Raw genomic sequence first — 57671 nt, forward strand, 5'->3', positions numbered from 1 at the left:
TTATTAAAGAAAGTTTTTTTGTAGTTTTATCGAAAGGGAAGTATGGCGAAAAAAAACTAATAATTCAACCCCATTATGGTTTTTTTTATAACTTTTTTGTTCACATATTTGCACTGTTAATAAATTGTCTGGATCCTCTCCATCCGCTATTTTTTAGCCACACCTTTTTAAAAAAAAATATAATCAGGAATTTTAATTATGAGCAAAACTGCGGAAACGGTTTGGAACAATTGTATGACTTTTATCGAAGATAATATTACTTCGCAAGCATACAAAACATGGTTCGAGCCTATTAAGGCAGTAAAGTTAACCGATAATGCACTTAGCATTCAGGTTCCTAGCAAGTTTTTTTATGAATGGCTTGAAGAGCATTACGTTAAAATTTTGAAAGTTGCCCTAACCAAAGAGTTAGGAACTAGTGCCAAATTAGTTTACATCATTAAGATGGAAAACACCTACGGCAACAAGCAACCATTTACCGAAAAAATACCGAGTGCTAACCGAAGCAATCTTCGCTCTCAAGAAGTTGATGTGCCTTTGAAAAACAAAAGCCCAGAACTGAAAAATCCGTTTGTTATTCCTGGTATTCGCAATGTTAAAATTGAATCTCAGCTTAACCCAAATTATAATTTTGAAAGCTTCCTTGAAGGCGAATCAAACCGTTTGGCTCGTTCTGCTGGTTTAGCGGTGGCAAACAAGCCTGGAGGAACTTCTTTTAACCCTTTGCTAATCTTTGGTGGAGTTGGTTTAGGAAAGACGCATTTAGGCCACGCAATTGGTGTTGACATAAAAGATAAATATCCCGAAAAAACGGTTCTTTATATTTCTGCTGAAAAATTTACGCAACAATATATTGAATCTGTAAAAAAGAACAACCGAAACGACTTTATACATTTCTATCAAATTATAGATGTGTTGATTGTTGATGATATTCAATTGCTTTCAGGAAAAGCTGGAACACAGGATGTTTTCTTCCACATATTCAATCATTTACACCAAAACGGCAAGCAGGTAATCCTTACCAGTGATAAAGCTCCTGTTGATATGATTGATATTGAGCAACGTTTGCTATCCCGTTTTAAATGGGGACTTTCTGCGGAATTAAACCATCCAGATTACGACACTCGTGTTGCCATCATCAAAAACAAACTGTATCGTGATGGTGTAGAAATGCCAGATGATATTGTAGAATTTTTGGCGAATAACATTAAAACCAATATTCGCGAACTGGAAGGCGCCATTATTTCACTTATTGCGCATTCCTCTTTCAATAAAAAGGAAATTACAATAGAACTTGCCCGTAAAATTGTTGATAACTACGTGAAGCACACAAAACGCGAAGTTTCTATAGATTACATTCAAAAAGTGGTGAGTGATTATTTCCAAATGGATGTAGATACTTTACAGTCAAAAACACGTAAAAGACACATTGTTCAAGCGCGTCAATTGGCTATGTTTTTCGCGAAGAAATACACAAAAGCTTCACTTGCTTCCATTGGCTCACAAATTGGGCAGCGCGATCACGCAACCGTTTTGCACGCTTGTAAAACAGTTGATAATCTTTCTAGCACCGATAAGCAGTTCCGCAAATATGTGGAAGATCTTAGCAAAAAGTTGACCCTTTAATTTTCAATTCTTTTCGCATAAAAAAAACCTCTCGAAGGAGGCTTTCTAAACATAACTACAATTGAGGAATTTAGTCTTGCTTTACAAATTTTAGTGCTGCAGAATTCATACAATATCTTAAACCTGTTGGTTTCGGTCCGTCATTAAAAACGTGACCTAAATGCAATCCTGTTGCTTTTTCAACAATTTCATCCCTACTCATTCCCAGTGTATTATCTTTTACCCAAACCACGGCATCATCATTAATTGGCTTGGTGAATGAAGGCCAACCCGTTCCAGACTCAAACTTATCTTCACTACTAAACAACGGTTCGCCAGTTGCGGCGCTCACATAAATTCCTTTTTCGTGATTATCATTGTATTCATTATTAAAAGGTGTTTCGGTTCCTTTTTTTACCATAATTTGGTACTGTTCTGCAGTAAGTTCCTTTTTCCATTCCGCATCAGGTTTTGCTTTAGGAAATTGTTCATTCATCGCCATATCGCTTGAAGCATCCATAGTTTCCTCAGTAGTATTCATTGCATTATCAGTACTTTCCTTTTGATTATTCTGGCAAGAAACCTGAGAAAGACTAACCAACAATCCGAAAGAAAGCGTAATCGTTTTTAAAAAATAGATTTTCATAACTTTATTATTTTGCTTGATTTAAATTTGAAATATTCTGTTCTACTATAATATACGAAGCTTAAGTCGTGATGGTTTGTAAATGCTTTCTTAAAGGATTCATAAAATTATAAGAGTAAAAAACAATGATCTTTAGTAAAAATTCCTCTCTTTTAAGCTTTTCACAATACAAAAGATAATTTTTTAAATTTCCATTAAAATTTATAACTTCGGAAATCATAAAATCCAAATCCATGTTCAGAAAATTACTCTTCATATTTTGTATTATTTTAAGCTACTCGTCTCTCTTTTCACAAGAAAGACCTATTGAAATCGTTGAAGAAGCAAAGGCCAATCGTCTTTTTTTGTATGGGTTAAATAAAAATGAAAAAGATTTAGACGTTTCCATTACAGTTGAAGGAACTAATTTTCGTCAAAGCAAGAGTGTTCCTAGAGCGGTACTTATTCCAGCCGCATCTAAGGTTCGGCTCGCCAACTTGATTGTTGAAAGAGGAAAAAAAGCAAATTATACCTATGACCTTAAAGTAAGTGATAGCCTTTCCCGACGCGCTTTGCGAAGAGAATCCGAATCAATTAAAATTGAACCTCGAAAAAAGATAATAGTTTATATTCCAGAAAATTGTACAACTTGTGATAGTCTAGTTTCTAGTTTAGACAAAAGTTATTATTTATATACTTCCAATCGTTTTTCTGAAAAACCAGAATTAAAAGCACAATTGGCCCCTGCTTTTGCAAACTCAACGGTAGATATAAATACTGCTAATGTTCCTATTATAAGTTTGAATGGGGTGCTATTTGCAACAATTCAAGACTACGATCAATTGCTAGAAGAACTCAATAAATAGTCTGCCGTAAACCAAAGTTTAATGAGTAAAAGAAAAAGACTGAAAGTCTTTTAAATTAGTGAAATTGAAAAGAATATCTATTGCGCAACTTTTATATTAACCCAATTTATTCGTGAAGATTCGTGCAATTCGTGGTTAAAAATTTTTAAAAAGGATAACCAATACCAAAATTGAAAACAGTTTCTTTTACATTAAAGTCAAAACCGTTTTCTTTTGCTGGATCGTGGAAAGGTGCCGCAAAATCAAAACGAATCACAAAGCCCTGAACGTCTACACGAAGGCCTACTCCTGCTCCCATTCCCAATTCATTTATAAAGTTTGAAGTGAATTTGTCTTTCCCTTCATAGGTTGGATTTGCTTTTGAATTCCAAATATTTCCAGCATCAGCGAAAACGGCACCCTTAAAAAAAGAAAAAATCGGGAAACGATATTCAACATTTGCCTCCAGACGAATGTTTCCAGTTTGGTCAAAATAATTGTTATCGGGATTATTCTCATCATTATAAGTGCCAGGGCCCAAAGAACGAATCCGAAATGCCCGGACGCTATACGGCCCACCAGAATAATACTGTTTCACATAAGGCATAACTTCCGAATTACCATACGGAAGTCCATAACCACCAAAGAGCCTTGTAGCAATAACTTGTTCCTTTCCAAAGTTGAAGTGATATCGCAAATCCACATCCATTTTAGCGTATTGCGCATATTCCAATCCTAAAAATTCCTTTCGTCCAGTACCGTTATCTTTTCCGAAAAGACTAACACTATTACCAGCAACATCAACCGTTGAATTCACGAAAAATTGATGTTTTCTTGCAGCATCAACCATACCGTTATAGGTGAAAGAATAATTGAGTCCTGAAATAAATTGTTGCTCAAAACTTCGCTTTAAAAATGGATTGTTGTTCAAAATGGTATCAAACTCCGGAGTGGAGTTTGAAAGTTTGGTGTAATTTATAGAAATTGGGATAATTTCGTGCGTAACGTATCTATTCGCCTGCCAAATGTATCCAAATTGCGCAGAGCCAGAAAGTAGCGCATACAGCTTGGTACGGCTTAGATAATCAACGCTTAAACTGGTTTTGGTTTTAGGAATAGAGTACTTAAAAAAGTCCGTATTGATTTTTATAGGAAAAATTACTCGTGGAAAAATAAGTTCAGGTTTTAACCCCACCTCAATACTCGTCTTTCCACTATTTCCACCACCGCCTGCTTGTACTTCATAGCCCACATTTGCTGTTATATTGAGGGTTTCGCCACCTTTAAATAAATCGCGATTGCTATACGTTAAAGCCAACCCAGGTCCGGCAAAGTTGTTAGACTTCGAAACTGCCTGTAATTCTGCTCTTAGCGCTCGTTTGTTCAAGGGAGAAAGAAATATATTCGCTTCCAAAATCCCCAAACTGTCGGAAAGCAAGGAATCCATTTCTTTATATTGAATGTTTACGAACTTATAAGCACCAATTGTGGATAGGCGTCTGGCAGTATTTCTCGAATTTTCGGGGCTGTAAAACTGGCCTTCTTCCAAAGTAATAAAAGGATCCAAATATTTAGGTTTGAAGAAATCTTCACTATTTATAAAATTCTTTTCGTTGAAACGCGTCACATCATTTACAGTGGAATCCTGCACATCATAATTTGCATAGACGTTAATTTTTGAAATTTTATAAGGAACGAGCGACTTTTTCGGCACTTCGTTTTTTAGTCTTAGAAATAAATCGAAACGTTTTTTATCGTACTGATTCGTATCGGCTTCAAAAATTAAGAATCCCGAATTGAAGTTGTAATAACCATTTCTCTTTAAATCACCATCAATTCGTTCACGCTCCTGCTTCATATTAGAAAGATCAAAACGCATTCCTTTGGAAAGTTTTGTGTTCGCAACACTTTTCTGTATTTCAGAATATACAGGCTGTTGTAGACTATCCAATTGATAACTTGCAATGGTGTATGGAGATGGTGCGGTAATACTATAACTGGCCGAGGCTTCCTTTTCCTTTTCCTCAATTTTTGAAGTGGCTTCACTATAGAAAAAGCCTCTGTTTTCCATTCGGTTTATTAAAATATCTTCGACTTCATAAGGTTTTACATCACTTAGATAAACAGGATTTTCGCCTAACTTTTTGTAAAGAAACCTATTAATGAAACCTGGTTTTTCCTCCTGCATCTTATAGTAATAATGAAGTCCTGGCCGCAATCCTAAAAATTTCTTGTTGGGTTTTGGGAGTAATGCTTCTTCTAGAACTGCTTTTAACTGATCCTCATTCTTTATGACAGAATCAGATTTTATTTCAACCGTAGCGCCTGTATATAATTTTTTACCGTCGGGAATGTATTTATCTACCGCGCAGGACTGGAACAACATAATTGCTGCAGAAAAAAGTATCGCTATTTTATACATAAATCTCACTTCAGTCTTTTTTAGTTTCAACGGAATCTTTCTTTTTTACTTGCTGCATTTTTTCAGCATCTTCCTTCTGCCTTTCTTTTGCTTCTTTTTCCTTCAGCTTATTATCTGCTTCTTTTTTGGCTGCTTTTTCCTTTTCAGTTTCTCCGCGAAGGATTGCTTCCCAAAGCTCATCAAATTTGTTGAATTCCTGTGTAAAAATAAGTGCTATTCCACTAACGATTGTCTGTCCGTCTATTACGTTTTCAAACTCATTTCTTCTAAAACCTTTCAATCTATATCTACCGTTTTCAGTAAGTAAATACTCCAAACTCACATTACCAATTAGCGGTGCGGGCTCGTTTGTGGAACTGCTTCCTTGTAAATCCACTTCGCTACCAACGCGCACAATTAGCCTATCGTTAAACAATTTTTTCTGGGCGGCAATATCAAGCTGGGTGCGTTCTTGCGGAGAATCACCTTGGTAATCTGTATAGCTGTCCAAACCAAAATCCAGTTCCACGCCAGTTTTGCCTAAAAGTTTATCAGAAAATGTATTCAGTTGATCGGAAAGTGCGTCGTTCAGGTTGTCACGAGCTACTGTTGCAAAACCACCACCACTACCATCACTACCAGGTTCTGGATAAAAACGGCTCAATACCAAGAGTGAAAAAACTTGCCTGTTCAATTCGTCTTCTTGTTGGTTTACTTGTTGTAATCTGCCATAAACTTGTCCGCCAATAGCTCCTTGCTCATCTTTGGGCATATCAAGATCAAAAGAAATTACTGGTTTTGTAAGCTCACCATCAACGTTAAGATACACATAAAACGGTAATACTTGACGGTATTTATTTTTAACGGAAGGATCAGAACCAGAACTTATCGGTGCCATTAATGATGATGCGGAGGCTTCCAATTTATAAATCGCTTTCACATCTAGTTTAGCGTCAAAAGGATCCCCGGACCAACTAACTCGGCTGCCTTTGGCCAGCTCAAAACGTCTTTTCACTAGATTATAAAGGCTCATTTCGTAATGTCCACCTTCAATTTCATAAACGCCGCTCAAGGTCATTCTTCCATTCGGATTCATGGTAAAATCGAAATCACCATCGCCAAAAACTTCAAAATTATCACCGGTTTCCTGATCTATAATTAGTGTGATTTTTGCGCTTTTTCCTATTTTCAGAAGTGCGTTTACGTCAAGTCCACTAAACCGTGTTGATTCCTGCTTGGTTCTCGTTAAAATTGCATCTGGATTTTCTCTGTTCACAAAAATTACCACACCGCCCCGCTCTTCAATCGCTACTGCAGATGATGGTAAAATGTAAGTAACATCTGTGTTATCATTTACAGTAATCCTCGCATCTAGCTTTGGAATTTCTAAATCGCCAGTCAGTCTGGCATCCGCATCAAAAGACGCTTTTCCGTACAGAAAATCGTTGTCTTCTTTTGAAGCGTTCAGCACCTGGAAATTTTCGGCATTCAATTGCAAATCGAAGGTTGGATTTATAAAACTTTCAGTGCCCACTTTCCCTGTCATCACTAATTGGTTCTGGTTTTCATCACGAATTGTGAAACTATCCATTGAAAGACCGTTGTTGTCAATTTTTAAAATTTCGTTTGCCAATGTGAAAGGAGCATTCAATTTAGTAACCGTAAAATCAGCATCGCTAAACTTTAAACTTCCTTCATATTTTGGCTCTGTAGGACTTCCGGAAACATCAAACTTTCCTGAGAAACTTCCATCAGCATTTTTTATTTCGCCCAAAGAAAACCCTTCAAGCGCGGTCATTTTGAATTTATTTATATCTAAATCCAGATTGAGTTTTGCAGCATTTTCGGTCGCAATGTAATCACCAGTTAAATCTAAATCTACTTCGCCTTCCTTTAATGCTAAATTGAAATCATAATTGTTGCCTCCTTTGGACTTTGCATCGACCGTAAGTTTGCCCAAATCGGTATCCAGCAGGTTTAATTTTTCTACGGAAAGATCTGCCAAAAGCCCAGAATTTCCAAAGGGTTCAACAATTGTAAGGTTTCCGTTTAAATTGCCGTGGGCCAGTTCTTTTTCAGGATTTAAATAATTTAGAATTTCACTTAATTTGAAATTTTCAAATGTAATAGCCGCGTGGTTTTGCGAAACACCCTTGAGTTTATTGGTTAGTTCAACAACTTCATCATTTCTGGTGAAACGAAAATCATTGAATTCAATTGTATTTTTCTTTAAAAGCATTTCATTGCTCTGCGGCGTTTCCCACTGGTTTCTATCCAGAATTAAATCTTCCGGCAAAATGTGAAAACGAAGCGCATCCTCAGTACCAGTAATTTGTGATTGAATATTGATTAAGGTACTGTCTTTAAAAGTTGAATTGAAACTCAAACTTAGTTCGTTGTTTTGCTGATTCCCTGTGATTTTAGTCTTTGGTATATTTAAGGGACCTCCTTTAAGTTTGTTGAAACCTAAATCGAAAACGAATTTTTCTTTGTCCGTATCCATTGTGAAAGCCAAGCTATCCAACTCATTACCAGAATAAACAATTTGTGGCGCTCTGATGTCTGCCTTTAACTTTCGTGCGGCTTCATCAAAATCGACTGCAATTTTTACGGTGTCCAGCTTTTGAACATTTACTAAAAACACATCATTTAAAACTGGCGATTCTACGATTCTACCACGAATTTTAAGCTTTACCGGATGAGTTATACTATCTGGAAGTTTTATGTTTCTTGAAAAATAACTTGAAATATGGCGTTGCACCGCAGTACTAAACGTTGCTGGATCAGTATTGCTTTCCAGACTAAGTTGCACAATTTTATTATCGAGCCAAATAGATGTGGTGTCGCTCCGAACGTGAGCCGTTGCTAGCACATCGCCCAGCAAATAGGTTTTATCATCATAAACCACTACTCCATCGCCAATGGTTGAAATAACATTAAAACCATCTTTGTTTCCTTCAAAATCTGCATCTAATTTTAGAGCGGTTCGCACATCGCGACTCATCAAGCCGAGCGATTGCAGATTTGCACCAATTATATTTAGATGGGCGCTCGCTCGATGCGCAACGGAATCCAAAACGATATCAGCATTCAAATCTATGTTAAGATTTTCGTCTTTGTATTTTGAAACAACATTACCTTTGCCATCCTTTATTTTACCAGTTATTGCCAAATCTTTAATGGCATAATTATTAAATTGAAAACTTGAAATGTTTGCATCCAAAGTAGCATCCATCATATTAATATCGCTTCCAGAACCATTAGTTTTTATGGTTAAACTTAACGCTCCGAGTTGATCGTTTTGCAGCAATTCATTGAGGTTATAATCTTTTATTTCAATATCGGCATCAAACGCAATTTTTGAATCGTTTTTGAAGTGTCCATCAATGATTGCAATTCCTTGTGAGGTTGTGAGATTCGCTTTTGCATAAACGTCTTTTAAATCGCCTTTTGCACTTCCTTTAAGCGAAACATCCTGCGGCAAGCTAACTCCTAAATCCTTTTCACTGACGAATTGGATTAAATCGCTCTTTTTGGTTTGTGCGGAAAAACGGGGAATATTAAACTTTAAGTTGTCAGGATCTGTAGCGTTTTCGATAAGTCCATTCGCAGAAATACGAGTCGTGTTCCCCCAGCGGACATTCAAGTTTGGAATTTGTATTGCTGAAAGATAACCTGAAGCCTCTACGTTTCCTGAAACATACTTTTTGCTGAGCGTTCTTAAATATTCGTTCTTTTTAAGATCTGGTTGAAACTTGAAAACTTCTTTTAAATCAACTTGAAAGGAAGGAAAGTTCAGCGTAATTTTAGATTGGTCTGGCTTTTCAATTAAAGCTGCTAAACTTGGGAAATCCAACCGAAGTTTTCCGCTGAGATTGTTATTATTTAGCATCATTTTTAAATCGTTTACTTCCAGAAAATTATCTGTAGCATCAAGATTTAGCGCCATTTCTTTAAGGTTCAATCCAGAACCTTCTTCAAATGTTAGTGTTTCAAGCTGAAATCCAGCTTTTTTATCTTTTAAAAACACATCATTCGCTTTCAAATTAAAATTTTGAAGCGCGATTGCGTTTGGATTGAAAACATCCTTTTTCACTTCATTCCCTCCAACGAAATAACTGATATTATTTCCTTCCAAATCAATATCTGCAATGGCAATTTTGAAATTTGGCCATTCAAATTGTTGAATATCTTCCTTTATATTGTCTTTAACTTCTTCGGCTTTTTGAGTGATACCGTTGGTTTCGGTTTCAGTATTTATTTTGACGATGGAATTTTTCAAACGGAAATCGCCAATTTCAATGTCATTGTTCGTTAAATCTGCTTTAGGCAATTTAATATATAAATCTGAAACTTCAAGATTTGCAGCAATTCTATCTCCGTAAGATTGATAATCTACAAAAACATTTTTGAGCGTCAGTTCATCCAAAGCTAAGAAAGGCAATGGAGTGTCTTCCTTCGGCGTTGGCGGAACGGGAGATTGAATGTATTTGATTCGGGCATTGGTAATAGAAGCTTCGGAAGCACGAAAATCCATTTTCTCCAAATCGGTTGTCTTCATCTGAAGATTAAGTTTTCCAATTTGAAACTGACTGTCAATTCCCAAAACGGCATCATCAAAAACAATATTGAAATCCTTGAAATTAATCTCACCCAAAATAATTTTCATCGGTGCAGCAGTAGTATCTGTCGCAACTGTAGTTGTGTCTGGTGAAGCGAAAGCATCCACCAAAAACTGAAAATTGTAACCGTTCACAGAATCCTTTCGAATAATATTCGCGCGAAGGCCTTCCCAATCCAAATAATTCACGCCGACCCCGTTACCACGAATGATGGGAAGCAAAGGAACATCAGCTTCCAACGATTTTGAATAAACCAGAGTATCACCTTTTTTGTCTTCAAGATAAAGACCTTTCAGCATTATATTACCGTCAAAAGTGATGAAGAGTTTCTCTATTTCAACTTTGGTGTTGGTTTTATCAGTTACATATTTAACGGCGCGTTGCACGATAATATCCTGTCCCCAAGGGCTGCGAATGAAGAGCACAAGCAGAATGAACAGGATTATAAGAACCGCGAAAATTCTCGCAATGATTCTTAAAAACCTATACTTTCTGGGTTTTTTCTTTTCTTCTTTTTTCTTTTCCAAAGCAATTTTTGGTAGGCTTCAAAAATATGAAAAATCCACACTATAATTGTGACTTATCGCACTAACTATGTGCCATTTCGCATAAACTTGTGTTAAAAATGAATAAGGCAGAAATTGGTTTTACAATTTAATATTAGTCAATTAAATCATTTCTTATCATACATCAATGTGAGGATTTGTTAAGCGCCCTACTTTTGCCTTGTAAATAATTACAAACTAAAACTATAACTATGAGCAATACTTTGAACACAACTTGGAAAATTGATGATACACATTCAGAAATCAATTTCAAGGTGAAACATATGATGATTTCAACCGTAACGGGCAGTTTTAAAAAATTCGAAGGAAGAGTTGAAACTTCAAACGAAGATTTCAAAAATGCAAGTTTTTCTTTTTCCGCTGTAATTGATTCTGTAAATACGAACAACGGCGACAGAGACAAACATTTAAAATCTGACGACTTCTTCGGAGCTGAAAAATTTCCAAAACTTAGCTTCAAATCAAAATCATTTGATGGTGAAAAAATGGTTGGTGATTTAACCATAAAAGGAGTATCCAAAGAAGTAACTCTAGAAACAGAATATAACGGAACCGCCGTTGATCCTTACGGACAAACCAAAGCAGGTTTTGAATTTGAAGGACAAATAAGCCGTAAAGATTTTGGCCTTACTTGGAGCGCTGTAACCGAGGCAGGAAGTATTGTTGTGAGCGATAAGGTAAAATTGATTGCTTCACTACAATTTATAAAACAATAAATTTTAAAAATTTTACTGTTCCCCCTTTTTTGATAATCGGGAGCTTCGTTTATTATAAATGAAGTTCTCGATTTGAATTTTCACAAGTCTCTTTCCTCTTCGCTGATTCCAATATACAAAAAGCAGTTCTTAACATACATCAATGTAAAACAATCATTTAGAATGTATTTTTACACTAGAAATTAAAAACAATTTAAAATGAAAACACGACACATAGAACGCGTATTAACACCACCAAGACCACATATGGTTGGTGATGGCTTTAGAGTTCACCAATATATCCCTTCAGGAATACAGGAAGGTTTTGAACGGATGGATCCATTTATTATGATGGATTACAATAGCAAGTTTTACTTCCCTCCCACTGATCAACCTCGTGGTGTGGGCGTGCATCCGCATAGAGGTTTTGAAACTGTGACGATAGCTTATAAAGGAAGTGTTGCACACCACGATAGCAGCGGGAATAGCGGTGTTATTGCCGAAGGCGATGTGCAATGGATGACGGCTGCTTCTGGAATACTTCACAAGGAATATCACGAAGAAAACTTCAGTAAAGCTGGTGGCGATTTTCAAATGGTGCAATTATGGGTAAACCTGCCTGCAAAAGATAAAATGAGCGCACCAAAATATCAAGGCATCACAAATGCTGAAATTAAAAAGGTGGAATTGCCAGATAATGCAGGTATAGTTGAAGTAATTGCTGGAGAATTCAATGGCGAAAAAGGACCCGCTTTCACTTTTACACCCGTACACATGCTAAACGCTAAATTGAATAAAGGTGGAAAAGCAACTTTTAGTTTCCCAGAAAACTACAATACAGTAATTTTGGTTATTGAAGGAAATATAAAAGTGAATAATTCCGAAGAAATAAACACGGACGCACTTGGACTTTTTGCAAATGATGGTGAAGAATTCACGGTTGAAGCAAAAGATGATGCAATCGTTTTAGTATTGAGCGGCGAACCTATAAATGAACCGATTGCCGCGCAAGGCCCATTTGTAATGAATACTCGTGCGGAACTTGTTCGAGCAATGAGCGATTTCAATATGGGGAAATTCGGGTATTTAGAATAAACCATTTCATAATTTTAAACGAAGGACTAATTTTTTAATTAGTCCTTTTTTTTTGCTCAACTTGTTTTGAAATTTTTATGCGCCAATTCTTTTCGAACACGGCTCAAACTTTCGGGCGTAATTCCCAAATAGGAAGCAATCATCCATTGGGGAACGCGAAGCAATAAATCTGGGTACATTTCAATAAAATTTAGATAGCGTTTTTCCGCAGTAGCGCCCAATAATAAGTTGATCCGCTTTTGCATTTGGCGGATGTGGTTGTGTAGTAGTTTATCATTATAGCGGCCAAAAACAGCGCTCACTTCGGCTGCGTGGCACATAAAATCTTCGGCTATGAAAACAGTTTCCGTATCTTCAACAGCCTCAATATAACTTTCCGAAGGATCATTAAAATAAACGCTGCTTCTATCAACTATAAACCAATTTTCGGGTGCAAACTGAATTACGTGTTCCTTTCCACTTTCATCTAGCATATAAGAGCGCAACAAGCCTTTTTCTACAAAAAAAGAATGTTGACACACATCTCCTTTTTTTAAAAGAATGCTTCCTTTTTCATAGGTCTTTCGCTTAAGAGGAAAAGATAATTGTTCCGCTTCAGCTTCAGCCAGACCAACGGTTTTCATTAAATAGGAAGTGAAATCTTTTGGAATTATAAGGTTTTCGTTTTTAATCATTTTAGAGAATTGAAAATATGAATTACGTTTAAAATTAAACTATTCTTTTGAAACGTGTTTCCGAAGCTGAAAAAACTGTGGCACTTTTTTTGTTTTAAAAAATATTCAACTTAAAACCCTTTCAATTATGAGAAATTCCATGCCCTCCGTAAATGCCGGCAGTATGTCCGACATCGCTTTTTTACTTTTGATTTTCTTTTTAGTAACCTCGATGATTCCAAACGATAAAGGAATTGCGAGAGACCTTCCGCAAGCTTGTCCGCCTGGAGCAGACTGCAACATTCCTTTAAAAGAAAATAATATTTTCACCATTAATGTAAATGAAAAAGGTGAAACTATGGTTAATAAAACATTTACTAATATTGAAGATCTTAAAGATCAATTAAAAAATTTCATTGATAACAATGCAGACAAATCTTGCGCTTACTGCAAAGGCGAAGAACTTTTAGATGCGTCAGACAATCCAAAAAAAGCTTCTATTTCCTTGACAATTCATCGTGAAGCTCCTTACCAAAGTTTTATTACTATTCAAGATGAAATAGCAAAAGCATATTTTGAATTACGGGAAAATTATGTTTCCGAAGTTTTAAAAACCACTTCTAAAAATATTACCGACCAAGAACTTAAAAAGATGCAAGAAGCTTATCCTTTTAGGATCATTGAATCTACGTTATAATATTTTGCAACACCATTGCATAACATTTTCTCTATATTTGCTCAGTGAAAATTTTGGCAATCATATTATCTGTTTATTTCTTGGCACTCAATTTTGTGCCCTGTAACGATATTGAGCCTGCTTCAGGTGATTCTCAAATTGAAAAAATAGCAGATTACAATAACGATCATAATCACGAAACTGCTGATCTTTGTTCACCTTTCTGCCATTGCCAATGTTGCCAAGTACCCACTATTGATAATAATACAATTGTTTTTGAACCGTTGACTCAAACTGTTTCAAAAGAACCTTTCACACATTTCGAAAGCTTTTGGGAAGAAATCCCCAATGCCTTTACACAACCTCCTCGAGTTTAATTCAGTTTTTATAGGATAGCTATATCCTGTTGTGATCTATTTTCTTGATCACTTTAATTCGTGCATTGTTCCAAACATTCGCACTGAAATGTTCAACTGAATTAAACCTATATTCATGATTAATAAAATCATTGATTTTTCAATCAATAACAAATTTATTATTGGGCTTCTCACCCTTGCTTTAATTCTGGGAGGAATTTGGAGCATGATGCAAGTACCAATAGATGCGGTACCTGACATCACAAACAATCAGGTACAAGTAATCACCCAATCGCCAAATCTTGGTACTGAAGATATTGAGCAATTTGTAACCTATCCAATTGAAATCGCATTAAGTAACCTTCCGAATGTGAAGGAAATTCGCTCGGTTTCACGTTTTGGACTCTCTGTAGTTACTATTGTTTTTGATGACAAAATTGGAACCTATCTTCCGCGGCAATTGGTTTCAGAAAAACTTCCTGAAATCCGCTCTCAGATTCCTGATGGTTTTGGAGAACCTTCTATGGGTCCAATTTCTACTGGCTTAGGCGAGATTTACCAATATACTTTGGAAGTGAAAGAAGAGTTTAACGATAAATATTCGTTAACCGAACTACGAACTATTCAAGATTGGATTGTGCGCAGACAAATGGCGATGGTTCCTGGAGTTGTTGAAGTAAACGCTTTCGGTGGAAATAAAAAGCAATACGAAGTTACGGTAGATCCAAATGAACTTTTGGCTATTGGAACCACTATTTCAGAAGTTTACGAAGCACTCGAAAATAACAATCAAAATACAGGTGGTGCCTATATTGAAAAAAACCACCAAGCAAATTTTATTCGTGGTGAAGGTCTCGCAAGAACTGTTTCCGACATCGAAAATATTGTTGTTAAAAACAACAACGGTATTCCAATAAAAATAAAAGACATTGGTGAAGTTACCATCGGAAGTTCTGTTCGCTACGGAGCACTTACAAAAGACGGTAAAGGAGAAGCTGTCGGCGGAATGATTTTAATGCTGAAAGGCGCCAACTCCAACGAAGTAATTGAAAAAGTTCGGGAACGTATGGAGCAAATCCAAAAATCCCTACCTGAAGGAGTTTCAATTGAACCATTTATAGACAGAAGTGAACTCATTGCAGAAACCACTGGCACAGTGAAAAACAACCTCTTGGAAGGAGGTTTAATTGTAATTTTTGTTCTAGTGATTTTATTAGGAAATTGGCGCGGCGGATTGATAGTTGCTTCTACAATTCCGTTGTCATTATTGTTCGCCTTTATATTAATGAATGTTTTTGATGTCTGGGCAAACTTGATGAGCCTTGGCGCCATTGATTTCGGAATTATTGTGGACGGAGCGGTCATTATTGTTGAAGGAACCGTTTTTATGCTATACAGATATGTAGCAAAAAAGAAAACAGTTACTAAAGAAACAAACGACGAAATTGCAGCGAAAGCATCAAAAAAAATGATGAATACCGCTTTTTTTGGGCAGTTGATAATATTGATTGTTTTTCTTCCAATACTCGCTTTGGAAGGGGTTGAAGGAAAAATGTTTCAACCCATGGCGCTGACTTTTATTTTCGCAATGATTGGTGCAATGATCCTTTGCCTTACTTATGTTCCGATGGTTTCAGCACTTTTTCTTCGCGCTCCAAAAAATGAGGAGGATCAACATAAAGGATACGGAAATCGGTTTGTACGTTGGACGGAAAATAAGTATGAAAACTTATTGGTAAAATCGCTTAACAAAGGAAAAATTATAATCGGCTCCGCAGTCGTACTTTTTGCGCTAGCAGTAATCGTTTTTATGCGAATGGGTGGAGAATTCATCCCGCAATTGGATGAGGGCGATATAGCTTTTCACGCACTTTTGAAACCTGGAAGTTCCCTAACCGAAACCATTGAAACCACCACAAAAATTGAAGGAATTATAAAGGCGCAATTTCCTGAAGCCGAACATGTTATTAGTCGTATTGGCGTAGCAGATGTTCCCACAGACCCTATGCCTATGGACATTGCGGACGTTTTTGTAATTCTAAAGCCTACCGATGAATGGACTTCAGTAAATTCAAAAGAAGAACTTCTCAAAAAAATAAAAGAAGCGATTAGCATCCTTCCTGGGGTGAATTATGAATTTACTCAACCTATTGAAATGCGCTTTAACGAGCTGCTTACTGGCGTTCGTGAAGATGTTGCCATTAAACTTTTTGGAGAAGATTTGGACATTCTTGCCAGTAAAGCGGAAGAAATGGGGAGGCTAATTTCAACAATTCCAGGAGTAGGAGATATGAAAGTTGAGGCAACTGAAGGGCTGCCGCAGATAACCATTAACTACAATCGCAACAAATTGGCGCAATATGGTTTGGAAATAAATAATCTCAATAGCATCGTGCAAGCCGCTTTTGCTGGCGGCCAAGCAGGAGTGATTTTTGAAGGCGAAAAACGTTTCGATTTGGTTGTTCGTTTAAAAGCTGAAAACCGGGCAAGTATTGAAGACCTTCAAAATCTTTTTATAAACCTCCCCTCTAATGCACAGATTCCACTTCGGGAAATTGCGGAAGTTAGCTATGAACCAGGTCCAATGCAGATAAGCCGTGACAATACAAATAGACGGACTTATGTGGGAATCAACATTCGCGACCGTGATGTAAAGTCGGTTGTGGAAGACATCCAGAAAAAACTAGATGCCGAATTTAAATTGCCGCCTGGCTATTACATTCGCTACGGAGGTGCTTTCGAAAATTTGGAACGCGCCAGCGACCGATTGAAAACCGTTGTTCCCATTGCGTTAATACTAATTTTCGTACTTATCTATTTCGCGCTAAAATCTTTCCCGCAAACACTGATGATTTATTTAGCTATTCCAATGGCAACAATTGGCGGGGTTTTCGCGCTTTGGTTGCGCGATATGCCTTTTAGTATTTCTGCAGGAGTTGGTTTTATTGTGCTTTTTGGCGTTGCAGTTTTAAATGGATTGGTGATGATTAGTGGCTTAAACGAACTAAAAGATGAAGGTGTAACAAACTTAAAAGACCGAATAATTCAAGGTACTAAGAGAAGGATTCGCCCTATTATGCTTACTGCTTTTACAGATGTTTTGGGGTTCCTTCCAATGGCAATTTCAGCTTCGGCTGGAGCTGAAGTACAAAGACCGTTGGCCACCGTAGTTATTGGTGGTTTGCTCACTTCTACCCTACTCACGCTATTCATTTTACCTATATTTTATCAATGGGTTGAAAAGCGTTCCGAGAAACAGAAGATAAATAAAAAATGGATTCCTGCAACTGCTATTTTGGTATTGCTATTTTGTTTTCCGCAGAAAACTTTTTCACAACAAAAGCAGGATTCTATTCCAGTTATTTCTTTGGAAGAAGCTGTGAAAATTTCCAAGGAAAATTATCCGATGTTGAAAGCTTCACAATTGGAAATTCAGAAACAGCAAGCCTTGAAATCTTCCGCATATAATTTCGGAACCACTGATATTTTTACAGGAGGCGAAGAAATAAACGAAGAAAAAGGAATTTACACCACTATTGGGATTGGCCAATCCAACATAAATATTTTCGGGATTGGCGCTAAAAGGAATTTACAGGAAAAACGCATCGCACTTGCTGAAGCATCTTTTGGACTTTCTGAAATTCAAGTAGAAAAAGAAGTGAAAATGGCTTGGGCAGAAGCTTTTCAGAATAAAAAAAGACTTCAATTATATATTGAATTGGATTCTATTTATAATACTTTCAGTAAATCTGTGGAGCTCAATTTTGAAGTGGAAGCTATTTCAAAACTAGAATATTCGGCGGCGAAAAACCAAGCACTTCAAATAAAAAATAAAAAGCAACAAGCTTTCAGCGATTATAAAGTTTCCTTGCAACAATTGAATATTTGGTTGGTTGCTGAAATTTTTTATAGTGTTCCTGATGAAATGAATGAACAGAATCTTTCAATTTTAAACAATGATTTCGATTTAAAGAATCATCCTGAAAACCTTCTTTCACAACAACAAATTGTTGAAGCTGAAGCCGATTATAAAGTTGCAAAAGCCGATTTATTACCCAAAATAAATTTACAAGGAGGTTTGCAACAAGTGAATGGCCAAAGCGGTTTTTACAGTTATCAAGCTGGACTTTCGCTTCCTATTTTTGCAGGTACAGGCAGAAGTCGCGTAAAAGCTACAAAACTTGAATCTGAAATTGCCCAGACAAACGCTTCATTTAAAGAAAAACAGCTGGCTTCAGAATATAAACAAGCCTTTCAAAATTATCAGAAATGGCAACAATCTTGGAATTTTTATAAAACCGAAACATTACCATTGGCAAGCGAACAGCGCAAAGGCGCTTTGCTCGCATATAAAGAAGGTGCGCTGGATTACGCTGCTTTTACCCAACTAATTCGAGATGCCATACAAACCGAAATTGATGCGCTGGACTCTTTGGACAATTATCTTAACGCATTATTTGAACTTCAATATTTTAAAAATTAATTATTATGAAAATTTCAATTATATATAAATTAGCTGCCCTCTTTTTATTCTTCGGAATAATTTCTTGTGGTGAAAAAAAGCATACTGACGATCATTCTGAAGAAGCAATTGAAACAGAAGAACACGCAGAAAATGAAGTGATGCTTAGCGCACAGCAATTTGAAGCGCTTCAAATGAAAATAGACACGTTATCAAAAAGACCAATGAGCGGCTATGTTGAAGCAAACGGCGAATTGGAAGTGCCACCACAAAATGAAGCAATAATCACAGCGGTGGTGGGTGCAAATGTTACATCTATTAAGGTAATAGAAGGAGATAAAGTGAAAAAAGGGCAGATTGTAGCTTACTTATCACACCCTAATATTGTTGAAAAACAAACTCAATATATGAATGCTTATAGCAATACCGTATTTTTGAAAAAGGAATACGAGCGTCAACAAAAACTGTATGATGCTGGGGTTGGTTCAGGGATGAATTTTCAGAAAGCCGAAGCAGATTATCAAGCTTCAATAAGTATGGCAAAGGGTTTGGAAGCGCAGTTACAGCAATTAAATATTAGCACTTCGGGAGTTCGCAATGGAACAATCTACCAACAGGTTGGTGTGCGAAGCCCTATTGAAGGCTCGGTTCAATCGGTTTCTGTAAAAATTGGGCAGTTTGTGGAACCTCAAACCAATATGTTCGAAATTATTGATACTCACCACGTGCACGCAGATTTAATGGTTTTTGAAAAAGACGTGAATAGAATAAAAGAAGGTCAAACTGTGAATTTTACAGTTCAATCCCTTCCGGGGAAACAGCTTTCAGCGATCATTTATTCCATAAGCCAAACTTTTGAAAAGGACCCAAAAGCAGTACACGTTCACGCCGAAATTGAAAATAAAGAAGGCGATTTAATTCCCGGTATGTACATTCAAGGAAGAATTTCAGTTGAAAACACGGTTCCTTCGATTGCAATTCCAGAAGGTGCCATTGGAAAGGATGGTGATAAATTTTATGTGTTTACCGTTAAAAAAGAAGGCGATGCATGGAGTTTTGAACCCGTTGAAATATTTAAAACATCGCAAGATGGGGAATGGGTTGGAATCAATTTCCTAAATAGTATAGCTCCGAACACACAATTTGCATACAATAATGCATATTATTTACTTGCTGAAATGAAAAAAGGTTCAGCCGAACACAGTCACTAAAGTTATGAGCGAAATAGATAAATTATTGCAGAAAAACGACGTGAGGCCAACCGCGATGAGGGTTCTTGTTTTTAAATTTCTTTTAGAAAAAAGAGCTGCAGCTGCGTTGACGGATATTGAAAATCACTTTGATCAATCAGACAGAACCACACTTTATCGCACCATAAAAACTTTCGAGGAAAAAGGAATTGTCCATCAAATTGACGATGGTACTGGAATTGCAAAATATGCGCTCTGCGAAGAAGGTTGTAACTGCGAAATTGAAACTGATCTTCACCTTCATTTTCATTGCAATACATGTGATGAAACGATTTGCTTAACAGAACATAAAATACCTCAAATCAATCTACCTGAAGGGTTTATCGCAGAAAATGCAAATCTAGTAATTAAAGGGATATGCGATAAATGTTCTGCTTAATGCACTTCCATTGCATCGGCTAATTAAATAACTTGCATTAAATATTAAACTTATGACCTGGACCTTTGAAAATTTTAAAGCAGACCTCGACAACTTGACTCCACAGGTTCGCGAAAAAGCACTCGAAATTGCCCATCAATTAATGGAAAAAGGGGGTTTTTCTGAGGAGCAGGCTATCAAAAAAGCAATTGTAAAAGCAGAAGAATGGTTTCTGGATTCTGAAGGCTAATTAAAAAATTATAATGAAAAAAGAAAAAATTAAGCTAAGCGATTTAACCGCTGAGGAAGGCTGTTGCAGCCATGACCAAAATAAAAATACTGAAAATACAGCTTCAAAATTTAGAATATATCTTCCTGCAGTCATAAGTTTTGTAATGCTGATTCTGGGAATTGGCTTGGACTATTTTGAAGCATCTTTTTTTAAAGATTGGATTCGATTGATGTGGTTTGGTATAGCCTACATTCCCGTTGGTTTTCCCGTGATGAAAGAAGGTTGGGAAAGTATTTTAAAAGGCGATTTTTTCACGGAATTCTTTTTAATGACCATCGCTACAATCGGTGCTTTTGCAATTGGCCATTATGAAGAAGGTGTTGCTGTGATGCTATTTTACGCGGTTGGGGAATTATTTCAGAATTCAGCCGTGAAAAAAGCAAGAGGAAACATCAAAGCTTTATTAGATGTTCGGCCAAACGAAGCTTTAGTTTATAGAAATGAAAAATATGTTTCCGTAGCTCCAGAAAAAGTGCAGATTGGTGAGAAAATTCAAGTGCGTGCTGGCGAAAAAATTCCTTTGGACGGAAAGCTACTTTCTGAAAAAGCATCCTTAAACACAGCTGCATTAACTGGCGAAAGCAAACCCGATACAATTCAGAAAGGAAGCGACGTTTTTGCGGGAAGTATAAATCTTGAAAGTGTTATAGAAGTAGAAACCACAAAAGAATTTAATGACAGTTCCATAGCTAGGATTTTACATTTGGTTCAAAACGCCACAACGCGTAAATCCAAAACAGAACTTTTTATTCGAAAATTCGCTCGAATTTACACTCCAATCGTTGTGGTTTTAGCCATCGGGGTCACACTTCTACCCTACTTTTTTGTGGAGAATTATGTGTTTCAAGATTGGCTTTATAGAGCATTAATATTCTTAGTTATTTCCTGTCCCTGCGCTTTGGTAGTTTCTATTCCTTTGGGCTATTTTGGCGGACTTGGAGCTGCTTCAAGAAACGGAATTCTTTTTAAAGGCGCTTCCTTTCTCGATACCATTACACAAATAAATACGGTTGTAATGGATAAAACGGGAACAATAACCAAAGGAGTTTTCAAAATAAAAGAGATTAAGACTTATGATTCTTCGGAAACAGAAATGATGAATTCCCTTTTGGCAATGGAAGCACAATCCACACATCCCATTGCACGTGCCATTATGGAATATCAAGGAGCAGACAAAAGCATAAAAGCATCTGATGTCTCTGAAATTGCTGGAAAAGGTTTAAAAGGAATTGTAAACGGAAAAACAGTTTTGGTAGGTAACAAAGCGCTAATGATTTCCAACAATATTGAAGTTCCTTCAGAAACAGAAACAATTGTCGAATCTATTGTTATGATTGCAATTGACGGGAAATTTTCAGGTTATGTAACCATTGCAGACGAATTAAAAGACGACGCACATGAAGCTATAAAGCAAATTCGAGAATCAGGCATTTCAAACATAATAATGCTTTCTGGTGATAAAGCGTCAATCACGGAAAAGATAGGCGCCGAACTAGGGCTACAAAAGGCAATTGGTGGTCTTCTTCCAGAAGATAAATTGAAGGAAGTTGAAGCCTTAAAGAAAATCCCTGGAACCAAAGTGGCTTTCATTGGCGACGGTATAAACGACGCACCAGTTATAGCCGCGAGTGATGTGGGAATCGCAATGGGCGGGCTAGGAAGTGATGTTGCCATTGAAACGGCAGATGTAATTATACAAACCGACCATCCTTCAAAAATAGCAAGAGCAATAAAAATTGGCCGATCAACAAGAAGGATTGTTTGGCAAAATATCGCTTTGGCATTTGGGGTTAAACTGATAGTTTTAATATTAGGCGCTGGCGGCATAGCAACAATGTGGGAAGCTGTTTTTGCAGATGTTGGCGTTGCTTTTTTAGCAATTTTAAATGCTATTAGGCTTCAAAGAATGAAATGGTCTTAAAATTATTCTGAGGAATTTTAAAAAATACTTCTAAATTTATAGAGAATTGAAAACACCTGAAATTTATGTCTCTACAAATGCAAAGAAAATTATCAGCTGAAGAAAGTGAAAATCTTTTCAAAATATTAAAAACTCGTTTTGAAAAAAATAAGAATCGTCACGAAGGACTTGAATGGCCTAAAGTACAAGCAAAATTGGAAGCCAATCCCAAAAAGCTTTGGTCACTAGATATAATGGAAGAAACTGGCGGAGAACCAGATGTTGTTGGTTTTGATGAAAAAACGAAAGAATTTATATTCTACGATTGTTCCGCTGAAAGCCCGAAAGAACGCAGAAGTTTTTGTTATGACAACGAAGCGTTGGTAGCAAGAAAAAAATTCAAACCAGCGAATAGTGCAGTGGGTTTGGCTACCGAAATGGGCATCGAAATTTTAACTGAAGAAGAATATAGAAAGCTTCATACTCTAGGGAAATTCGACACAAAAACTTCCAGTTGGCTAAAAACTCCAGAAAATATTAGAAAACTTGGCGGCGCTATTTTTGGCGATTTTCGTTTTGATACAATTTTCATCTATCACAATGGCGCAGAATCTTATTACGGAGGAAGAGGTTTTCGAGGAGTATTAAAAGTATAATCGAATCACTCAGTCTAAAATTTACCAATCCCGAAGTAACGAATCACGAATTAGCGAATTCACCCTTTTTCATGTTCCTCCAAATCCTTTCGCAAATCCAGCTTTCGAAGTTTTGGGAAAAACGCTCCTGTTCCAAGAACGGTAAGAATAGTCATTCCACCTCCAAAAACCACGGCAGTTACTGTTCCCATTAATTTAGCAGTTAGTCCGCTTTCAAAAGCACCAAGCTCATTGGAAGAGCCAACAAACATAGAATTAACGGAAGCCACACGGCCACGCATTGCATCGGGAGTGCGTAATTGCAATATGGTTTGTCTAATAACCATTGAAATTCCATCAGTCACACCGCTTAAGAAAAGCGCAATTACAGAAACCCAAAACCACGTTGAAACTCCAAATATTATGATAGATATTCCAAAACCAAAGATGGCTGCAAGCAATTTATATCCAGCATTTTTATTTAGCGGAAAATGTGCTGAAGTAAACATAATTATTAATGCTCCAACAGCAGGGGCAGCACGTAGTATCCCAAACCCTTCCGGACCTACTTTAAGAATATCTTGTGCGTAAATAGGAAGCAGCGCTACCGCCCCACCAAAAAGAACAGCAAACATATCCAACGTTAGCGCACCCAAAATTACACGAGTGTTCATAACGAATTTTATTCCTTCTTTTAAACTTTTAACGATGGGTTCTCCAATGTTTGGGTTTAAAATAGGTTTCTTCGGAATTTGAAGCAACAGCAATAAAGCCATCAACGAAAAAGCAAAAACAAAACACATAGACCAGTGAACACCAATCCAATGAATGAAGAATCCTCCTGCGGCTGGTCCAACAACAGAGCCCATTTGCCAAACAGAGCTGCTCCATGTGGCGGCATTTGGATATATTTTTTTGGGAACTAATAATGAGAAAAGTGAAAATATAGTCGGTCCTAAAAATGCGCGAACAAGTCCACCTAGAAAAACCAGAAAATAAACTGAGTAAAGTACTGTATTAGTTGTGAGATCGCCGACAACTCTTGGCCATGTAAGCAGAAAAAGCCCGAGACTTACCACAGAGAAACCCAAAATACATTTAATTAAAAGTCCTCGTTTTTCAGATTGATCTACAATATGACCCGCAAAAAGCGCCATAGAAACTGCGGGAATAACTTCCATTAAACCAATGATTCCTAACGAAAGTGGATTTTTGGTAATGCTGTAAACTTCCCATTCTATTACAATAAACTGCATGCTCCACGCAAAAACCATCGCAAAACGAACAAAAAGAAATAGATTAAACTCCCGAAATCGTAATGCTGCGTAGGGATCGTTTTTCTTCATTTAAAAGAAATTGCTGTTTAAAGATGAAAAGTAGTTTCTTCCAAAGCAAAATGCTTCAGCATAACAAAAGTACTACAGCAAACTGAATATGGCAATGGCATAAAGATAAAACCTTACAAAACGAAGCAATCCAAAGAGTAGATAATTTCTGAATTTATAGTGAATCATACCAGCAGCCATACTTGTCATAGAATAAGGTATTGGCAACAAAGCACCAACAACAATCAAGAAACCACCCCATTTGCGAATTTGTTTAAGGTGTTTCTTCATTTTCCCTTCCATATAGTCATAAACTCGAGGAATGGTAAAAACCCATTTCCCGATGAAATAGGAAATAATACCTCCGATATAGGAAAGCGACGCCAAAATTGTTAAATACAAAATAGGCTCTGGCATTTTATCACTCCAAGCGATAAATATTTCCGGTGGAACCAACCCCAATAAAGACTCTGACGCTAAGAATACCAATAGAATATTTATTGGCGCGTATGTTTCTGTAATGTAGGTAAAAAGATTGCTGAAATCAATTACATAAAAATCCAATACAATTAAAGCAACAATTATCAGAACGATCGGAATGATTGCCTTTTTAATACTCTGGCCAACAAACGTGTAAAACCCAGTGTATTTATAATACAGGTGCGTACGCTTGAATTTGTTTGTTTCAGACTTTTTAATGGTATCCATTTTAATTAAGGGTGCAAAATATTTTAGAGCGCAAATATAAGACTAAAGCTGCTACACTACAATCTCATGGCAAAGCATTCACGGTTAATTGTTTGTTAAACACATTCAAACTAATTAAACAATAAGTAATCCAATATCTGTGCACCTATTCTCGATAGAGCTAGACAACGTGTTTATTAACCTTTTGTTAAATCATTACTTTGCATTACATAGTACTGTAACAAATCAAAAGCTATTGCGTCTTTTAAGTATAACCCAAAACAATAATTTATTATGAGAACATTAGACAGCAACTTATTAACCGAAAAAATGAAAACTTCAAAAGCTTATTCTTGGAATTTGAAAAGAAGATTTCGATAAAAATTAATTAATAATCATTAAAATATAAAAACCATGAGAACTTTAGACAGTAACCAACACACTCACAGACCCCAAAACTCCAAAGCATATAGCTGGAATATGAAAAGGCGCAACAAATAAGCACCTTAAGTTTAACCAAAAAACATATTAATTATGAATACCTTAAGAAACATTCAAAAACGCATTAAATGCGGCTCGCAAAAGCAACATACTTTAAATTATCTATTTGGAAACCAACATCTATTTGAAGATCCTACAATAAGAAAAACATGCAGATACACGTATTGAAACAAATAAAATCGATAAATAATTAGTGCTGGATTGAACAAATTTGATCCAGCTTTTTATTTCCGAGGATTTGGAATGTGTTTACGAACTGGCTTTGGATTGGATTCTAACTTTACTTTTGGTTCCTTTCTTTCTGGCATCGGTCCGCGTAGATGTATAACCAATCCATTTAAAAAATTACGAAGAAACTGATCGCCACACTCCATATATTTTTCGTGATTCTCGTTTCTAAAGATGGCTCCAAGCTCACTCTTTGTTACTGCAAAATCTACAAGTGAACAAATTTTCAAAATATCCTCATCGCGAAATTTGTGCGCCACACGCAATTTTTTCATTATATCGTTATTGGTAAGAGCCATAATTATTTTTTCAAGATGAAGTATTTCCTTGCGAAGGTACTATTTTATGAAGTAAACCATAAATGCTTGTTATATTTTATTTAATCTGTGTTAAATGAAGTGTCATATTTATCACTTTTAAATACCTTTAAAATAAAAATTATGAAAAATTCAGAAAAAGCTTCAGAAACAAAGACTACTTCAGATTCTAAAAAGACTAAAGACCAGAAACTTCCTTATAATCCTAATATCACCGAACACGATAAAGACATTCTTTCTCAAAAGAACATACACGGCGATGGTGGTGACGATCAACAACTTCGAAATCGTAAGAACAAAGTTGATTTTGCCGGAAAAGATTTAGATGTACCAGGACGAAATCAAGCTAAAAAGTCCAATACAGGTTTCCGCGATGAAGAAAACCAGCTTTTTAGCCAAGGTGGCGATGACAAGGACAACTTAGAAGAAGATAAACCAAGAATTTAATTCTCTCTCAGAATATTATTTATTTCCCCGTTGGCACCATGTAAACGGGGATTTTTGTTTGCTCCAAAATGCTGGACGCAACAGTTCCTAAAAATAGTTTTTCCAAAGCTCCGTGATGATGGGCTCCCATCACAATTAAATCTGCATTCCATTCCTCGGCGTAATCTAAAATCTTTTGTGCGGTATCACCTTCAGCTAAATGTGTTGAAATATTTTCACCTTTTAAATGTACTTTTGTTTTGTCAAGATAATCTTGCGCCACCTTCACAAATTCCTCCTGAATTTTAAAATCCACCGGAAATGCGTAGCCTTCATAACCCATAAAAGGTTCGTATTGCATTCCATAGTAACGTACTTCTGCAAGCACGTGAAACAGGCAAACCTCAGCGTTCATAAGTTTTGCGAGTTCATAACCCATATTCACAACTTTTTCAGAATTGGGATTATAATCTAAGGTAATTAGCACTTTTTTCATGATAATAATTGTTAACGGTTAGATTCACAAATTTGCATTTTCAAGAAATTGTCCTTCGGAAATTATCGGATAAATTTCATCATAACATTTAATGTCTGTCGCAATTTGCTTAAAGATATAACTTCTATTCAAATCTGAAAGGTTATTGCAACCCGCTGCTGCAAAAAGCTCTAAAAATTCTTTCACTGTTCTCGCGTGATAATTTCGAACGCGCTGCCATTTTTCTTCAACAACAAGCCCTCGCATTAATGTTGGATTATTTGTTGTAACTCCTGTAGGACATTTATTAGTATCGCACCTCAGCGCTTGTATGCAACCTAAAGCAATCATCATTCCTCTGGCAGAATTACAAACATCTGCACCGATGCTTAACGCTTTAAAAATATCGAAAGCTGTAAATATTTTGGTGGCTGTTACAATTTTTATATCTTTTTTCAGACCATAACCGTTTAAAGTATCAACAACAAAAACAAGGGCTTTTTCCCACGGCATTCCAACATAATTTGAAAAATCTATTGGTGCGGCACCAGTTCCACCTTCAGAACCATCAACGGTTATGAAGTCGGGTTTTATTCCAGTTTCAACCATTTTTTCGCAGATGTCTATAAACTCTTGTTTGCTTCCTATACATAATTTGAAACCTATAGGTTTTCCATTGCTCAGCTCACGCATCTGTTTTACAAAACGCAACAAACCTTCAGCATCACTGAACGCACTATGTCCAGGAGGTGAAATAACGTCCGTATGCGGTTTTATTCCTCTAATTTTTGCAATTTCCTCATCGTTCTTAACTGCTGGCAAAACGCCACCGTGACCAGGTTTTGCTCCTTGTGAAATTTTAATCTCAATCATTTTAACTGTAGGATAAGCAGCTTTTTCTTTAAATATTTCTGGGGAAAAGTGCCCGTCTTCATTTCTACAACCAAAATAACCTGTTCCTACTTCATATACCAAATCGCCTCCTTTTAAGTGATAATCTGAAATTCCACCTTCACCTGTATCATGGAAAAAATTACCTGCTTTTGCCCCTAAATTCAACGCCATTACAGCATTTTTGCTCAAAGCTCCAAAACTCATAGCCGAAATATTAAAAATACTAGCGCTATAAGGTTGTTTACAATCCGGGCCGCCAATAAGAACTCTTGGCGCTTCCTCCTTCAACGGTGAAGGATAAATACTGTGTTTCATCCATTTGGCATTTTCAGCTTCTACATTTAACTCGGTTCCAAAAGGATGGGTTTCCTTTTCAAGTTTGGCACGTTCATAAATGTAGGTTCTGTGGTTTCGGTCTATTGGTTTTCCATCGGTATCAGATTCCACAAAGTATTGGTGAAGTTCTGGTCCAATCATTTCTAGTAAAAAACGCATATGTCCCAAAACAGGGAAGTTTCTTAGAATGGCGTGTTTTTTCTGAAATAAATCATAAATACCAATCGCGAAAATTGTAATACCCAGAATTGAAAAACCATAAACTGGCCAAATTGCAGTGCAGGTTATGATTGCAATGATTCCTAAGGCGATAAACGTAAATTGTATTGCTTCTCTCATTTTGAAAAATTTATTAATATTATAATGTTTATCAATTTTGAAAATTGATTTAGGACAATAAGACTTAAGATATAGGACGAAATAGTGTCGAAATAACTTTTCTTATCATAAAACTGAAGTTGTCTTACGTCCTATGTCTTATCGTCCTATGTCCTGTTTGAATTATTTTGAATTGTGAAAAAATCCTTTTATCTCGTCCATCAAGTTATTTTTCTGGTTTTTATCACCTTGAACTGAGAGTAAAATTTCCTTCACTTTAGATTTTCCAAAGCCCCAGGCTTCTTCCAAAGTTATGTTCGGCGGCAATGAAAGTTCTCCTGGATTAGTTACGGCATCTATAATAAAAGGCTTGGGTGAAGCGATTGCCATTTCAATTGCTTTTTCAATATCTGCGGCGTGTTCCACTCGTATTCCGTTGCCGCCACACAGTTTGGCATATTCGGCAAAATTTGGGTTTTGCAGGCCGAGAGCTTCGTCTGCCATTGCATAACCAGCTTCCTCCATTTCAATTTTTACAAAACCGAGTTGGCTGTTGTTGTAAACTAAAATTTTCACGGGCCAATTGTAACGAACGGCTGTAATAAAATCATTCATACACATTCCAAAAGCGCCGTCCCCAACAATTGCCCAAACTTGTCTTCCTGGATTTACAGATTGAATTCCCATAGCTGCAGGAAAACCAACAGCCATAGAACCGTGATTAAATGAACCCAGCAAACGTCGTTTTCCGCGAAAAGATAAATGATGCGCCACCCAAATGGCACTTTCGCCAACGTCAACAGTAAAACAAGCATCGTCCGAAGCTTTTTTGTTTATAACATTCATAAAAAGTTGTGGATGTAAAGGCTCTTCATCCATCTTCAAACTACTGCTTTCCAATTTATGTTGTTTCCATTTTTTAAAGTTTTCAACCAGATTATCTAAAAATTCAGAATTTTTCTTCGGAAGAATCTTAGCTTCCAATTTTTCAAGTGTTGCCAAACAATCGCCTTGCACGCCAATATCCACCTTTACACGATTACCAATGTTTTCAATACGTTTGTCAACTTGAATGATTTTAACATCGTCTGGAAGAAAGTTGCTGTAAGGAAAATCAGTTCCCAACATCAACAACAAATCTGGTTTCATAACGGCGTGATATGCGGAAGGATTTCCTATTAATCCTGTGAGACCAACCACATTTTTGTCATCATTATGAATCACGTCCGAAGATCTAAACGTATGAACAATTGGCGCTTTCAATTTTTCGGAAAGAGCTAAAACCTCTTCCCTACTATTTCGGCAGCCTGCTCCTGCTAGAATTGTGATCTTTTCGGCTTCATTAATTGCGTTTGCTATTTTGTTGATGTCTTTTTCAGAAGGAACTAAAACCGCATTGCCACGAAAAACAGGATGCTCAAAGTGAGCACCTTTGGCTTCTTCAACCGCAATATCTACAGGAATTTCAACCCGAACTACAGCTCGTTGTTCCAAAGCGATTTGAATTGCTTTCAAAACCACTCGAGGCGCTTCTTCCGCAGATCGAATTATGGCTTGGTATGCGCAAACATCATCGAAAATTTTAGTAAGCCCAACTTCTTGAAAATAATTGGTTCCCATATTCACACGCGCCACTTGGCCGCTAATGGCAAGAACTGGAACGCGTTCTTTTTTTGCATTGTAGAGCCCATTAATAAGATGAAGTGTTCCTGGACCAACGGTTCCTGCGCAGACTGCTAGATTGTCCGTCATCTGTGCTTCAGCGCCAGCGGCGAAGGCACCATTTTCCTCGTGGCGCACGGCAATCCATTTCATATCATCATCATCGCGGAGGGCATCTGTGAAAGTGTTTAGGGCATCGCCAGTTACACCCCATATTTGGGTTACGCCGACATTTTTAAGAATTTGAAGAATTTGTTCAGATACATTCATACTTTAGTTTTAATGTAAAATTAAAGTACGACTTTAAGAATTCTCTATCTTTTAGATTCTATTTTTAGGAATTATGAAAATTTTAACGCCGCAAGACTATTCCAATTATGGAATATATAAAAAATGACTACGAATATGATAATGGATCAATCATTTTCTTCAAGTTTAAAAAAATTGTTTACAGGCTTGTCAAAAAGTTTTGATAGTTTTAGTGCCAAAAGCGTTGAAGGCACATACCGATTGGTCTCAATAGAATTAATGGTCTGTCGCGATACCCCAATTTTTTGCGCAAGTTCATCTTGCGTTAGGTTGAGAATGGCACGTTCAACTTTTAAAGTATTTTTCATGAATTCCTCTTTTTTAGAAACCAGAAAGTCATTAAATACACCACAAGTAAAAACCAGAGTATTTGAAAATCACCTAAATCTTCATAATTTGCATTTTGTGGTTTTACAATTACAAAAGCCAAGTAATTTATTAAAGGCTGCACCAAAACATAAACGACTCCTATTATAAAGGCGAATGAAAATGCCTTTGATCGAAGATTTTCTGCTAATTCATCCTCAATCTTTTCCTTTGAAATGGTTACAATTAGTAAACCCAATAACGCTGTCTTCTTGAAAATTGAACTAACCAGTGTATAATCTCCGTCTAAAAACTTACTAATTATTAGAAATCCAAAAGAGAGAAAGAGAATACCCCAACCTATTTTTTTCCACTGGTTTGGCAACTTAAAGTTTATTAACCAGTGCAATCTGTGCTCTTCAGCATCACAAAATTTTCGCTTGTTCATAATATAAATGTTTTATTAGTTAAAGTAAGTACGCTTAACAATAAGACAAATATACTATTTATTTTGTAAAACAAACTTTACATTATAAAATTTGTTTCTATCTAGGTTCTATTCAAATTTTAAAAAAAATTACTGTTTTACAACTATGGCAGTAGCCTTATTGCCCGTAAAAAGATTCCATTCATAGGAAGCGAGCAGATTGCCAATTTCGTCGTAGATATTTAGTTGGGCGGTATTTGGTCCAGAGGTCCCTTGATTTAATGCTTCAAAATCTATTTTGTTGAAACCTGATTGCAAGGGAAGGTTAAATCCTCTAAAACTGCCTTCCAGTCTTGCTTGCGGAATTAGAATATCGCCATTTACATATACACGAATCATATCGCCATCCACAAATTCATGGTCGCGATACATAAAGGTTGCTGTTTTTGCTGTTGTTTTAAAATCCCCTAGATATTGGTCTTTTCCGTATTCAGGTTTTGCTTCTTTATCTTCGCTGAAGTATTTTGGCCCTTTGTTATTCCCAGTATAGGTAAGCAAACCATCACCATTTTGCATATCTATCTGTTTTTCTTTTTCCTTACCTAAGTCGGAATTATTTGAAGTATTCGGATTCTTATTGTTGGAGAGTGTTGGCGATTTAATTGCTGGAATTTCAAAACCGGTAGAACTTTCCATATTGGATTGAGAAGATTCAAACCGAACGGAATTGTTCTGCAAATCAATTTGAGAAAACATTGTTCCCGAAAAAGCTAGTAAACCAATTAAGAAGAATTTCTTCAACATAACATAAAATTTTAAGCAACTACTACAAGAATTGCACCAAAAAATGAATTTTCAATTTCAGGAAAACCTTGAAATCTTCATTTATTGAAAACAGAAATTGCTGCTGCAAACTAATTCTTTTCAAAATTAATGTATAAACATTTAACTTTTCTTGTTCCGTTGCTTTTTATAGACGATAAAAAACAATACCGCACACAATGGCAGAACAATATAAATTATAATATCAGCAGGATTATTTAAATCGATAGGTTTATCACTTGGTTTTGGAACTTCTGTTGGTTTTTGAGCTAAAACACTTATAGAAACAAGCATTGCGATTACTGGAAAAGCTATATTTTGAATTTTCATTTTCTTTTTTTATCAAGGTAATCAAAAAAAAATAACACCATCAAATTTTAACAAGTTGTGTTAACTATTTGGAAAATCGCTAAAAATGTCATACTATGCCGTGTTATTATAAAAAACAGAGAGATATATGAGACAACTTAAAATCACGAAGCAGGTTACCAACAGAGAAACCAAATCTTTAAACAGTTATTTACAGGACGTTAGCAAGATAGACTTGATAACTGCTGAAGAAGAAGTAGAGTTGGCACAGCGTATTCGTGAAGGAGATCAAGCCGCACTGAATAAATTGAGCCGTGCAAATTTACGATTTGTAATATCGGTTGCAAAACAATACCAAAATCAAGGACTAAGTCTTCCAGATTTAATTAATGAAGGAAACGTTGGTTTGGTAAAAGCCGCTAAACGATTTGATGAAACTCGCGGTTTTAAATTTATTTCTTACGCAGTTTGGTGGATTCGTCAAGCAATTTTGCAGGCAATCGCTGAACAATCCCGTGTTGTTCGTTTGCCTTTGAACAAAATTGGCGACATCAATAAAATAAAGAAGGCTTCCATACATTTGGAACAAAAATTTCAGCGTATTCCTACAGCTTCCGAAATAGCTCAAGAGCTTGATTTCAGTGAGTCTAAGGTGAAAAGTTCGCTTAAAAATTCAACGCGAAGTCTTTCAATGGACGCTCCTTTTCAAGAAGGAGAGAACGATAATAATCTTTATGATGTTTTGAGTTCTGGTGAAAGCCCGAACCCAGATAAAAACTTAATGCACGAATCACTTCGTATCGAAATTAACCGTGCTTTAGACACTTTAGCACCTCGCGAAGCAGATGTTGTAAAATTAAATTTCGGACTTTGTGGGCAACCCCCAATGACGCTACAGGAAATTGGAGACACTTTTGATTTGAGCCGCGAACGCGTTCGTCAAATTCGTGAGAAAGCGATTAGAAGATTACGTCAAACTTCAAAAAGCCACATCTTGAAAAAGTATTTAGGCTAAACAAAATGTTAAAATATTGACAGTGTCAATATTTTATGAAATTCTTAGGAACGAGTTTTATTTCTGCGGTTATCTTTATAAGATCAACCATCAATACAAATGACCACAGAAATAATACTCGTTTTTTCTATTCTGTTCGTTACGATTATTCTTTTCGCTTTTGAAGTCTTTTCTGTAGATAAAATTGCAATGTTGCTCATAGCCACACTAGCCATTTCTGGACTGGTTGAGCCAGATGAAGCGATTTCAGGCTTCTCAAATTCCGCTACAATTACCGTACTTTCTTTAATGATTATTGCGCTTGCTTTGGAGGACAACGGTGTTATCGCTTCCTTGGCGCGCTTTCTTAAAAATCTTCATGTACTTCCACTTTTTCTTTTGCTTCCTATTTTCATGTTTATTACTGGAGGTATTTCAGCATTTATAAATACCACTGCCGTGGTTATTGTGTTTATAAAAATAATTGCAGAATTGGCTAAACGCTTCAATGTGTCTCAATCCAAACTGCTACTTCCTATTTCATTTGCAGGTATTTTAGGTGGAAGTTGTACATTAATGGGAACATCCACAAACCTGATTGTAAATTCCGTGGCGCGAGATCTTGGAGCAGAAAAATTCAGTTTCTTCGAATTTTCGTTTTTTGGACTCATCTTTATGATCGTGGGAATTATCGTGATAACCATTCTCTCTAGATGGCTTCCGAAGGATTCAAAAGAAAATTTACAAGAGGCTTATGATCTAGAAAATTATGTGACAACAGTTGTAATAAGCGAAGATTCAAATTTGATTGATAAAAACATTGAAGACACCTTTCTATATACTAATCCTGAAATTTCCATTTTAAAACTTACTCGTAAAAAGCAAATTACCAACGCTCCGGGTCGTTATATTACCTTAAAAGCAAACGATAGATTGGTTTTGATGTGCGACATTGAGAATCTAGCAAAACTTAATGATGCCGAAGGTTTAAGCGTTCATAAGAACAAAGAAAGCGACAAAAAGAAGTTGATTATAGAAAACGAAGAAGAAGCCGAAAACACAAAAAAACAAGACGATTTGGGCTTTGTGGAGCTCTTAATTTTACCCGGTTCAATCCTTATTGGAAAAACATTAAAACAACTTAGAAAACAAACCTTTCAAAGTGCACTGCCTATTGCCATAAAAAAAAGAAGAAATATTCGGAACACCAAAGAACGTTTGGTAAGAAAGAATATTGAACAAATTACGCTAAAACCAGGAGATAGGTTGTTGGTTGAAGTGCCTAAGAACGAAATTGGCCAGCTTTATGAAATGGAAAACGTGGCAATATTGATGGAACACAAAACCAAACCCGCCGTAAACATTAAAAAGCGAGCTATGTCTTTTGCTATTTTGTTAATCGTTGTAGGGTTGGCGGCCACCGGAATTCTTCCTATTTTAATAAGTGCTTTAACTGGAGTATGTCTTTTACTTCTTACGCGCTGTTTGGAATTGAATGATGTGTATCATCGCATAAACTGGCAGGTAATTTTTCTACTTGCAGGAATGATTCCGCTAGGTATTGCAATGAACAACACTGGCGCAGATAAATGGATTTCAGACCAGTTATTAAACATTTTGAGCGGTCAATCAAACCTAATCGTTATTGGGCTTATATTTTTGATAACCATGTTAATGAGTAGTGTGGTGAGCAACAACGCAACCGCAATAATAATGACACCTATTGCTATAGCTGTTGCCGTGGGCTTAGACCTTTCTATGAAACCATTTATACTTTCGGTTTTATTTGGGGCAAACTTTAGTTTTTTTACGCCAATGGGTTATCAAACAAATACATTAATTTACGGTATGGGCTTCTATAAGTTCAAACATTTTTTTATCATTGGGGGCATCCTTTCTATTATTCTATGGATATTAGGTACATTTTTGCTTTCATCACTCTTATAAACAAAACATATTATGACACAAGAAAAATTTTCAGTAGAATCCTCAATTACAAACTTATGGGACAAGCTTGATGGCTGGCTGGACACTATAATCCTGAAATTGCCAAATGTGGCGGTGGCTATACTCGTTCTGGTTGTCTTTTATTTCATTGCCAAAGGCCTGAAAAAACTTTCGCATAAAGTCCTATTTCGCAAAATGAGCGATGAGTCCATCAAACAGGTACTTTCCAAGTTAGTTTACGCCATTGTCCTGCTTATTGGCTTTTTTATCGCGTTGGGTGTTATGCAACTAGATAAAGTACTAACATCGGTTCTAGCTGGTGCTGGAGTTATGGGATTAGCCATTGGATTCGCGTTACAAGGAACCTTAAGCAATACCGTTTCGGGTTTTATGCTTTCTTTTCAACCAAAAGTGCGCATAGGAGATTTTATTGAAGCGCAAGGTAAGAAGGGTTATGTAGAAGAAATAGATCTTAGAACAGTAACAATCCGCCAACCAGATAATGATTATGTAATGATTCCGAATAAAATATTTGTTGAAAATCCGTTCACCAATTATTCTTGGACGGAGCGTTCAAGAGTATCCGTAAGCTGCGGCGTGGGTTATGAAGACGATTTGCAAAAAGTGGAAGATCTCGTGGTAAAGCTACTTTCAGAAAATTTTGAACAAGATGAAGGAGAAGGCGTAGAATTCTTTTATACTGAATTTGGCGATAGCTCCATCAACTTCATTACACGGTTTTGGATTCACAGCGAAAAGCCAAAACCTAAACTGGAGGCGCAGCACAAGGCCATAAAACTAATCCGCAAAGGATTTGATGAAGCTGGAGTTAATATTCCTTTCCCTATCCGCACTTTGGATTTTGGAAAGAATAAATTACGAATGGAACCACAGGATGAAGCTCCTAAAAAGAATGATTCCAAAACTAATAGAGAATAACTAGCAATTATTGCAATCACCTTAAAATTATACTCATGAAAAAATTACTTAGAATTTTATTAGCCGGCTGGGGTGCCAAGAAAATTGGTGGCGGAAAATGCGGCTGCATCGGTACCATTGTTGTCTTTATCATACTTTATGTTGTATTGGGATATGTGTTTGAGTGGTTCGGTTAAAATTCATTTAACAAAACAATAGCACTCATTAACTAATTTTTTGGAGAGACACGCTGTTATATTTGCGTAACAAACCCTTAAAAACTTAGTATTATGAAAAAAGCTATTGCACTAACCATGCTGGCGACAGCAATTTTTGCTACCTCATGTGTATCAAAAAAGAAGTATGTAGAATTGGAAAATCAATACAATGATACCCGTTCTACGCTTACAAAAACCCAGTTTGAAAAAGAAGAAATTGAAGCCAAGTACGCCAAAATTGAAGAGCGCGTTGCTAGCTACAATTCCAAAATCCAATCATTGACTGACAGTAACAACAGTCGCCTGCAAGAAATTGAAGGCGTTGTAATTTCAGAAAATGATAAGGAAAAAATGAGAAAAGCCCTTGCCAATGTAGATCCCCAAGAATTGGCACAGGCTAAAACGTTGAAAGATTCTATGAATCTAATCGTTTCTCACAATCTTAAAAAGAACCTAGACAGCAGTTTGGTTGGCGAAGGTGAAGAAGATGACATCAAGATTAACATTGATGAAACGGTGGTAATGATTACAATTTCAGATAAATTATTATTTAAGTCTGGTAGTGCAACCGTTAATTCTAAAGCCAATCCATTATTAGAGCGTCTTGCTAAAGTAATTAACAGCGAACCAGCCCTAGAGGTAATGGTTGAAGGTCATACAGACAGTCAAACCGTTAAGCCTGGTGCTTACATTAAAGACAACTGGGAGTTGAGTGTAGATCGTTCCACTGCCGTTATCCGCAAATTACAGGATGACTACGGTGTAGCTCCAGAAAAGCTAATTGCAGCTGGACGAAGCAGTTTTCACCCACTAACAGAAAATGAAACTAAGGATGGGCGCGCAACTAACAGAAGAACGCGTATTGTAATTTTGCCAAACCTTGACAAATTTTTGGCTTTGCTTTCTGCCAAATAAAAAAGAAGGTAAATAACTATGGTAACGGCGGTTCATCACAACGATGAACCGCCTTTTTTTTAACTACCGTCTACCAACTAAAGACTACCAACTAAGAAGGTGGCATTGATGGTCTAACTTCAATTTTACTTGGCAAAGTTCGCGGATTCATCTTCAATAAATCCACAACTAACTTTCCTATATCTTCTTTCTGGATTTTCCAAGCACCTTTTTCATCTGGTTCGTTATTATTAAAATGAGTTGAAACCGAACCTGGCATAATAGTACTCACCTTTACTCCAGCGTCGCGCAAATCTAGCATCGCAGCTTGTGTAAAACCTGTAAGACCAAATTTACTTGCGTTATAAGCACTTCCTCCTTTAAAGAAATTAGTTCCAGCCAAACTTGAAATACTTATAAAGTATCCTTTGTTTTTCTTTAATTGATCAACGCTCGCTTTCAAAGAATAGAACGGTCCCGAAAGGTTGGTGTCTATGGTTTCCTTCCATTCTTCAATTGTAATATCTTCAACAGAACCAAAATGGCCTAAACCAGCATTAGCAATAACAATATCCAAAGCACCAAATTTACTAACAGCTTCGTTAACTGCTTTTTCTTGACTTTCATAACTACGTACGTCTGCTTCTAAACCTATTGCCTGTGCCCTATCGTTTCCGTTAGCGTTTAATTGCTTGGCAGCTTCTTCGGCAGTTGTTTTTGTTCTTCCGGTTATGGCAACATTTATTCCCTCTTTCAGTAAAGCTTCAGCAATTCCGTAACCTATTCCTTTTGTACCGCCTGTAACAAGTGCGGATTTTTTTCCTAAATCATTCATAGTTTTTCGTTTTTCCCAAAGTTACAAATAGCGAAAGCGAATGTTATTAAATTCTGCTTAAATTTGAATAATGAAATTATTATTTTTTCTGTTTTTCGTATCTTCATTCTTTTGTCTTTCTTCCCAAGAAAAACCAAAGGAAACACTCGTAAATCTTAAAGACCTTTCAACGGAATTTAATTATGAAATCCGTTACGCTACACCAAACAACTTCATAGGCGAAACACTTTACGACTGCGCCGAATGTTTACTGCGTACCGAAGTAGCAGAAGCACTCCTAAAAGCCAATCAATACTTCTGCGAAAAAGGGTATCGCATAAAAATATACGACTGCTACAGACCGTTGGATGTTCAGAAAAAAATGTGGGCTAAAGTGCCGCGCGCAACGTATGTGGGCAATCCTTATGGAAACGGTTCCGTGCACAACAAAGGTGCTGCGGTAGATATTACTCTTGAAACTTTGGATGGTTGTTACGTTGAAATGGGCAGTGATTACGATTACTTCGGAAGAGAAGCGCATATTGACAACTATAATTTTTCAAAAGAAATACTAGCGCATAGAAAGTTGCTTTTTGAAGGAATGCGGAAAGTTGGTTTCAATACTATAAGGACAGAATGGTGGCATTTCAGCTTTAAGAAGAATTGGAGTTATAAAACATTGAATGTTCCATTGCCCTGTGAATAATATTTCTCCGTGTCCTCTGTGGTTAATTATTCAACACAGAGGCACAGAGGACACGGAATTTATTGCTTTTCTTTTTTCGGAAACTCTGGACTATTTCTAAATTTAATAGGAATAGCATCCTCAGTTCCATAAATTTTAAGTTCTTTAATATCCGCAGGAAGATTGAAGCCTTTTTTGAAGAGTTCTTCCTTCACTTCACGAATAATCAAACCGCGCAAAACTCTGGAAGACCTTCTATAATCAACAGTATCGACCCAAAAAAATACTTTTAAGTTTACGGTGCTTGCAGCCAGTTCATCTTCAATTACAAAATTTTCGTGTTCGGCGTCTCTCATAATTTCTTCGTTTGAATCCAAAATGCCTTGAATTGTTTTCTTAGCCGCCACTATATCGTCTTCGTAACCAATTCCAACTGTAAAATCTACTCTATAAAAACCATCTGCGGTATAGTTTTCAACTGGTTTTGTAAGCACATCGCTATTTGGTATGTAAATATCTCGCCCGTCAAAAGTTTTTATGTGCGAATATCTAAAGCTTAATGCCTTCACCCTTCCGAAGATATCGTCTACTTTTATCGTATCGTTAATATTAAAAGGTCTGTTGAAAGCAAGAATAATTCCAGCCAGAAAGTTCTTTCCTATATCTTGAAAAGCAAAACCCAAAATAATTGCGCCACCGCCAACGGCTGTTAAGAGCCCAGTTGCAATTCCATCCAAACCAGCAACACGCAAGGCAATCATTATGGCTATAATAATCAAAATTATTTTTACAGCTTGCGCCAAGAACTTTGACATTAACGGATCTTCAGACTTCTTTTGAAATCTTCGCTTATAAAAATTGGTAAGAACCTGCGCCAGTAAAACACCCAAAATTATAACCAAAATTGCCATAGCAATCCTTGGTAATACTTTTAGGAATTCGTGGTAATAGGTTTCTAATGAATTTTGAATTGTTTGTCCTGGGGATTGTAACAATGGAATCATATAATTTTTTCTTTTAAAGATATACATTTCTACAAAGTTATTTGTTCGATTAAAGTAATCTTAAAATTTAGCTGTGCGAGTTGCAACATGTATCTTTGCCGAAAATTAGACAATCTTGGAACTTTCAGTAAAAACATTTAGATTAATTAGCACTTTGGAAGCAATTTCATTTTTAGTGCTTTTAGGAATTGCAATGCCTTTAAAATACATTTGGGACATGCCAAGAATGGTGCAATTAGTGGGAATGGCACACGGTGTTTTGTTCGTTCTTTATGTTGGTGGCGCAATATACATGTTCAAAAAACTGAAATGGTCAATCAAAGATTTATTCATTGTGGTTATGTGTTCCGTGCTGCCTTTCGGTCCCTTTTATGTAGAACGTAAATACCTATAATGAATACAGATACGCTTCAAAAATACAGTTGTTTACTGCAAGAATACCTCAATGGCGAAGGGATGGCACTGGAATGGGCCATTTTTCTCAATGTGGTTTTAAACTGTATTGTTGTTTTTATTGGCGTTTATATCCTTGACGTTATTTTTAGAAAATTTATTGTTGAAGCCTTCAAAGCATTCAGCGACAAGACAAAAAATACCTTTGATGATTATCTTGTGAAAAGTAATTTTCCAAGATTTTTTGCCCACATTTTGCCTTTGTTCATTATGTGGAAGTTGATTCCAATAATTTTTATTGAATCAGCTTTTATGACCGATCTTTTGCTGATAGTTGTGCAAGTTCTGTCGGTTATACTTTCTATCTATATTTTCCGAAGTATTCTGCGGAGCACACGTAATTATCTTGAAGAAAGCGAAAGGTTTAAGGACAAGCCGATGGAAAGCTACGTGCAGGTAATGATGATTTTTGCTTGGGGAATCGGAATTTTTTGGATTATTCAGCTTCTTACGGGCTTTTCAATTGTTAGCCTTACTACTTTGGGAGCGGCTTCTGCCGTGATTCTTCTAATTTTTAAAGATACCATTCTTGGTTTTGTTGCGAGCATTCAGGTTTCTGTGAATGATATTGTTCGCATTGGCGACTGGATTACTTTCAGCAAATTTGGCGCTGATGGACACGTTACCGAAATAAACCTCGCGACTGTTCGCGTACAGAACTGGGATAATACCTTCACCACAATTCCCACCTATAGCTTGATTGCAGATTCGTTTCAAAACTGGCGTGGAATGCAGGAAAGCGATGGGCGAAGAATAAAACGTTCCATTTTTATAAAGCAATCTTCCATAAAATTTCTTTCTTCGGAAGACATTGTGAAGCTGAAAAAAATTGAACTGATAAAACCGTATTTAGAACATCGCCAAAAAGATGTGGATAAATTCAACCATAAAAACGAAGTTGATAAAGAACTATTGATAAATGGTAGAAATCAAACAAACCTCGGTGTTTTCCGTTATTATACTGATGCTTTTTTGAATGAAAATTCCGCAATCAATAAAGACTTGTTTTTAATGGTGCGCCATTTAGCACCAACAGATAAAGGAATTCCGATTGAAATATTTTGTTTCAGCAAAGACAAACGCTGGGTAAATTACGAACACATTCAAGCAGATATTTTTGACCATTTGCTGGCCTCCATCCCCTATTTCGACCTTGAAATTTTTGAATTGCCAACTGGCCAAGACTTTCGAGCCTTGTCTTAAAACTATTTTCCCAAACGGTCTTTAACGTATTCAATTTCATTTTTTCCGTGCGGTGTTGGATTTCCATTGTCATCCAAGCTAACCATTGTAATCCTGTCAATACTGATAATTACTTCCCGCGTCATTTTGTTGCGCACTTCGCAAGCTAGCGATAATGATGTTCTTCCGAAGTTTGTTACCTCAAGACCTATTTCAATAATATCACCTTTTTTTGCAGAGCTTCTAAAGTTTATTTCACTCATAAACTTTGTAACTGTGCGTGGGTTTTCAAGTTGAATGATTGAGTATAGTGCGGCTTCCTCATCAATCCATTCAAGCAATCTTCCGCCAAAAAGTGTTTCGTTTGGGTTTAAATCTTCGGGTTTTATCCATTTTCTTGTGTGAAAATTCATAATAATTTCGAGTTTTGAGTAAAGATAATTCTTAAAATATGTTTCAAAAAATTAATACACCGTAACTTTTTATTATTCTGTTAGGCTTAGTAAACCTATTCCAACTCTCAAGATTAACGTATCTTTAAACCTGCGACCCGTTTAAAACGGTTATTTTTGTTTGAATTTTTCTAAAGAATCTATGCCAACCCATTCCATTCCCTATCAAAACACAGGTTATTTCTCTAAGCTCATGTGTGATTATCTCGCAGAAGATGAGAACTTAAAACCGTTTTACAATCGCTTTCCAAACTTGGAGAATTTCAAAAAGCAACTAGACGAAAAACAAAAGAATTTCACGGAAGAGAAACGACATTTGTTGGCAAAACGAATCATGTTTCAATATGGCGATAATTCTATCTCACAATCTACGCTGAGCAATATTGATTTGCTGAAAGAGCACACCACGTTTACAATAACAACGGGACATCAGCTCAATCTTTTTACTGGACCTTTGTACTTTTTATATAAAATATTCTCAACAATAAATCTATGCGAACAACTCAATAATAAGTACCATAAAAACCATTTTGTACCTATATACTGGATGGCTTCGGAAGATCATGATTTTGAAGAAATAAATTATTTTAATCTCTTCGGAAAAAAAGTAAAATGGAACAGAAATACTTCTGGTGCCGTTGGCGAGCTTTCCACAGAAGGTTTGAAGGAAGTGAAAGAACAACTAAAAAAGGAATTCGGCGAAAGTGAAAACGCTAAAAAATTGATAGGTTATTTTAAGGATGCCTACACAAAGCACACCAATCTTGCTGATGCAACACGCTTTTTGGCCAATTGTCTATTTTACCACCACGGTTTAGTGATTTTAGATGGAAATGATCCTGAACTAAAAAAATGTTTCATTCCTTATGCCGAAAAGGAGTTAACTGAAAACCTAAGCTTCAAAAAAGTTTCTGAAACTACTGAAAAACTAACTAATTTGGGTTTTTCTGAACAAGTTCACCCACGAGAAATCAATTTGTTTTACCTAAAAGAAAACCTTCGAGAACGTATCATTGAAAAAGATGAACGATTTTATATAAATGAAACCAACATTTCTTTTTCAAAAGAAGAAATTTTAAAAGAATTACACGAATATCCAGAGCGCTTATCACCAAATGCTTTGTTGAGACCACTCTATCAGGAAGAAATTTTACCCAATCTCTGTTACATTGGCGGCGGCGGCGAGTTGGCGTATTGGTTTCAGTTAAAGGATTATTTTGAAGCAGTTCAGATTCCTTTCCCAATACTTTTATTGCGAAATTCCGCGCTTTTAGTTCCAAAGAATCTTTCAGAAAAACTTAAAAACTTAAACACCGGAATTGAAGAATTATTTCTTCCGCAGCACGAATTGATTACGAAACACACTTACAAAATCTCAAAACTTAAAATAGATTTTTCAAAACAGAAAGAGTTTCTAAAAAAGCAGTTTAAGGATTTATATCTTTTAGCTGAAAAGACCGATGTTTCATTTCTTGGAGCCGTTGGTGCTCAAGAAAAAAAGCAATTAAATGGTTTAGAAAACCTTGAAAAACGATTGTTGAAAGCTCAAAAACGAAACCATTCCGAAGAAATTGAGCGATTAAAAAATATTCAAAACCAACTATTTCCAAACCAAAGCTTGCAAGAACGACAGCTTAATTTTTCAGAATTCTATTTAGAATTTGGAGAAGAATTGCTAGATGTTTTGAAAGAAAATTTGGATCCCTTGGATAGTAATTTTACTGTTTTGGAATTGTGATTATTTTCTCGATTCCAAACCTAACAGGTCTCTAAGACCTGTTAGGTTTTACAACCATTAAAATTCTAAACTTTCAATTTCTAATTCATAATTAAAAAAGTATTTTTGCCTATGCAAAACAACGTCCTCATATTAGATTTTGGCTCGCAGTACACTCAACTTATCGCTAGACGCGTGCGGGAACTGAACATTTACTGCGAAATTCATCCATACCACCACATTCCAGAAAACTTGGATCCTTTTAAGGCAGTTATACTTTCCGGCAGTCCGTTTTCCGTTCGCGCGGAAGATGCACCGCATCCAGACCTTTCACAGATTAAAGGTCATAAACCACTTTTAGCAGTTTGTTATGGCGCGCAATATTTGGCGCACTTTAACGGCGGAAGCGTGGAACCTTCAAACATTCGTGAATACGGCAGGGCGAAACTTTCAATGATAAAATCTGGAGAGGAATTCTTTAAGGATATTCCCGAAAATACAAACGTTTGGATGAGTCATAGTGATACCATTGCGCAACTTCCCAAAAACGGAGTGCGTTTGGCGAGTACGGATGATGTGGTGAATGCTGCTTATAGAATTGATGGCGAAGAAACATACGCAATCCAATTCCACCCAGAAGTTTACCATACAACTCACGGTGCGCAATTGCTTAAAAATTTCTTAGTAAACATCGCAGAGGTTCCACAAACATGGACGCCCGCAGCTTTTGTTGAAACTACCGTTGACAGTTTGAAAGAGCAAATTGGCGACGGCAAAGTTGTTCTTGGTTTAAGTGGCGGAGTAGATTCTACCGTAGCAGCAATTCTTTTAAACAAAGCCATCGGCAAAAATCTGTACTGCATCTTTGTTAATAACGGACTACTTCGTAAAGATGAATTTGATAGTGTACTTCACCAATATAAAGATATGGGACTTAACGTGAAAGGCGTTAACGCTTCTGAACGTTTTTTGAACGCATTGAAAGGTGAAAGCGACCCCGAAAGAAAACGCAAAGCCATTGGAAACGCTTTTATCGAAGTTTTTGATGATGAAGCGCATCAGTTAACTGGCGTGGATTGGCTAGGACAAGGAACTATTTATCCAGACGTTATTGAAAGCGTTTCGGTTAACGGACCTTCGGTAACTATAAAAAGTCACCACAACGTAGGTGGTTTGCCAGATTTCATGAAACTCAAAATCGTGGAACCGCTGCGTATGCTTTTTAAAGATGAAGTGCGACGCGTTGGAAAAGAAATGGGCATTGATGCAGAGTTATTAGGCAGACATCCTTTTCCAGGACCTGGTTTGGCAATCCGTATTTTAGGCGATATTACGGCCGAAAAAGTTCGTATATTACAAGAGGTTGACGCTATCTTTATCAACGGTTTAAAAAAGTGGGACCTTTACGACAAAGTTTGGCAAGCCGGAGCAATTTTACTTCCAGTGAACAGCGTTGGCGTTATGGGCGACGAAAGAACTTATGAAAAAGTTGTGGCCTTAAGAGCCGTAGAATCCACAGACGGAATGACGGCAGATTGGGTAAACCTTCCTTATGAATTTCTGCAAGAAGTGAGCAACCATATAATAAACCGCGTGAAAGGCGTTAATAGAGTAGTCTATGACATCAGCTCTAAACCGCCAGCCACCATTGAGTGGGAATAAAAAAACAAGACTATGTTTGACAAACTTAAAAAATCGATTATTCCTATGTTGAAATGTTTAATATACGTTTCGGTTACCCTACTTTTTATGGTTAGTTGTGGTTCCGCAGCGCAACAACAATACAAAAGTCACGCTGTTCAAAAAGGTGAAACGGTCTACAGTATTGCAAAGCAATATAATATTTCTGAAGAAACCATTTACAACCTGAATCCAGATTCTCGAAATGATTTGAAGGTAAACAGTGTGTTGATAATCCCTTCCAATAACGCTATTAGCTCTGGAACAAACAAAAATAACTACCGCGATCACAAAGTTAAAAAGCAAGAAACCCTTTACGGAATTGCACAGCTTTACAATGTTAGTGTTGACGATATCAAAAAGTTAAATAAAGAATTGTATTCCCGTGGCCTTCGTAACGGAGAGCGATTGCTGATTCCTGCAGCTTCAGATAACACTAATAATACTGGAGGCACATTAGCCAGAACCCAAAAATATACTGTACAAGCTAAAGAAACTAAGTTCGGCATAGCCAGAAAATTTGGAATTTCAATTGCAGAATTAGAAAATCTAAACCCATATTTGGGCGAAAGTCTTAAAGTTGGAGCAACTATAATAGTTCCTAATAAATCTGTAATTGAAAATGCTGAAATTGACGATAACAACTTTCAATATTATGAAGTTAAACCCAAGGAAGGATTTTACAGATTGAAAGAAAAATTTGGTCTTTCTGAAGAAGAAATCATTGCCTTAAATCCTTATGCTAAAGACGGTTTGAAAGAAGGAATGGTTCTGAAATTGCCAAAAGAAGAAAGCACAATTTCAAAGGACGATATTTCAATAATTAATCTTGAAAAGAAGATTGAGTACAAAAATATGAAAACCGTTGCCTTGATGCTTCCTTTCCGTTTAATGCGAAGTGCGAGCGATTCTACAAACAACGATACTGATTTACTTAAAAAAGATCCAACCCTTCGCGTGGCTTTGGATTTTTACAGCGGCGCATTGATGGCTGCTGAATTTGCCAAAAACAAAGGAATTTCAGTTACCCTAAATGTTTACGACACTGAAAGAAGTGATAGCAAAGTTGCTTCAATAATTTCAAAAAGTGAATTCAAAAACGTGGATGCCGTGATTGGACCGCTGCTTCAAAAAAATGTTGAAAAAGCTTCAGAACTTTTGAATGATGAAAAGATTCCAGTCTTTTCGCCATTGAGCAATCGAGATATGGCTATGAACGATAACTTTTTCCAAACGCTTCCCACAGATGCTGTGCTTCAAAAAACGATGATTCGATACATAAAAGAAAACGCTTCAAACAAAAATATTATCATCATTTCAGACTCAAAAAGTGCCAGACAAAAAGACATGATTCTGGCAGCCATTCCAACAGCAAAAACTGTTACTCCTAGAGGAAGCGGTTATATTCAAGCAAGTGACATTTCATCCATAGCTTCAGAAGGAGTGGAAAACTGGGTAATTCTTGAATCTGAAAACCCTGTTTTAGTAAGTAGTGCGGTAAATGTTTTGGCAGCAAGTTCGGCCAGTTATAAGTTGCGCTTGTTCACTTTAAACAAAAATGAAGCGTATGAATGGCACGAAGTTTCAAGCACACGCTTAGCAAAATTGAACTTCACCTTTCCATCTGTAAACCGAAACATTTCTGAGGATGATCGCGAACCATTTTTAATTAGCTATAAAAATAAATATGGTGTACTTCCTAACAGATACGCCATTCGCGGTTTTGATGTAACGTATGATGTATTGCTTCGTTTGGCTTCAGAAAAAGATATTTATGACGCAATTCTTCCCGAAAATGAAACGGTTTATATTGAAAATAAATTCAGATATGAACCTTCAAAAACAAGAGGGTATTCCAACGAAGCCGCTTATATTTTGAAATACAACAAGGACCTTAAATTTGAAGTAGTAGAATGAGCACATCTAAAGTAACATACCTCGGAAACCTCCGCACAGAGAACGAACACCTTAATTCTGGAAACAAATTTATAACCGATGCCCCAACCGACAACAATGGAAAAGGCGAAGCATTTTCACCCACAGACACAGTGGCAACGGGACTTGCGAACTGTATGATTACCGTTATGGGAATCAAAGCGCGGGACATGCAAGTGAATATGAACGGCACTACAGCGATGGTTACAAAAACTATGGCAGCGGATCCACGCCGAATTTCAAAAATTGAAATAGTCCTAAATTTCCCTGCCGGAATAGATGATAAATCTAGAAAGATTCTTGAAAACACTGGTAGAACCTGTCCAGTACTTTTCAGTCTGCATCCAGATATTGAAAAAGTAATTACATTTAATTGGGAGTGAAAATGTAGGCTCGCGATTTATCGCGTGCATTAAAATTAAAAAAATAATTAGTGTATTCGTGGTAAAAACACCCACCACGAATACACGAATTAAAAATATATAAGTTGGCAGTCAATGCCCTCAAAAAAAACTGGTAGTATTTTTGATTGTACTATATTATGAAACTACTTTTCACCTTTATATTCTCTTTAATATTTTTTCCACAGAACATTTCAGAAAAAATAATTTGGAATGAAAACCAAAAACTCAGTTGGGAAGATTTTCGCGGAAAACCCAATGCCAGCGCAAGTTTTGTAGCTACCACAAATTCTGGAATCAGCTTTCATTATTCTTACTCCACAAAAAATGGGGTAACAGATGTAGAATATTCCGTTGAAAGTTTTTTTACTCCTGAAGGTTCTTGGTATATTCCCAATAGAGTGAATCCTCATATTTTAAAACACGAACAAGCCCATTTTGATATTTCAGAATTACACGCCAGAATGCTTCGGAAGAATATTGCTGGTAAAAAATTTACTAAAAATGTGAAGCCGGTAATTGAAGCAATCTATCAAAAAGTAGAGCAAAATAGACGTGCAATGCAAACCAAGTTTGATGCTGAAACCGACCATTCTCGAAACGAAGCCAAGGAAGCATTCTGGCAAACATACATCGCCCAACAACTCGCCGATTATGAATCTTGGAAGTAGCCCAGACCCAAACCACTTAATAGAATTGGCAAACTACAAAATGCCTTTCGGAAAATACGAAGGTCGTTATTTAGCCAATATTCCTGAATATTATTTTGTATGGTTCAAACAAAAAGGTTTTCCAGAAGGTAAATTGGGCCGTATGATGGCCGAAATGTATGAACTGAAATTGAACGGACTTGAAGGATTGGTTCAGAAATTAATAAAGAAGTAGTACTTCGACTTCGCTCAGTAACCTTAAATGTTTGCGGTTAACCAATATCATTCAAAGGTTATTTAACTTAAACTTGAATTCAACTGAAAAAAATTCTCAGCTATATTTGGCCAACTACTAGACATTTCTCTTCTGAAATAAATGGTACTTTGGAAGTGACCTACGTTAACGGTAAAAAAGTTTTAGACACCGAAAACGCAAACTATTCCTACGGTTCACTTCAAAAAATACTGGAAATTGGACTCACAAAAGTCAATTTAAAGAATGTTGAAAACCTCTTGCTACTAGGAATGGGCGGAGGAAGCATAATTCATTCGCTTCGAAATACTTTTGAATACACAAAAAAAATAGTCGCTTTAGAAATTGATCCCGCAATCATAAAACTAGCAATGGAAGAATTTGGAATTTCCTCTTCAAAAAATCTTCAAATTATTGAAGGTGATGCGTTTCAATTCGTGAAAACTTCCAACGAGAAATTTCAACTTATAATCATTGATCTCTTCATAGACACCAACGTCCCTCCTATCTTTTATGGAAAAGAATTTTGTGAAAATACAGCAAGACTTCTTCAGAAAAACGGAGCTTTAATTTTCAATGTTGGAATAAATCTCAATGAAAAATCCAAAACTATTGAAACCTTAACCTCCAATTTTGGAAAAGATTTTGAGTTCCGAATACTCCCAAAAGTGAACGGTACAAATACATTAATCGTTGGTCAAAAACTTTGAAAAGAATAAATCATTTAAACTTCAATTAACTGTTAACAATTAACTAGTATCATTTCCCGCTTTCTGCAATAAAAATGTACCTTTGCATCCCGTATAGTCATTTCAGCAAAGGCATTCATGAGCACTACAAAATACATCTTCGTTACGGGCGGGGTTTCATCATCTTTAGGTAAAGGAATTATCGCAGCATCGCTAGCTAAGTTATTACAAGCTAGAGGTTACCGCGTTACTATTCAAAAATTGGATCCATACATAAATGTAGATCCGGGAACGCTAAATCCGTACGAGCACGGCGAGTGTTATGTTACCGATGATGGCGCCGAAACTGATCTAGATTTAGGTCACTACGAGCGTTTTCTGAACGTAACTACTTCACAAGCCAACAACGTTACAACCGGTCGCATTTATCAAAGTGTGATTGAAAAGGAACGTCGTGGCGAGTTTTTAGGTAAAACCGTACAGGTTATTCCTCACATCACAAACGAAATTAAAGAACGCGTACAATTGCTAGGAAATACTGGCGATTACGATATAATTATAACTGAAATTGGCGGTACCGTGGGCGATATTGAGTCGTTGCCATATATTGAAGCCGTGCGCCAAATGAAGTGGGAAATGGGCGATGACAATGCCTTGGTAATTCACCTAACATTGGTCCCCTATCTTTCTGCCGCGGGCGAATTGAAAACAAAACCCACCCAACACTCTGTAAAAACCTTAATGGAAAGCGGAATTCGCGCAGATATTTTGGTTTGTAGAACAGAACACGAACTTTCGGACGACTTAAGAAGAAAGCTTGCCCTTTTTTGCAACGTAAAGCAAGAAGCAGTTATTCAATCTATTGATGCTTCCACCATTTACGACGTGCCGAATATGATGCTTGAAGAAGGTTTGGACACCGTTACACTTCAGAAATTAAATCTGAAAAACTCAAAGAAACCAGATTTAAAAAAGTGGAATAAATTCCTTCAAAGACATAAAAATCCAAAAGGCGAAGTTCATATTGGCCTAATCGGAAAATATGTGGAGTTGCAGGACAGCTATAAATCCATTCTTGAATCTTTCATCCACGCTGGCGCAGAAAACGAGGTAAAAGTGAAATTGGAATTTATTCATTCCGAACATATAAACGCAAAAACCATAGGCAAAAAACTATCAAAACTTGACGGAATTTTAGTCGCTCCAGGTTTTGGAGAGCGCGGTATTGAAGGAAAGGTTGCAGCCGTACAATACGCCAGAGAAAACAATTTACCTTTCTTAGGAATTTGTCTCGGAATGCAAATGGCAGTAATAGAATTCGCAAGAAACGTTCTGAAATTGAAGGACGCAAACAGCACAGAAATGAATCCAGCAACCAAAAATCCAGTAATAAGTATTATGGAAGATCAAAAAAACATTACCGATAAGGGCGGTACTATGCGTCTTGGTTCTTGGAAATGTGATTTGAAAGAAGGTAGTATTGTAAGTAAAGTGTATAAATCTAGGACTATAAACGAAAGACACCGCCACAGATATGAATTCAACAACAAATATCGCGAGCAACTTGAAGCTGCGGGACTTGTTGCTACAGGCATAAATCCTGATACAGGTCTTGTGGAAATTGTGGAAATACCAAGTCACCCTTGGTTTGTTGGCGTGCAATATCACCCAGAATACAAAAGTACCGTTGCCAATCCGCATCCACTTTTTGTGGCTTTTGTGAAAGCGGTACACGATCACGCTGAAAACAGAAAATAAGACAATTTGGCGTAAAGCAAAAAAAGGCGGGATTATTGACCTGCCAAACAAAATTAACGATAAACCACTTTTGAAATAGTTCAAAAGAAGCAATAAAAGATGGAACAAAAGAAATTCGACATTAACTCACTCATAGGTTTTTTATTAATTGGTGGAATCCTAATCTGGATGCTATACCTTAACAAACCAAGCGAGGAAGAACTTCAAGCAGAAAAAGCAAAGACAGAAGCCGCCGCAGCAGAAAAAGCCACTTCAGAAAAAACCAAGCAAGACATAACACTCGCGCAAGCAACTTCAGACACGATGGATGCTGTAAAACCGGGTGATTCTTTAGCTTTGGAACAGTTGAAAAATAAGCTGGGTTCTTTCGCATATTCTGGAACACTTCCTTCAGCAACTGATGGCACTACTGTTTTAGAAAACGATGTGTTAATGCTGAAAATTAGCAACAAAGGAGGTTATATTACCGAAGCACTTTTAAAGAATTTCCATAAATATGATTCTGTACCTGTCTATTTAATTAAAGATGGAAACGCTTCATTAGATCTTCAATTTTCAGCAGAAAATAGAACTTTAAATTCCCAAGATTTATTCTTTGAACCTACTTTGAGCAAAAATGGCGAAGACCAAGTGCTTTCCATGAAACTCAAAACTTCTGAGTCTGGTTACATTGAATACCGATATACATTGCATCCTGGAGAATATATGATGGATTTCAGCATCAATAGTCAAGGATTAGACGGTGTTATTAACACTTCGCAACCAATGTATTTAGATTGGAAGCTGAAGGGGTATCGCCACGCAAAAAGTATTCAGTATGAAAACCGTTACTCGCGCTTAACATATGAATATGAAGACGAAAAACATTCAAAACTTTCACCTTCAGGCGACGATGACGAATTGGAAAAAGATGTTACTTGGATGAACTTCCGCCAGCATTTCTTCAGCTCCATGCTACTTACCGACACTCCTTTTAAAGAAGTAAAACTAACCTCTGAAAACCTTGTACACGACGAAGAAGTAGATACAACTTTCACCAAACAGTACGGTGCAAAAATACTTTTAGAGCCTAAAGGCGGGGCATTGTCATACAATATGAATATGTATTACGGCCCATCGGACTATCAAATTTTCAAAAAATACGACCGTAATCTAGATGAAGCGATGCCGCTGGGTTGGGGTATTTTTGGGATCATAAACAAATACATCATCATTCCGTTATTCGCTTTCTTATCAGACTTTTTACCTGCGGGAATTGCGATTATCGTTTTAACCATTTTAATAAAATTATTGTTGTCGCCAGTTCAGTACAAACAATACTTAGCGCAAGCAAAAATGAAGGTTTTAAAACCTGAAATGGACGAAATAAAAGAAAAGTACAAAGACAATAAACTTAAAATTCAGCAGGAAACTATGAAGCTGCAAAACTCTGCCGGCGCCAGTCCGCTCAAGGGTTGTTTGCCGGCCATATTGCAAATTCCGGTGTTTTATGCGTTGTTTACATTTTTCCCTTCGGCCTTTGATTTAAGGCAGAAAAGTTTCCTTTGGGCAGATGATCTTTCCAGTTATGACACCATAGCAGAACTACCTTTTCCTATTCCATTTTATGGCGATCACGTTAGTTTGTTTCCTATTTTGGCATCCATCGCCATCTTCATTTATATGATGATGACCACGGGCCAAAGCATGCAACAGAACCAAACACCTGGAATGCCGAACATGAAATTCATAATGTATCTTTCGCCATTGTTTATGTTGATATTCTTCAACAACTACGCGAGTGGACTTTCATTGTACTATTTCGTTTCAAACTTAATTACTATTGGAATTATGCTTGTGATTAAAAATTTCATTATTGATGAAAACAAAATTCACGCTAAAATTCAGGTGAAAAAAGCACAGCCGAAAAAACAGAACAAATTTCAGCGCAAAATGTCTGAAATGATGGAACAAGCTGAAGAGCAGAAAAAGAGGAAATAACTCTTTTTTAGTGTTGCCAAAAAAATTATTGAATAAATACAACTAAACGCTGAAAGGATTTTGAACCCTTTCAGCGTTTAAAATAGAATACAAATTGCAACGTTTACTTTAGGTAAATGAATTATCAACTATGAAAAAAATTGCTTTTATCCTTTTCTTCGGAATAATTTTAAGCTCCCTTAACGCTTTCTCCCAAAGTGAAATCAACCAAATGGACGCTCAAGGTAAACGTCACGGAGTATGGAAAAAAAACTTTAATGGAACCAAGCAACTTCGTTATGAAGGCACTTTTGAACATGGAAAGGAAATTGGCGAGTTCAAATTTTATTGTGAAGAGTGTAAGACCCAACCAATGGCAACTAAAAACTTCAGCGGTAAGGATGGTTTAGCTGAAGTAAAATATTTCACCATTAAAGGAAAATTGGTCAGTGAAGGAAAAATGAAAGGCAAAGACCGCATTGGCGAATGGGTTTACTATCACGAAAAGTCCAAAGATGTAATGATAAGAGAAAATTACGCCAACGACAAACTGGACGGAAAAGTAACCACCTACTACCCCAACGGAAAAATTACTGAAGAAACTGATTACGTCTTGGGCATAAAAGAAGGCGAAGATAATTACTACTCTCCCGATGGTGTTTTATTGAAAAAACTGCTTTACAAAAATGACGAATTGCAAGGTCCAGCCTTATACTATGACGCATACGGAAAAGTGATAATTGAAGGTTTTTACAAAAACGGAAAAAAGCACGGACTTTGGAAATACTATAAAGATGGCAAGGTAACTTTGGAAGAAACATTTCCGAAAACCGAGAAAAAATAAAACGTTCAAGGTAAGTTAACTAGCAATTCTCCGACTTTTAAATACAGAAAGTCTTCTTATCTTTGTGCAATCTTAAATTTTATGAAAAAACGAGTAGTTGTCGGACTTAGCGGTGGTGTAGATTCCAGCGTTGCAGCCTATCTTTTAAAAGAGCAGGGCTACGACGTTATCGGACTTTTTATGAAGAACTGGCACGATGATACCGTAACAATCTCAGATGAATGCCCGTGGCTTGAAGATAGTAACGACGCGATGCTTGTAGCCGAAAAGCTCGATATTCCTTTTCAAACTGTAGATTTAAGCGAAGAATATAAAGAACGAATCGTTGATTATATGTTTCGCGAATATCAAATGGGACGTACTCCGAACCCAGACGTACTTTGCAATCGCGAAATAAAGTTTGATGTTTTTATGAAAATAGCTCTCAGCTTGGGAGCCGATTTTGTGGCAACAGGACATTATTGTAGGAAAGGCACTTTTGAAAAAGATGGTCAAGAAATTCATAAATTATTGGCTGGAAAAGATCCAAACAAAGACCAATCTTACTTTCTCTGCCAACTTTCGCAAGAGCAACTTGCAAAAACCCTTTTTCCTATTGGTGAATTACTTAAACCCGAAGTTCGAAAAATAGCTTCGGAACAAGGCCTAATTACTGCAGAGAAACGCGACTCACAAGGTTTGTGTTTCATCGGGAAAGTGAGACTTCCTGAATTTCTTCAACAAAAATTAGCGCCAATAGATGGTGTTATTGTGGAAGTTCCAGCGAGCTTTTCAGAATATAAAAGAAGTCAACCAGTATTTTCTTCCGAAGAAGAAAAGTTCAAATACCTTTCTACTAAAAGAATTTATACCAAAGTAGATGGTAAACAAGTGGGCATTCATCATGGAGCGCACTATTTCACCAAAGGTCAACGAAAAGGTTTGGCCGTTGGCGGAACCAAAGAACCGCTCTTTGTAATAGATACCGATGTGGAAGAAAACATAATATACACCGGCCAAGGCAAAGACCATCCAGGTCTTTATCGCCGCGGACTTTTCGTTAAAAATGAGGAAATACACTGGGTTCGTGAAGACTTAAAACTTGCCGAAAATGAAAAAATGGAAGTCTTGGCGCGTATTCGTTACAGACAAACTTTAGAAAAAGCGATTTTACATCGCACAGTTTCGGGACTTTATGTTATATTTGAAAACCCACAATCCGCTATAACCGAAGGCCAGTTTGTTGCTTGGTACAACGGTTCCGAATTACTCGGAAGTGGCGTAATCTCTTAAAAATTATATATGATGAAAAAATTATCCCTATTACTCCTTATTTTTGTTTCAACCTTCAGTTTTGCTCAAACTGAAGACGCTCTTGTCTATTTGGAAGCTAAAAATCCAGCCGTGGTTTCCGCAGCTTTGGCTGCTCCAATAACTATTCTGACCCAAGCGGCCATTGATAGAAAAAACACCCAAGGTATTGCAATTGATGATCGCGACGTACCTTTAAACGAAACCCAAAAAGCTGCAATTGAAGCTGCTTCTGGAATTACAGTACTTGCTAAATCAAAATGGTTAAACGCAGTATATGTTCGTGGAACCGAAACTACTATCAATGCTCTTTTAACCCTTCCTTTTGTGATTGACGTTGAATTTGCTGATAAAAGTTTAAACCGACCAACAGGTGGGAAACAATTCACCAAAACAGACAAATTTGAAATTGAAAACCAATCAAGACCTGTATACAACTACGGAAGTGCTAGAAACCAAACCGAAATGATAAACGTGGATTATCTTCACGAAAACAATCATATTGGTCAAGATATTATTGTTGCTTTTATGGATAATGGGTATCCAGGTGTTTTAACAAACCCTGCGTATGTAGATCTTAGAAATGAAGGTAGATTAAAAGGTTATTATGATTTCGTTGCTCGTGTTGAAAGCCCAAATGGAACAGGAAGCCACGGAGCTGGAACATTTAGCGATGCTGCCGGATTTTTGAACGGACAATTTGTGGGTACTGCCCCAGGCGCATCCTATTATTTATTCATTACGGAAGATGATAATGAGGAGTCTCCAGCAGAAGAAGCATATTGGGTAGAAGCCCAAGAACGTGCTGATAGTTTAGGGGTGTATGTTTCCAATACTTCTTTAGGATACCAAGCTTTTGATAATTCTAGTTACGATCACGATTATGCAGATTTAGATGGACTAACCACTATTGGAGCAAGAGGATCAAATGCTGCTTTTGAAAAAGGAATGATACCTGTTACTTCCGCCGGAAATGAAGGAAATGGTTTTGGAAAAGTCGGAACTCCTGCAGATGCGGCTGGTTCATTTACAATTGGTGCTGTTGATGCTGGGAAAAATTATGTTTCTTTCAGCTCTCGTGGACCAAACGCCGCAGGAGTTATAAAACCAGATGTTATGGCAAAAGGTTTGGATGCAGCAATTGTTAGCCAAAATGGCAATGTTACTACTTCAAGTGGAACTTCATTTAGCTCACCAATTACCGCTGGAGCTGTGGCTTCCTTATGGAGCGCCGTTCCAAATTTAAAAAACGATGTGATTATGCAGGCTATTCGCGAATCTGCAGATAGATACAACAATCCTACAGATGAATATGGTTATGGTATCCCAGATTTTGGTGAAGCTTTGAATAATCTTTTAATGATAGGTGTTGAAGATCAAATGCTAGAAAATAATTTTGCACTTTATCCAAACCCTGTTTCAACGCAAATAAACATTTCTTTTCCAAAATCAGCAGAGAATGCTGTATTTGCTATTTATAACATTTTGGGTGAAAGAATACTTCAAAAAAATATCTCTACCTTAAATAATAGCGTTGATGTTTCAGGACTTTCTTCTGGAATGTATATTGCTTCCATCACTTCAAACAGTAAAACAACAAGTTATAAAATTATAAAAGAGTAGTGAAAAACAGGGTTACCAAACTTTTTAATATTGAATACCCTATAATTCAAGCCGGAATGATTTGGAACAGCGGATGGCAACTTGCCTCCGCTGTTTCAAATTCTGGTGGTTTGGGACTTTTGGGAGCAGGCTCCATGTATCCTGAAATTATTCGTGAGCATATTCAGAAATGCAAAAAAGCTACAGATAAACCATTCGGTGTAAACGTGCCAATGCTCTATCCTAATATTGAAGAGATAATAGAAATCATTATTGAAGAAGGTGTAAAAATAGTTTTCACCTCAGCAGGAAATCCAAAAACGCATACGTCAAAACTGAAAGAACACGGAATTACCGTTGTTCATGTTGCGAGCAGTGTGAAATTTGCATTAAAAGCACAAGAAGCTGGCGTTGATGCCGTGGTTGCTGAAGGCTTTGAAGCTGGCGGACATAATGGTCGCGAAGAAACCACAACTTTCACCTTAATTCCTATGGTTAAAGAACACTTGAAGGTGCCTTTAATAGCCGCTGGCGGAATTGCCACAGGACAAGGAATGCTAGCTGCAATGATTCTTGGCGCAGACGGCGTACAAGTTGGAAGCCGCTTTGTTGCTTCGGAAGAAGCATCGTCTCATCTTGCTTTTAAGCAAATGGTGGTTGATGCAAAAGAAGGAGACACACATCTCACTTTGAAAGAATTGGCACCTGTGCGAATGCTGAAAAATAAATTCTTCGAAAGTATAATGCAGCTTTATACTACTAGTCCTACTAAAGAAGATCTAATAAATCATTTAGGTCGGGCCAGAGCCAAACGGGGTATGTTTGAAGGCGATTTGGAAGAAGGCGAATTGGAAATCGGACAAATTGCAGGACTTATTCACAATATAAAACCAGCAGCCCAGATTCTAAAAGATATGGTTGAAGAATTTCAAATTGCCAAAAAAGAAGCTGCCA

Annotated in this window: 51 protein-coding genes (1 of these 51 running past the window's edge); 34 read left to right on the forward strand and 17 right to left on the reverse strand. The window is 36.7% G+C overall.

What is annotated here, in order from left to right; translation table 11 throughout:
• Positions 1 to 198 precede the first annotated feature (198 nt).
• The gene (dnaA, locus tag AEQSU_RS00005) at positions 199 to 1626 is read left to right on the forward strand and encodes a chromosomal replication initiator protein DnaA (RefSeq protein WP_014780791.1); all 1428 of its coding nucleotides are present in this window, start codon (positions 199 to 201) and stop codon (positions 1624 to 1626) included.
• 70 nt (positions 1627 to 1696) lie between these two features.
• Here the strand turns inward: dnaA and msrB are convergent, their stop codons facing one another.
• Complete coding sequence (msrB, locus tag AEQSU_RS00010) at positions 1697 to 2251, reverse strand: peptide-methionine (R)-S-oxide reductase MsrB (RefSeq protein WP_014780792.1); 555 nt, start codon at positions 2249 to 2251, stop codon at positions 1697 to 1699.
• A 233-nt stretch (positions 2252 to 2484) separates the two neighbouring features.
• Between msrB and AEQSU_RS00015 the strand changes: the two genes are divergently transcribed.
• Positions 2485 to 3096 carry a hypothetical protein gene (locus AEQSU_RS00015; RefSeq protein ID WP_014780793.1) on the forward strand — a complete coding sequence of 204 codons (612 nt, stop codon included), beginning with the start codon at positions 2485 to 2487 and terminating at the stop codon, positions 3094 to 3096.
• A 145-nt stretch (positions 3097 to 3241) separates the two neighbouring features.
• Here AEQSU_RS00015 and tamL read toward each other — a convergent pair whose 3' ends face one another.
• Positions 3242 to 5497, reverse strand: coding sequence for a translocation and assembly module lipoprotein TamL (gene tamL / locus AEQSU_RS00020; RefSeq protein WP_042491530.1), 2256 nt, complete (start codon positions 5495 to 5497; stop codon positions 3242 to 3244).
• A 10-nt stretch (positions 5498 to 5507) separates the two neighbouring features.
• Positions 5508 to 10625 (reverse strand): translocation/assembly module TamB domain-containing protein, encoded by a 5118-nt coding sequence (locus AEQSU_RS00025; RefSeq protein WP_014780795.1) that lies wholly within the window; start codon positions 10623 to 10625, stop codon positions 5508 to 5510.
• Between the two features lie 230 nt (positions 10626 to 10855).
• On the opposite strand from AEQSU_RS00025, the gene AEQSU_RS00030 reads away from it, so the two are divergent.
• Both AEQSU_RS00030 and AEQSU_RS00035 read left to right on the forward strand, forming a co-directional pair.
• Entirely contained in the window at positions 10856 to 11380 is a 525-nt protein-coding gene (locus AEQSU_RS00030) for a YceI family protein (protein ID WP_014780796.1), read from the forward strand.
• A gap of 198 nt (positions 11381 to 11578) precedes the next feature.
• A complete protein-coding gene (locus AEQSU_RS00035; RefSeq protein WP_014780797.1) occupies positions 11579 to 12454 on the forward strand; it encodes a pirin family protein in 876 nt (291 codons plus the stop codon).
• Positions 12455 to 12510: 56 nt separating this feature from the next.
• On the opposite strand, the gene AEQSU_RS00040 is transcribed toward AEQSU_RS00035, so the two are convergent.
• Positions 12511 to 13128, reverse strand: a complete 618-nt coding sequence (locus AEQSU_RS00040) for a Crp/Fnr family transcriptional regulator (protein ID WP_014780798.1) — start codon at positions 13126 to 13128, stop codon at positions 12511 to 12513.
• A 127-nt stretch (positions 13129 to 13255) separates the two neighbouring features.
• On the opposite strand from AEQSU_RS00040, the gene AEQSU_RS00045 reads away from it, so the two are divergent.
• The 8 genes from AEQSU_RS00045 (at position 13256) to AEQSU_RS00075 (ending at position 23057) form a co-directional block, all read left to right on the forward strand.
• Positions 13256 to 13804, forward strand: a complete 549-nt coding sequence (locus tag AEQSU_RS00045) for an ExbD/TolR family protein (protein WP_014780799.1) — start codon at positions 13256 to 13258, stop codon at positions 13802 to 13804.
• A 44-nt stretch (positions 13805 to 13848) separates the two neighbouring features.
• Positions 13849 to 14160, forward strand: a complete 312-nt coding sequence (locus tag AEQSU_RS00050; RefSeq protein WP_014780800.1) for a DUF6660 family protein — start codon at positions 13849 to 13851, stop codon at positions 14158 to 14160.
• Between the two features lie 115 nt (positions 14161 to 14275).
• The gene (locus tag AEQSU_RS00055) at positions 14276 to 18622 is read left to right on the forward strand and encodes a CusA/CzcA family heavy metal efflux RND transporter (RefSeq protein ID WP_014780801.1); all 4347 of its coding nucleotides are present in this window, start codon (positions 14276 to 14278) and stop codon (positions 18620 to 18622) included.
• 5 nt (positions 18623 to 18627) lie between these two features.
• Complete coding sequence (locus tag AEQSU_RS00060) at positions 18628 to 19812, forward strand: efflux RND transporter periplasmic adaptor subunit (protein WP_014780802.1); 1185 nt, start codon at positions 18628 to 18630, stop codon at positions 19810 to 19812.
• Between the two features lie 4 nt (positions 19813 to 19816).
• The gene (locus AEQSU_RS00065; protein ID WP_014780803.1) at positions 19817 to 20230 is read left to right on the forward strand and encodes a Fur family transcriptional regulator; all 414 of its coding nucleotides are present in this window, start codon (positions 19817 to 19819) and stop codon (positions 20228 to 20230) included.
• A gap of 52 nt (positions 20231 to 20282) precedes the next feature.
• The gene (locus AEQSU_RS16725) at positions 20283 to 20459 is read left to right on the forward strand and encodes a hypothetical protein (protein ID WP_014780804.1); all 177 of its coding nucleotides are present in this window, start codon (positions 20283 to 20285) and stop codon (positions 20457 to 20459) included.
• Positions 20460 to 20472: 13 nt separating this feature from the next.
• Complete coding sequence (locus AEQSU_RS00070; RefSeq protein ID WP_014780805.1) at positions 20473 to 22422, forward strand: heavy metal translocating P-type ATPase; 1950 nt, start codon at positions 20473 to 20475, stop codon at positions 22420 to 22422.
• A gap of 77 nt (positions 22423 to 22499) precedes the next feature.
• A complete protein-coding gene (locus tag AEQSU_RS00075) occupies positions 22500 to 23057 on the forward strand; it encodes a DUF4256 domain-containing protein (protein ID WP_157429227.1) in 558 nt (185 codons plus the stop codon).
• 59 nt (positions 23058 to 23116) lie between these two features.
• Here AEQSU_RS00075 and AEQSU_RS00080 read toward each other — a convergent pair whose 3' ends face one another.
• The 3 genes from AEQSU_RS00080 to AEQSU_RS00090 all read right to left on the reverse strand — a co-directional run bounded on the left by AEQSU_RS00080 (position 23117) and on the right by AEQSU_RS00090 (position 26076).
• Positions 23117 to 24382, reverse strand: coding sequence for an MFS transporter (locus AEQSU_RS00080; RefSeq protein ID WP_014780807.1), 1266 nt, complete (start codon positions 24380 to 24382; stop codon positions 23117 to 23119).
• Positions 24383 to 24454: 72 nt separating this feature from the next.
• Entirely contained in the window at positions 24455 to 25069 is a 615-nt protein-coding gene (locus AEQSU_RS00085) for a YqaA family protein (protein WP_014780808.1), read from the reverse strand.
• Between the two features lie 704 nt (positions 25070 to 25773).
• Complete coding sequence (locus tag AEQSU_RS00090) at positions 25774 to 26076, reverse strand: DUF1456 family protein (RefSeq protein WP_014780809.1); 303 nt, start codon at positions 26074 to 26076, stop codon at positions 25774 to 25776.
• Between the two features lie 141 nt (positions 26077 to 26217).
• On the opposite strand from AEQSU_RS00090, the gene AEQSU_RS00095 reads away from it, so the two are divergent.
• Positions 26218 to 26541 carry a hypothetical protein gene (locus tag AEQSU_RS00095; protein ID WP_014780810.1) on the forward strand — a complete coding sequence of 108 codons (324 nt, stop codon included), beginning with the start codon at positions 26218 to 26220 and terminating at the stop codon, positions 26539 to 26541.
• Between the two features lie 19 nt (positions 26542 to 26560).
• Here the strand turns inward: AEQSU_RS00095 and AEQSU_RS00100 are convergent, their stop codons facing one another.
• From AEQSU_RS00100 to AEQSU_RS00130, 7 genes are all read right to left on the reverse strand, one after another.
• Entirely contained in the window at positions 26561 to 27016 is a 456-nt protein-coding gene (locus AEQSU_RS00100; protein WP_014780811.1) for a universal stress protein, read from the reverse strand.
• A 24-nt stretch (positions 27017 to 27040) separates the two neighbouring features.
• Entirely contained in the window at positions 27041 to 28564 is a 1524-nt protein-coding gene (locus AEQSU_RS00105; RefSeq protein ID WP_014780812.1) for an FMN-binding glutamate synthase family protein, read from the reverse strand.
• A gap of 162 nt (positions 28565 to 28726) precedes the next feature.
• A complete protein-coding gene (locus AEQSU_RS00110; protein ID WP_014780813.1) occupies positions 28727 to 30475 on the reverse strand; it encodes a thiamine pyrophosphate-dependent enzyme in 1749 nt (582 codons plus the stop codon).
• 146 nt (positions 30476 to 30621) lie between these two features.
• Positions 30622 to 30822: a helix-turn-helix transcriptional regulator gene (locus tag AEQSU_RS00115; protein ID WP_014780814.1), complete on the reverse strand. Its 201-nt coding sequence runs from the start codon at positions 30820 to 30822 to the stop codon at positions 30622 to 30624.
• The gene (locus AEQSU_RS00120) at positions 30819 to 31268 is read right to left on the reverse strand and encodes a hypothetical protein (protein WP_014780815.1); all 450 of its coding nucleotides are present in this window, start codon (positions 31266 to 31268) and stop codon (positions 30819 to 30821) included. The genes AEQSU_RS00115 and AEQSU_RS00120 overlap by 4 nt, the downstream gene beginning before the upstream one ends.
• 129 nt (positions 31269 to 31397) lie before the next feature.
• Positions 31398 to 32051 (reverse strand): hypothetical protein, encoded by a 654-nt coding sequence (locus tag AEQSU_RS00125; protein WP_014780816.1) that lies wholly within the window; start codon positions 32049 to 32051, stop codon positions 31398 to 31400.
• Positions 32052 to 32192: 141 nt separating this feature from the next.
• Positions 32193 to 32399, reverse strand: a complete 207-nt coding sequence (locus AEQSU_RS00130; RefSeq protein WP_014780817.1) for a hypothetical protein — start codon at positions 32397 to 32399, stop codon at positions 32193 to 32195.
• 127 nt (positions 32400 to 32526) lie between these two features.
• Between AEQSU_RS00130 and AEQSU_RS00135 the strand changes: the two genes are divergently transcribed.
• From AEQSU_RS00135 to AEQSU_RS00155, 5 genes are all read left to right on the forward strand, one after another.
• A complete protein-coding gene (locus AEQSU_RS00135; protein ID WP_014780818.1) occupies positions 32527 to 33393 on the forward strand; it encodes a sigma-70 family RNA polymerase sigma factor in 867 nt (288 codons plus the stop codon).
• Positions 33394 to 33492: 99 nt separating this feature from the next.
• The gene (locus tag AEQSU_RS00140; protein WP_014780819.1) at positions 33493 to 35319 is read left to right on the forward strand and encodes an SLC13 family permease; all 1827 of its coding nucleotides are present in this window, start codon (positions 33493 to 33495) and stop codon (positions 35317 to 35319) included.
• A gap of 12 nt (positions 35320 to 35331) precedes the next feature.
• Complete coding sequence (locus AEQSU_RS00145; RefSeq protein ID WP_014780820.1) at positions 35332 to 36258, forward strand: mechanosensitive ion channel family protein; 927 nt, start codon at positions 35332 to 35334, stop codon at positions 36256 to 36258.
• Positions 36259 to 36293: 35 nt separating this feature from the next.
• Positions 36294 to 36434 carry a hypothetical protein gene (locus AEQSU_RS16730; RefSeq protein ID WP_014780821.1) on the forward strand — a complete coding sequence of 47 codons (141 nt, stop codon included), beginning with the start codon at positions 36294 to 36296 and terminating at the stop codon, positions 36432 to 36434.
• Positions 36435 to 36527: 93 nt separating this feature from the next.
• A complete protein-coding gene (locus tag AEQSU_RS00155; RefSeq protein ID WP_014780822.1) occupies positions 36528 to 37370 on the forward strand; it encodes an OmpA/MotB family protein in 843 nt (280 codons plus the stop codon).
• A gap of 91 nt (positions 37371 to 37461) precedes the next feature.
• Here the strand turns inward: AEQSU_RS00155 and AEQSU_RS00160 are convergent, their stop codons facing one another.
• Positions 37462 to 38184 carry an SDR family oxidoreductase gene (locus AEQSU_RS00160; RefSeq protein ID WP_014780823.1) on the reverse strand — a complete coding sequence of 241 codons (723 nt, stop codon included), beginning with the start codon at positions 38182 to 38184 and terminating at the stop codon, positions 37462 to 37464.
• A gap of 70 nt (positions 38185 to 38254) precedes the next feature.
• Between AEQSU_RS00160 and AEQSU_RS00165 the strand changes: the two genes are divergently transcribed.
• Positions 38255 to 38869 carry a M15 family metallopeptidase gene (locus AEQSU_RS00165; RefSeq protein ID WP_014780824.1) on the forward strand — a complete coding sequence of 205 codons (615 nt, stop codon included), beginning with the start codon at positions 38255 to 38257 and terminating at the stop codon, positions 38867 to 38869.
• Positions 38870 to 38928: 59 nt separating this feature from the next.
• Here the strand turns inward: AEQSU_RS00165 and AEQSU_RS00170 are convergent, their stop codons facing one another.
• Positions 38929 to 39852: a mechanosensitive ion channel family protein gene (locus AEQSU_RS00170; protein WP_014780825.1), complete on the reverse strand. Its 924-nt coding sequence runs from the start codon at positions 39850 to 39852 to the stop codon at positions 38929 to 38931.
• Between the two features lie 115 nt (positions 39853 to 39967).
• Here AEQSU_RS00170 and AEQSU_RS00175 point away from each other — a divergent pair, with 115 nt between their 5' ends.
• Both AEQSU_RS00175 and AEQSU_RS00180 read left to right on the forward strand, forming a co-directional pair.
• A complete protein-coding gene (locus AEQSU_RS00175; protein WP_014780826.1) occupies positions 39968 to 40246 on the forward strand; it encodes a DUF3817 domain-containing protein in 279 nt (92 codons plus the stop codon).
• Positions 40246 to 41508: a mechanosensitive ion channel family protein gene (locus tag AEQSU_RS00180; protein ID WP_014780827.1), complete on the forward strand. Its 1263-nt coding sequence runs from the start codon at positions 40246 to 40248 to the stop codon at positions 41506 to 41508. Before AEQSU_RS00175 ends, AEQSU_RS00180 begins: the two co-directional genes overlap by 1 nt.
• 2 nt (positions 41509 to 41510) lie before the next feature.
• On the opposite strand, the gene AEQSU_RS00185 is transcribed toward AEQSU_RS00180, so the two are convergent.
• Entirely contained in the window at positions 41511 to 41900 is a 390-nt protein-coding gene (locus AEQSU_RS00185) for an acyl-CoA thioesterase (RefSeq protein WP_014780828.1), read from the reverse strand.
• 181 nt (positions 41901 to 42081) lie between these two features.
• Between AEQSU_RS00185 and bshC the strand changes: the two genes are divergently transcribed.
• The 13 genes from bshC to AEQSU_RS00250 form a co-directional block, all read left to right on the forward strand.
• Complete coding sequence (bshC, locus tag AEQSU_RS00190) at positions 42082 to 43677, forward strand: bacillithiol biosynthesis cysteine-adding enzyme BshC (RefSeq protein ID WP_014780829.1); 1596 nt, start codon at positions 42082 to 42084, stop codon at positions 43675 to 43677.
• 111 nt (positions 43678 to 43788) lie between these two features.
• Entirely contained in the window at positions 43789 to 45318 is a 1530-nt protein-coding gene (gene guaA, locus AEQSU_RS00195; RefSeq protein WP_014780830.1) for a glutamine-hydrolyzing GMP synthase, read from the forward strand.
• Positions 45319 to 45330: 12 nt separating this feature from the next.
• Positions 45331 to 47253 (forward strand): LysM peptidoglycan-binding domain-containing protein, encoded by a 1923-nt coding sequence (locus tag AEQSU_RS00200; RefSeq protein ID WP_014780831.1) that lies wholly within the window; start codon positions 45331 to 45333, stop codon positions 47251 to 47253.
• Complete coding sequence (locus AEQSU_RS00205; protein WP_014780832.1) at positions 47250 to 47654, forward strand: OsmC family protein; 405 nt, start codon at positions 47250 to 47252, stop codon at positions 47652 to 47654. The genes AEQSU_RS00200 and AEQSU_RS00205 overlap by 4 nt, the downstream gene beginning before the upstream one ends.
• A 158-nt stretch (positions 47655 to 47812) precedes the next feature.
• The gene (locus tag AEQSU_RS00210; protein ID WP_014780833.1) at positions 47813 to 48343 is read left to right on the forward strand and encodes a DUF922 domain-containing protein; all 531 of its coding nucleotides are present in this window, start codon (positions 47813 to 47815) and stop codon (positions 48341 to 48343) included.
• On the forward strand, positions 48327 to 48557 hold the full coding sequence (locus tag AEQSU_RS00215; protein WP_014780834.1) for a DUF3820 family protein: 231 nt from the start codon (positions 48327 to 48329) through the stop codon (positions 48555 to 48557). Before AEQSU_RS00210 ends, AEQSU_RS00215 begins: the two co-directional genes overlap by 17 nt.
• A 155-nt stretch (positions 48558 to 48712) precedes the next feature.
• Entirely contained in the window at positions 48713 to 49285 is a 573-nt protein-coding gene (locus AEQSU_RS00220) for a spermidine synthase (RefSeq protein ID WP_245529154.1), read from the forward strand.
• A 117-nt stretch (positions 49286 to 49402) separates the two neighbouring features.
• On the forward strand, positions 49403 to 51022 hold the full coding sequence (locus AEQSU_RS00225; RefSeq protein WP_014780836.1) for a CTP synthase: 1620 nt from the start codon (positions 49403 to 49405) through the stop codon (positions 51020 to 51022).
• A 99-nt stretch (positions 51023 to 51121) separates the two neighbouring features.
• Positions 51122 to 53002 (forward strand): membrane protein insertase YidC, encoded by a 1881-nt coding sequence (gene yidC, locus AEQSU_RS00230; protein ID WP_014780837.1) that lies wholly within the window; start codon positions 51122 to 51124, stop codon positions 53000 to 53002.
• 130 nt (positions 53003 to 53132) lie between these two features.
• A complete protein-coding gene (locus AEQSU_RS00235; RefSeq protein ID WP_014780838.1) occupies positions 53133 to 53825 on the forward strand; it encodes a toxin-antitoxin system YwqK family antitoxin in 693 nt (230 codons plus the stop codon).
• A gap of 81 nt (positions 53826 to 53906) precedes the next feature.
• Complete coding sequence (gene mnmA, locus AEQSU_RS00240; protein WP_014780839.1) at positions 53907 to 55097, forward strand: tRNA 2-thiouridine(34) synthase MnmA; 1191 nt, start codon at positions 53907 to 53909, stop codon at positions 55095 to 55097.
• A gap of 9 nt (positions 55098 to 55106) precedes the next feature.
• Entirely contained in the window at positions 55107 to 56738 is a 1632-nt protein-coding gene (locus tag AEQSU_RS00245; protein WP_014780840.1) for a S8 family peptidase, read from the forward strand.
• Positions 56738 to 57671, forward strand: the 5' portion of a protein-coding gene (locus AEQSU_RS00250) for an NAD(P)H-dependent flavin oxidoreductase (protein ID WP_014780841.1). The gene runs 8 nt beyond the window's last position; 934 of the gene's 942 nt are visible here — the first part of the coding sequence; its start codon is at positions 56738 to 56740; its stop codon lies off the right edge, out of view. The genes AEQSU_RS00245 and AEQSU_RS00250 overlap by 1 nt, the downstream gene beginning before the upstream one ends.

It is taken from the genome of Aequorivita sublithincola DSM 14238 (genome assembly GCF_000265385.1).
Classification (GTDB): Bacteria; Bacteroidota; Bacteroidia; order Flavobacteriales; family Flavobacteriaceae; genus Aequorivita; species Aequorivita sublithincola.

Coding starts and splice junctions, on each gene's coding strand:
- AEQSU_RS00045 (WP_014780799.1), top strand. CDS start 13,256: ATGAGAAATTCCATGCCCTCCGTAAATGCCGGCAGTATGTCCGACATC.
- AEQSU_RS00155 (WP_014780822.1), top strand. CDS start 36,528: ATGAAAAAAGCTATTGCACTAACCATGCTGGCGACAGCAATTTTTGCT.
- AEQSU_RS00015 (WP_014780793.1), top strand. CDS start 2,485: ATGTTCAGAAAATTACTCTTCATATTTTGTATTATTTTAAGCTACTCG.
- AEQSU_RS00165 (WP_014780824.1), top strand. CDS start 38,255: ATGAAATTATTATTTTTTCTGTTTTTCGTATCTTCATTCTTTTGTCTT.
- AEQSU_RS00070 (WP_014780805.1), top strand. CDS start 20,473: ATGAAAAAAGAAAAAATTAAGCTAAGCGATTTAACCGCTGAGGAAGGC.
- mnmA (WP_014780839.1), top strand. CDS start 53,907: ATGAAAAAACGAGTAGTTGTCGGACTTAGCGGTGGTGTAGATTCCAGC.
- AEQSU_RS00110 (WP_014780813.1), bottom strand. CDS start 30,475: ATGAATGTATCTGAACAAATTCTTCAAATTCTTAAAAATGTCGGCGTA.
- AEQSU_RS00115 (WP_014780814.1), bottom strand. CDS start 30,822: ATGAAAAATACTTTAAAAGTTGAACGTGCCATTCTCAACCTAACGCAA.
- AEQSU_RS00210 (WP_014780833.1), top strand. CDS start 47,813: ATGAAACTACTTTTCACCTTTATATTCTCTTTAATATTTTTTCCACAG.
- AEQSU_RS00200 (WP_014780831.1), top strand. CDS start 45,331: ATGTTTGACAAACTTAAAAAATCGATTATTCCTATGTTGAAATGTTTA.
- AEQSU_RS00085 (WP_014780808.1), bottom strand. CDS start 25,069: ATGGATACCATTAAAAAGTCTGAAACAAACAAATTCAAGCGTACGCAC.
- AEQSU_RS00060 (WP_014780802.1), top strand. CDS start 18,628: ATGAAAATTTCAATTATATATAAATTAGCTGCCCTCTTTTTATTCTTC.
- AEQSU_RS00180 (WP_014780827.1), top strand. CDS start 40,246: ATGAATACAGATACGCTTCAAAAATACAGTTGTTTACTGCAAGAATAC.
- AEQSU_RS16725 (WP_014780804.1), top strand. CDS start 20,283: ATGACCTGGACCTTTGAAAATTTTAAAGCAGACCTCGACAACTTGACT.
- AEQSU_RS00235 (WP_014780838.1), top strand. CDS start 53,133: ATGAAAAAAATTGCTTTTATCCTTTTCTTCGGAATAATTTTAAGCTCC.
- AEQSU_RS00090 (WP_014780809.1), bottom strand. CDS start 26,076: ATGGCTCTTACCAATAACGATATAATGAAAAAATTGCGTGTGGCGCAC.
- bshC (WP_014780829.1), top strand. CDS start 42,082: ATGCCAACCCATTCCATTCCCTATCAAAACACAGGTTATTTCTCTAAG.
- AEQSU_RS00030 (WP_014780796.1), top strand. CDS start 10,856: ATGAGCAATACTTTGAACACAACTTGGAAAATTGATGATACACATTCA.
- AEQSU_RS00225 (WP_014780836.1), top strand. CDS start 49,403: ATGAGCACTACAAAATACATCTTCGTTACGGGCGGGGTTTCATCATCT.
- guaA (WP_014780830.1), top strand. CDS start 43,789: ATGCAAAACAACGTCCTCATATTAGATTTTGGCTCGCAGTACACTCAA.
- AEQSU_RS00040 (WP_014780798.1), bottom strand. CDS start 13,128: ATGATTAAAAACGAAAACCTTATAATTCCAAAAGATTTCACTTCCTAT.
- AEQSU_RS00145 (WP_014780820.1), top strand. CDS start 35,332: ATGACACAAGAAAAATTTTCAGTAGAATCCTCAATTACAAACTTATGG.
- AEQSU_RS00080 (WP_014780807.1), bottom strand. CDS start 24,382: ATGAAGAAAAACGATCCCTACGCAGCATTACGATTTCGGGAGTTTAAT.
- AEQSU_RS00095 (WP_014780810.1), top strand. CDS start 26,218: ATGAAAAATTCAGAAAAAGCTTCAGAAACAAAGACTACTTCAGATTCT.
- AEQSU_RS00065 (WP_014780803.1), top strand. CDS start 19,817: ATGAGCGAAATAGATAAATTATTGCAGAAAAACGACGTGAGGCCAACC.
- yidC (WP_014780837.1), top strand. CDS start 51,122: ATGGAACAAAAGAAATTCGACATTAACTCACTCATAGGTTTTTTATTA.
- AEQSU_RS00125 (WP_014780816.1), bottom strand. CDS start 32,051: ATGTTGAAGAAATTCTTCTTAATTGGTTTACTAGCTTTTTCGGGAACA.
- AEQSU_RS00170 (WP_014780825.1), bottom strand. CDS start 39,852: ATGATTCCATTGTTACAATCCCCAGGACAAACAATTCAAAATTCATTA.
- AEQSU_RS00140 (WP_014780819.1), top strand. CDS start 33,493: ATGACCACAGAAATAATACTCGTTTTTTCTATTCTGTTCGTTACGATT.
- AEQSU_RS00160 (WP_014780823.1), bottom strand. CDS start 38,184: ATGAATGATTTAGGAAAAAAATCCGCACTTGTTACAGGCGGTACAAAA.
- AEQSU_RS00105 (WP_014780812.1), bottom strand. CDS start 28,564: ATGAGAGAAGCAATACAATTTACGTTTATCGCCTTAGGAATCATTGCA.
- AEQSU_RS00120 (WP_014780815.1), bottom strand. CDS start 31,268: ATGAACAAGCGAAAATTTTGTGATGCTGAAGAGCACAGATTGCACTGG.
- AEQSU_RS00135 (WP_014780818.1), top strand. CDS start 32,527: ATGAGACAACTTAAAATCACGAAGCAGGTTACCAACAGAGAAACCAAA.
- msrB (WP_014780792.1), bottom strand. CDS start 2,251: ATGAAAATCTATTTTTTAAAAACGATTACGCTTTCTTTCGGATTGTTG.
- AEQSU_RS00205 (WP_014780832.1), top strand. CDS start 47,250: ATGAGCACATCTAAAGTAACATACCTCGGAAACCTCCGCACAGAGAAC.
- dnaA (WP_014780791.1), top strand. CDS start 199: ATGAGCAAAACTGCGGAAACGGTTTGGAACAATTGTATGACTTTTATC.
- AEQSU_RS00215 (WP_014780834.1), top strand. CDS start 48,327: ATGAATCTTGGAAGTAGCCCAGACCCAAACCACTTAATAGAATTGGCA.
- AEQSU_RS00035 (WP_014780797.1), top strand. CDS start 11,579: ATGAAAACACGACACATAGAACGCGTATTAACACCACCAAGACCACAT.
- AEQSU_RS00075 (WP_157429227.1), top strand. CDS start 22,500: ATGCAAAGAAAATTATCAGCTGAAGAAAGTGAAAATCTTTTCAAAATA.
- AEQSU_RS00130 (WP_014780817.1), bottom strand. CDS start 32,399: ATGAAAATTCAAAATATAGCTTTTCCAGTAATCGCAATGCTTGTTTCT.
- AEQSU_RS00245 (WP_014780840.1), top strand. CDS start 55,107: ATGATGAAAAAATTATCCCTATTACTCCTTATTTTTGTTTCAACCTTC.
- AEQSU_RS00055 (WP_014780801.1), top strand. CDS start 14,276: ATGATTAATAAAATCATTGATTTTTCAATCAATAACAAATTTATTATT.
- AEQSU_RS16730 (WP_014780821.1), top strand. CDS start 36,294: ATGAAAAAATTACTTAGAATTTTATTAGCCGGCTGGGGTGCCAAGAAA.
- tamL (WP_042491530.1), bottom strand. CDS start 5,497: ATGTATAAAATAGCGATACTTTTTTCTGCAGCAATTATGTTGTTCCAG.
- AEQSU_RS00100 (WP_014780811.1), bottom strand. CDS start 27,016: ATGAAAAAAGTGCTAATTACCTTAGATTATAATCCCAATTCTGAAAAA.
- AEQSU_RS00185 (WP_014780828.1), bottom strand. CDS start 41,900: ATGAATTTTCACACAAGAAAATGGATAAAACCCGAAGATTTAAACCCA.